This is a genomic window from Mesorhizobium sp. B2-2-4, assembly GCF_006442375.1.
Taxonomy (GTDB): Bacteria; Pseudomonadota; Alphaproteobacteria; order Rhizobiales; family Rhizobiaceae; genus Mesorhizobium.
On sequence record NZ_VFWB01000001.1, the window covers coordinates 728,184 to 785,266 of the forward strand.

At 64.4% G+C, this 57,083-nt stretch carries 53 protein-coding genes (2 of these 53 cut by a window edge); 28 read left to right on the plus strand and 25 right to left on the minus strand.

Features of this window, described 5'->3' with window-relative positions:
- The 4 genes from FJ959_RS03755 to FJ959_RS03770 form a co-directional block, all read left to right on the plus strand.
- Window positions 1-1,511, plus strand: the 3' end of a protein-coding gene (locus FJ959_RS03755; RefSeq protein ID WP_140628534.1) for a hypothetical protein. Its footprint begins 2,248 nt before the window's first position; the window shows 1,511 of its 3,759 coding nt (coding positions 2,249-3,759); the start codon falls outside the window, past its left edge; it ends in the stop codon at window positions 1,509-1,511.
- Between the two features lie 201 nt (window positions 1,512-1,712).
- The gene (gene rpe, locus FJ959_RS03760) at window positions 1,713-2,390 is read left to right on the plus strand and encodes a ribulose-phosphate 3-epimerase (protein WP_140524315.1); all 678 of its coding nucleotides are present in this window, start codon (window positions 1,713-1,715) and stop codon (window positions 2,388-2,390) included.
- A 416-nt stretch (window positions 2,391-2,806) separates the two neighbouring features.
- Window positions 2,807-3,553, plus strand: a complete 747-nt coding sequence (locus FJ959_RS03765) for a GntR family transcriptional regulator (RefSeq protein ID WP_140514205.1) — start codon at window positions 2,807-2,809, stop codon at window positions 3,551-3,553.
- Between the two features lie 214 nt (window positions 3,554-3,767).
- Window positions 3,768-5,297 carry a malonyl-CoA synthase gene (locus FJ959_RS03770; protein WP_140628536.1) on the plus strand — a complete coding sequence of 510 codons (1,530 nt, stop codon included), beginning with the start codon at window positions 3,768-3,770 and terminating at the stop codon, window positions 5,295-5,297.
- 49 nt (window positions 5,298-5,346) lie between these two features.
- On the opposite strand, the gene FJ959_RS03775 is transcribed toward FJ959_RS03770, so the two are convergent.
- Genes FJ959_RS03775 through FJ959_RS03795 form a run of 5 tightly spaced genes read right to left on the minus strand, consistent with a single transcriptional unit; the run spans window position 5,347 to window position 10,350 of the window.
- Window positions 5,347-6,459 carry an NAD(P)/FAD-dependent oxidoreductase gene (locus FJ959_RS03775; RefSeq protein WP_140628538.1) on the minus strand — a complete coding sequence of 371 codons (1,113 nt, stop codon included), beginning with the start codon at window positions 6,457-6,459 and terminating at the stop codon, window positions 5,347-5,349.
- A gap of 9 nt (window positions 6,460-6,468) precedes the next feature.
- Window positions 6,469-7,647, minus strand: coding sequence for an N-acetylglucosamine-6-phosphate deacetylase (gene nagA, locus FJ959_RS03780; protein WP_140628540.1), 1,179 nt, complete (start codon window positions 7,645-7,647; stop codon window positions 6,469-6,471).
- Window positions 7,644-8,696, minus strand: coding sequence for an SIS domain-containing protein (locus tag FJ959_RS03785; protein WP_140491611.1), 1,053 nt, complete (start codon window positions 8,694-8,696; stop codon window positions 7,644-7,646). Before FJ959_RS03785 ends, nagA begins: the two co-directional genes overlap by 4 nt.
- On the minus strand, window positions 8,693-9,475 hold the full coding sequence (locus FJ959_RS03790) for a GntR family transcriptional regulator (RefSeq protein WP_140491609.1): 783 nt from the start codon (window positions 9,473-9,475) through the stop codon (window positions 8,693-8,695). Before FJ959_RS03790 ends, FJ959_RS03785 begins: the two co-directional genes overlap by 4 nt.
- Window positions 9,472-10,350, minus strand: a complete 879-nt coding sequence (locus FJ959_RS03795; protein ID WP_140628542.1) for an N-acetylglucosamine kinase — start codon at window positions 10,348-10,350, stop codon at window positions 9,472-9,474. Before FJ959_RS03795 ends, FJ959_RS03790 begins: the two co-directional genes overlap by 4 nt.
- Before the next feature lie 200 nt (window positions 10,351-10,550).
- On the opposite strand from FJ959_RS03795, the gene FJ959_RS03800 reads away from it, so the two are divergent.
- The 6 genes from FJ959_RS03800 (at window position 10,551) to FJ959_RS03835 (ending at window position 17,650) form a co-directional block, all read left to right on the plus strand.
- Complete coding sequence (locus FJ959_RS03800; protein WP_140628544.1) at window positions 10,551-11,501, plus strand: N-acetylmuramic acid 6-phosphate etherase; 951 nt, start codon at window positions 10,551-10,553, stop codon at window positions 11,499-11,501.
- Window positions 11,502-11,618: 117 nt separating this feature from the next.
- A complete protein-coding gene (locus FJ959_RS03805; protein WP_140491603.1) occupies window positions 11,619-12,878 on the plus strand; it encodes an ABC transporter substrate-binding protein in 1,260 nt (419 codons plus the stop codon).
- Window positions 12,879-13,126: 248 nt separating this feature from the next.
- Complete coding sequence (locus FJ959_RS03810; RefSeq protein WP_140628547.1) at window positions 13,127-14,056, plus strand: sugar ABC transporter permease; 930 nt, start codon at window positions 13,127-13,129, stop codon at window positions 14,054-14,056.
- A 226-nt stretch (window positions 14,057-14,282) separates the two neighbouring features.
- Window positions 14,283-15,122 (plus strand): carbohydrate ABC transporter permease, encoded by an 840-nt coding sequence (locus FJ959_RS03820; RefSeq protein ID WP_140491597.1) that lies wholly within the window; start codon window positions 14,283-14,285, stop codon window positions 15,120-15,122.
- A 241-nt stretch (window positions 15,123-15,363) separates the two neighbouring features.
- Window positions 15,364-16,425 carry a Gfo/Idh/MocA family oxidoreductase gene (locus FJ959_RS03825; protein WP_140628549.1) on the plus strand — a complete coding sequence of 354 codons (1,062 nt, stop codon included), beginning with the start codon at window positions 15,364-15,366 and terminating at the stop codon, window positions 16,423-16,425.
- Between the two features lie 226 nt (window positions 16,426-16,651).
- Entirely contained in the window at window positions 16,652-17,650 is a 999-nt protein-coding gene (locus FJ959_RS03835; protein WP_140514224.1) for an ABC transporter ATP-binding protein, read from the plus strand.
- A 186-nt stretch (window positions 17,651-17,836) separates the two neighbouring features.
- Here the strand turns inward: FJ959_RS03835 and FJ959_RS03840 are convergent, their stop codons facing one another.
- The 5 genes from FJ959_RS03840 to FJ959_RS03865 form a co-directional block, all read right to left on the minus strand.
- The gene (locus FJ959_RS03840; protein WP_140514225.1) at window positions 17,837-18,682 is read right to left on the minus strand and encodes a fumarylacetoacetate hydrolase family protein; all 846 of its coding nucleotides are present in this window, start codon (window positions 18,680-18,682) and stop codon (window positions 17,837-17,839) included.
- Window positions 18,683-18,851: 169 nt separating this feature from the next.
- Window positions 18,852-19,583 (minus strand): SDR family oxidoreductase, encoded by a 732-nt coding sequence (locus FJ959_RS03845; RefSeq protein ID WP_140491586.1) that lies wholly within the window; start codon window positions 19,581-19,583, stop codon window positions 18,852-18,854.
- 179 nt (window positions 19,584-19,762) lie between these two features.
- Window positions 19,763-22,135, minus strand: a complete 2,373-nt coding sequence (locus tag FJ959_RS03850) for an aldehyde dehydrogenase family protein (RefSeq protein WP_140628551.1) — start codon at window positions 22,133-22,135, stop codon at window positions 19,763-19,765.
- Window positions 22,136-22,358: 223 nt separating this feature from the next.
- Window positions 22,359-23,399, minus strand: coding sequence for a deoxyribose-phosphate aldolase (deoC, locus tag FJ959_RS03860; protein WP_140628553.1), 1,041 nt, complete (start codon window positions 23,397-23,399; stop codon window positions 22,359-22,361).
- A gap of 207 nt (window positions 23,400-23,606) precedes the next feature.
- Window positions 23,607-24,434, minus strand: coding sequence for a ferredoxin--NADP reductase (locus tag FJ959_RS03865; RefSeq protein WP_140628555.1), 828 nt, complete (start codon window positions 24,432-24,434; stop codon window positions 23,607-23,609).
- Window positions 24,435-24,656: 222 nt separating this feature from the next.
- Here FJ959_RS03865 and FJ959_RS03870 point away from each other — a divergent pair, with 222 nt between their 5' ends.
- From FJ959_RS03870 to FJ959_RS03885, 4 genes are all read left to right on the plus strand, one after another.
- Entirely contained in the window at window positions 24,657-26,741 is a 2,085-nt protein-coding gene (locus FJ959_RS03870) for a hydantoinase/oxoprolinase family protein (protein ID WP_140524293.1), read from the plus strand.
- A gap of 1 nt (window position 26,742) precedes the next feature.
- Window positions 26,743-28,428: a hydantoinase B/oxoprolinase family protein gene (locus FJ959_RS03875; protein ID WP_140628557.1), complete on the plus strand. Its 1,686-nt coding sequence runs from the start codon at window positions 26,743-26,745 to the stop codon at window positions 28,426-28,428.
- Between the two features lie 105 nt (window positions 28,429-28,533).
- Entirely contained in the window at window positions 28,534-28,740 is a 207-nt protein-coding gene (locus FJ959_RS03880; protein ID WP_140514236.1) for a hypothetical protein, read from the plus strand.
- A 4-nt stretch (window positions 28,741-28,744) separates the two neighbouring features.
- Window positions 28,745-29,320 carry a Fic family protein gene (locus FJ959_RS03885; protein WP_140628560.1) on the plus strand — a complete coding sequence of 192 codons (576 nt, stop codon included), beginning with the start codon at window positions 28,745-28,747 and terminating at the stop codon, window positions 29,318-29,320.
- Between the two features lie 9 nt (window positions 29,321-29,329).
- On the opposite strand, the gene FJ959_RS03890 is transcribed toward FJ959_RS03885, so the two are convergent.
- The 3 genes from FJ959_RS03890 to FJ959_RS03900 all read right to left on the minus strand — a co-directional run bounded on the left by FJ959_RS03890 (window position 29,330) and on the right by FJ959_RS03900 (window position 31,979).
- The gene (locus FJ959_RS03890) at window positions 29,330-29,983 is read right to left on the minus strand and encodes a methionine ABC transporter permease (RefSeq protein WP_140628562.1); all 654 of its coding nucleotides are present in this window, start codon (window positions 29,981-29,983) and stop codon (window positions 29,330-29,332) included.
- The gene (locus FJ959_RS03895) at window positions 29,964-31,052 is read right to left on the minus strand and encodes a methionine ABC transporter ATP-binding protein (RefSeq protein WP_140628564.1); all 1,089 of its coding nucleotides are present in this window, start codon (window positions 31,050-31,052) and stop codon (window positions 29,964-29,966) included. Before FJ959_RS03895 ends, FJ959_RS03890 begins: the two co-directional genes overlap by 20 nt.
- Before the next feature lie 72 nt (window positions 31,053-31,124).
- A complete protein-coding gene (locus FJ959_RS03900) occupies window positions 31,125-31,979 on the minus strand; it encodes a MetQ/NlpA family lipoprotein (protein ID WP_140628566.1) in 855 nt (284 codons plus the stop codon).
- 348 nt (window positions 31,980-32,327) lie between these two features.
- Here FJ959_RS03900 and FJ959_RS03905 point away from each other — a divergent pair, with 348 nt between their 5' ends.
- The 7 genes from FJ959_RS03905 (at window position 32,328) to FJ959_RS03935 (ending at window position 40,390) form a co-directional block, all read left to right on the plus strand.
- Window positions 32,328-33,422 carry a transporter substrate-binding protein gene (locus FJ959_RS03905; RefSeq protein WP_140491563.1) on the plus strand — a complete coding sequence of 365 codons (1,095 nt, stop codon included), beginning with the start codon at window positions 32,328-32,330 and terminating at the stop codon, window positions 33,420-33,422.
- Complete coding sequence (locus FJ959_RS03910; RefSeq protein WP_140491561.1) at window positions 33,419-34,036, plus strand: ANTAR domain-containing protein; 618 nt, start codon at window positions 33,419-33,421, stop codon at window positions 34,034-34,036. The genes FJ959_RS03905 and FJ959_RS03910 overlap by 4 nt, the downstream gene beginning before the upstream one ends.
- Before the next feature lie 19 nt (window positions 34,037-34,055).
- Window positions 34,056-34,922, plus strand: coding sequence for an ABC transporter permease (locus FJ959_RS03915; RefSeq protein ID WP_210239460.1), 867 nt, complete (start codon window positions 34,056-34,058; stop codon window positions 34,920-34,922).
- Complete coding sequence (locus FJ959_RS03920) at window positions 34,919-35,839, plus strand: ABC transporter permease (RefSeq protein WP_140491557.1); 921 nt, start codon at window positions 34,919-34,921, stop codon at window positions 35,837-35,839. Before FJ959_RS03915 ends, FJ959_RS03920 begins: the two co-directional genes overlap by 4 nt.
- 34 nt (window positions 35,840-35,873) lie before the next feature.
- Window positions 35,874-37,517, plus strand: a complete 1,644-nt coding sequence (locus tag FJ959_RS03925; protein WP_140514253.1) for an ABC transporter substrate-binding protein — start codon at window positions 35,874-35,876, stop codon at window positions 37,515-37,517.
- A complete protein-coding gene (locus FJ959_RS03930; protein ID WP_140491553.1) occupies window positions 37,507-38,451 on the plus strand; it encodes an acetamidase/formamidase family protein in 945 nt (314 codons plus the stop codon). The genes FJ959_RS03925 and FJ959_RS03930 overlap by 11 nt, the downstream gene beginning before the upstream one ends.
- A gap of 163 nt (window positions 38,452-38,614) precedes the next feature.
- The gene (locus FJ959_RS03935) at window positions 38,615-40,390 is read left to right on the plus strand and encodes an ABC transporter ATP-binding protein (protein WP_140628568.1); all 1,776 of its coding nucleotides are present in this window, start codon (window positions 38,615-38,617) and stop codon (window positions 40,388-40,390) included.
- A gap of 85 nt (window positions 40,391-40,475) precedes the next feature.
- On the opposite strand, the gene ggt is transcribed toward FJ959_RS03935, so the two are convergent.
- The 5 genes from ggt to FJ959_RS03960 all read right to left on the minus strand — a co-directional run bounded on the left by ggt (window position 40,476) and on the right by FJ959_RS03960 (window position 46,026).
- Entirely contained in the window at window positions 40,476-42,062 is a 1,587-nt protein-coding gene (gene ggt / locus FJ959_RS03940; protein ID WP_140628571.1) for a gamma-glutamyltransferase, read from the minus strand.
- Window positions 42,063-42,110: 48 nt separating this feature from the next.
- Complete coding sequence (locus FJ959_RS03945) at window positions 42,111-42,911, minus strand: ABC transporter permease (RefSeq protein ID WP_140559092.1); 801 nt, start codon at window positions 42,909-42,911, stop codon at window positions 42,111-42,113.
- Window positions 42,908-43,834 (minus strand): ABC transporter permease, encoded by a 927-nt coding sequence (locus FJ959_RS03950; protein WP_140628574.1) that lies wholly within the window; start codon window positions 43,832-43,834, stop codon window positions 42,908-42,910. The genes FJ959_RS03945 and FJ959_RS03950 overlap by 4 nt, the downstream gene beginning before the upstream one ends.
- On the minus strand, window positions 43,834-44,916 hold the full coding sequence (locus tag FJ959_RS03955) for an ABC transporter ATP-binding protein (protein ID WP_140628577.1): 1,083 nt from the start codon (window positions 44,914-44,916) through the stop codon (window positions 43,834-43,836). The genes FJ959_RS03950 and FJ959_RS03955 overlap by 1 nt, the downstream gene beginning before the upstream one ends.
- A 69-nt stretch (window positions 44,917-44,985) precedes the next feature.
- On the minus strand, window positions 44,986-46,026 hold the full coding sequence (locus tag FJ959_RS03960) for an ABC transporter substrate-binding protein (RefSeq protein WP_140628580.1): 1,041 nt from the start codon (window positions 46,024-46,026) through the stop codon (window positions 44,986-44,988).
- A 218-nt stretch (window positions 46,027-46,244) separates the two neighbouring features.
- Here FJ959_RS03960 and FJ959_RS03965 point away from each other — a divergent pair, with 218 nt between their 5' ends.
- Together FJ959_RS03965 and FJ959_RS03970 are read left to right on the plus strand one after the other, a co-directional pair.
- A complete protein-coding gene (locus FJ959_RS03965) occupies window positions 46,245-46,946 on the plus strand; it encodes a GntR family transcriptional regulator (protein WP_181168535.1) in 702 nt (233 codons plus the stop codon).
- A 141-nt stretch (window positions 46,947-47,087) separates the two neighbouring features.
- A complete protein-coding gene (locus FJ959_RS03970; protein ID WP_246678919.1) occupies window positions 47,088-47,645 on the plus strand; it encodes a TMEM175 family protein in 558 nt (185 codons plus the stop codon).
- A gap of 146 nt (window positions 47,646-47,791) precedes the next feature.
- On the opposite strand, the gene FJ959_RS03975 is transcribed toward FJ959_RS03970, so the two are convergent.
- From FJ959_RS03975 to FJ959_RS03995, 5 genes are all read right to left on the minus strand, one after another.
- Window positions 47,792-48,532 carry a carboxymuconolactone decarboxylase family protein gene (locus FJ959_RS03975; protein WP_347439604.1) on the minus strand — a complete coding sequence of 247 codons (741 nt, stop codon included), beginning with the start codon at window positions 48,530-48,532 and terminating at the stop codon, window positions 47,792-47,794.
- A gap of 63 nt (window positions 48,533-48,595) precedes the next feature.
- Entirely contained in the window at window positions 48,596-49,054 is a 459-nt protein-coding gene (locus FJ959_RS03980) for a cupin domain-containing protein (protein ID WP_140628585.1), read from the minus strand.
- 56 nt (window positions 49,055-49,110) lie between these two features.
- Window positions 49,111-50,127, minus strand: a complete 1,017-nt coding sequence (locus tag FJ959_RS03985) for a zinc-dependent alcohol dehydrogenase family protein (RefSeq protein WP_140628587.1) — start codon at window positions 50,125-50,127, stop codon at window positions 49,111-49,113.
- A 16-nt stretch (window positions 50,128-50,143) separates the two neighbouring features.
- On the minus strand, window positions 50,144-50,494 hold the full coding sequence (locus FJ959_RS03990; RefSeq protein ID WP_318012490.1) for a cyclophilin-like fold protein: 351 nt from the start codon (window positions 50,492-50,494) through the stop codon (window positions 50,144-50,146).
- A gap of 113 nt (window positions 50,495-50,607) precedes the next feature.
- Window positions 50,608-51,798: an MFS transporter gene (locus tag FJ959_RS03995; RefSeq protein ID WP_140628590.1), complete on the minus strand. Its 1,191-nt coding sequence runs from the start codon at window positions 51,796-51,798 to the stop codon at window positions 50,608-50,610.
- 162 nt (window positions 51,799-51,960) lie between these two features.
- Here FJ959_RS03995 and FJ959_RS04000 point away from each other — a divergent pair, with 162 nt between their 5' ends.
- Window positions 51,961-52,854, plus strand: a complete 894-nt coding sequence (locus FJ959_RS04000; RefSeq protein ID WP_140628593.1) for a LysR family transcriptional regulator — start codon at window positions 51,961-51,963, stop codon at window positions 52,852-52,854.
- Window positions 52,855-52,915: 61 nt separating this feature from the next.
- Here FJ959_RS04000 and FJ959_RS04005 read toward each other — a convergent pair whose 3' ends face one another.
- On the minus strand, window positions 52,916-53,347 hold the full coding sequence (locus FJ959_RS04005) for a nuclear transport factor 2 family protein (RefSeq protein WP_140628596.1): 432 nt from the start codon (window positions 53,345-53,347) through the stop codon (window positions 52,916-52,918).
- Window positions 53,348-53,374: 27 nt separating this feature from the next.
- The gene (locus FJ959_RS04010; RefSeq protein ID WP_140628598.1) at window positions 53,375-54,352 is read right to left on the minus strand and encodes an alpha/beta hydrolase; all 978 of its coding nucleotides are present in this window, start codon (window positions 54,350-54,352) and stop codon (window positions 53,375-53,377) included.
- 281 nt (window positions 54,353-54,633) lie between these two features.
- Here FJ959_RS04010 and FJ959_RS04015 point away from each other — a divergent pair, with 281 nt between their 5' ends.
- The 4 genes from FJ959_RS04015 to FJ959_RS04035 form a co-directional block, all read left to right on the plus strand.
- On the plus strand, window positions 54,634-54,966 hold the full coding sequence (locus FJ959_RS04015; RefSeq protein WP_140524254.1) for a metalloregulator ArsR/SmtB family transcription factor: 333 nt from the start codon (window positions 54,634-54,636) through the stop codon (window positions 54,964-54,966).
- 158 nt (window positions 54,967-55,124) lie between these two features.
- Window positions 55,125-56,204 (plus strand): ACR3 family arsenite efflux transporter, encoded by a 1,080-nt coding sequence (gene arsB / locus FJ959_RS04025; protein ID WP_181171871.1) that lies wholly within the window; start codon window positions 55,125-55,127, stop codon window positions 56,202-56,204.
- 142 nt (window positions 56,205-56,346) lie between these two features.
- A complete protein-coding gene (locus FJ959_RS04030; RefSeq protein ID WP_140524250.1) occupies window positions 56,347-56,928 on the plus strand; it encodes a TetR/AcrR family transcriptional regulator in 582 nt (193 codons plus the stop codon).
- A 96-nt stretch (window positions 56,929-57,024) separates the two neighbouring features.
- A protein-coding gene (locus tag FJ959_RS04035) for a hypothetical protein (RefSeq protein ID WP_140524248.1) crosses the window boundary here: on the plus strand, window positions 57,025-57,083 show its beginning. It continues 565 nt past the right edge of the window; only the first 59 of its 624 coding nucleotides appear in the window; its start codon is at window positions 57,025-57,027; its stop codon lies beyond the right edge, outside the window.

The following is a 57,083-nucleotide window of genomic DNA, read 5'->3' on the forward strand; positions in this document are numbered from 1 at the left end:
GAACGAGCAGGCACTTCGACGTGACGGTTTCGGCCAACGGCGAGTTCGAGAATTGCGCGCGGGGCTCCTACGGCCCGGCGCAGGGCGAGGACGTCGTCCATCCGGTCGGCCGGGCCTGCGCCAAGGGCGGCGGGGTCTCGTCCATCCGCGTCGAGAAGACCGGCGACCGCGAGTGCCGGCCCGGAGAACCCTGCTCGTTCGAGATCACCATCACCAACGACGGCCCGGCGGAATTTTCCGGCCCTGTCCGCATCGGCGATGCGATCGGCGTCGAAGGCCTCGGCCGGCTGGAAGGCGTCGCGATCACCTCGATCGAGCCGGCCTTCGGCTGCTCGCCGGAACCGGCGGCCTTGCCTGCGTCCTGCATCGCAGACCTGACGCTTGGCGCTGGCGAAAGCCGCGTCCACCACGTAACCGTGGTCATCCCCGACGACGGCCGCCTGGCCAATCTGCAAGGCAGCGTCAACGGCCAGAACTGCGTCGGCGTGCTCTCTCCCGACACGCGGGTGCAGGGCGGCGGAGATGTGCTTTCCCGCGACCAGGCCAATACCCAGGGCAATCGCGACAAGGCCTATGCCTGCCATCCCTTCGCCATCAGGCATGAGACGAAGAAGGAATGCTCGGCAGGCTTCGTCATGAACGACGCCGGCCGGTGCGTCTGCCCGCAAGGCACCACCTATCGCAACGGCCAGTGCTCGTCCGGCGGCGTCATCATCCCGCCGAAGGAGCCAAAGCGTTGCGTGCTGCTCAAGGGCCAGGTCCGCACAGAGGACGGACGCTGCGTCTGTCCGCGCGGGACCGAGTTGGAGAATGGCGCCTGCGTCACGATATCCAGGCCGGGCTGCACGATACCGGGCTCGGTGCCGACATCGAACGGCCATGGCTGCACCTGTCCCAGGGGCACGCATCTCGACCGGGATGCCAACGCCTGCGTGCGCGACAGGCCGAAGCCCGAGCAATGCACCATCCGTGGTCAGGTCCACGGCGCGGACGGCGAATGCGTCTGCCCACGAGGGACCGAACTGCGCAAGGGAGCCTGCCGGGCTATCCAGCCGGAGCCTGAGCAATGCACCATCCGCGGCCAGGTCCACGACGCCAATGGCGACTGCGTCTGCCCGAGGGGGACCGAGCTGCGCAATGGAGTGTGCCGGCGCAAGCAGCCCGATGTGGAGCAGTGCGACATTCGCGGCCAGATCCACAACAAGCGCGGCGAGTGTGTCTGTCCGCGTGGAACCCAGGTTATCGACGGCGCATGCCGCCGGTCCAGGCAAGAGAGCGAGTGCGCGCCGGGCTCGCAAATGGTCAACGGCCAGTGCCAGCCGATCTTCAGGCGGCGTTGCCCGGAAGGCATGATCGGCCGTTATCCAAACTGCAGGCCGGTGCGCGGGCAGCCCTCGCTGGAACTCAACCCGGGACTGCTGCTGCAGCAGGTTCTGCCACGGCGCAGGCCGCAGTCCGAACAGCAGCAGGATACGGCTCCAAACAGAATCCTGAATCTCCAGCAGCAGTAACCATCGCCTGAAGGCACATCGGAAACCCCGCCGGAGCAATCCGGCGGGGTTCTTCGTGGCCGGGCAGGCTGAAGCTGCAACACGAAGAGGACGCCGCACTACCCCAGCTGTGGAACCGCCAAGCTCGCACCCTCGACAAGTCAGCGGCTGCGCTTTAGGCAGTGATCAGATGAAAAAGGCGCTCGGAAAGGCCCCGTCATCATGACAAAAAAAACCTTGATCGCACCTTCGGTGCTGGCTTCGGACTTTTCGAAGCTGGGCGACGAGGTCGAGGCCGTCGCGGCAGCCGGCGCCGACTGGATCCATCTCGATGTGATGGACGGCCATTTCGTCCCCAACATCACCTTCGGTCCGCCGGTGATCAAGGCGATCCGCAATCGCACCAAGGCTTTCTTCGACTGCCATTTGATGATTGCGCCGGCCGATCCCTATCTGGCAGCCTTCGCCGAGGCCGGGTGCGACGGCATGACCGTGCATGCCGAGGCCGGGCCGCATCTCGATCGCTCGCTGCAGACGATCAGGAATCTCGGCAAGAAGGCCGGCGTTTCGCTCAATCCGGCAACGCCGGAAAGTGCGATCGAATACGTGCTCGACAGGCTCGACCTGATCCTGATCATGACCGTCAACCCGGGTTTCGGGGGCCAGGCCTTCATTCCGGCAATCGTCGACAAGGTGAGGCGGGTCAAGGCGCTGATCGGCGGCCGGCCGATCCGCATCGAGATCGACGGCGGCGTCTCGCCCGAAACCGCGCCGCTGGTGACCGCCGCCGGCGCCGATGTGCTGGTGGCCGGCGCCGCCATCTTCAAGGGCGGCAGCGTGGAAGCGTACCGGGCGAATATAGAGGCGATCAGGACGGCGGCCGACAAGGCAGCCGGCTAAAAGCACCGCACAAGAACCGATGGAGGCCAGGATCTCCCCACGTGGTCAATCCTGGGGACCTGCACTGCGCGCTTCGCTGCGGCTGGCCCTGCGACAAAAGCGATGGGCAGGATAAAAGGCCTGATTCGGTCCCACTGTTCGGTGTCTTTTGCGCGCGACGGAAAAGAGGTTCGCGCGGAGGCACGGAAGAACAGGTGATCCTGCATATAAACACGTTAAATTTCCGCCGGTTGTAGCCGAACACGATTTCGTTCGACCAGATATAGGATCGTGCATATTTCTTTGTTCTAAAGTACAATGACGCGATCTCCCGCTTGAGCGCGTCGAGGCGCGCGAGGTAGGGTACGTGTACGGAAAGGGAACTGTTTCTCGGACTCGAATTGCCCAGGACAAGATTTGGGGACAAGGAGCCGATTTTGACATACGCAGCTGCCAATCTGAATGACGACGGCACAGGCTCGAAGAGTACGCTCGCCAGCACTGTCTATCATCAACTCCGTGCCGATCTTCTGCGGGGCGCCTTTGAAACCGAGAGCAAGCTGCGGGTTGAGTGGGTTGTTTCCAAATATGGCGCCGGCGCTTCCCCGGTTCGTGAGGCTCTCAATCGCCTGGCCTCGGAAGGGCTTCTCGGTCGGCATGACCAGCGAGGCTTCTTCATCATGCCGGTCAGCGCGGCAGAGCTCGAGGAATTGACGCGTACCCGTTGCTGGCTCGAGGAACGGGCGCTTCGCGAATCCATCGCCCACCGCACCGCCGAATGGGAAGAACAGCTGGTTCTGGCGTTGCATCGGTTGGGGCGCACCTCACGTCTCATGCCAACGGATCTGTCGTCGCTCAATCCGGACTGGGAGAGACTGCACCGCACTTTCCACCGTGCGCTGATCTCGGCCTGCCGGTCGCGATGGCTAGTGGGGTTTTGCGACCAGCTTTCCGATCACGCCTACCGCTACCGCCGAATGGCCAGTAACGGCGAAGGCATCCAGCGCGACGATTTTGCGGAGCACCGCCTGATCGCGGAAAATGCGCTGGACGGTAATGCCGACGCCGCGGTCGAAGCCCTGCTCAATCACTATCGCCTGACGGCAGCCATGTGCATGGAGCGCTTCAAGCAGGTCGAAGCATCAGAGCCGGCCAGCGCCAGGGCCGAGCGCACCCCACGGTAGCGCCGCATCGCGCCCCAAGCCTTTGCCCCCCACCGCCGAGGCCTTCCGCTTTTCGCCGGCGACATGATCATGGCGGCCGCGTGGAGCCGCCCTTGCGGGCTTGACGGGTCGGCAAGAACCACCAACAGTCTGGCGCCGTGCAAGCGGCCGAACCGGAAGACAGGCCCGGCTCCGTCGGATGCATGCCTTTGGCCGCCAGACGCAGGAAGACCTCATGAGCAATCATCTGTTCGACATTTTCCGGTCCCGGATGCCGAAGCCCGGACGCCTGTTGATGCGAACGGATGACGGCCGCGTGCTGACCTATGGCGACATGCTGGCGCGCTCGGCGCAACTGGCGCACGCGCTTTTGCAACTTGGCGTCGAGCCCGGCGACCGGGTCGCGGTGCAGGTCGAGAAGAGCCCGGAAGCTATGCTGCTGTACCTCGCCTGCCTGCGTGCCGGCGCCGTCTTCCTGCCGCTCAACACCGCCTATACGCTGGCCGAACTCGCCTATTTCTTCGGCGACGCCGAGCCCCGGCTGGTCGTCTGCGATCCGGCACGGGCAGCCGACATCGAAGCCCTGGCGCAAAAATGCGGAGCCCTTGCCGTCACCCTCGACGGCAAGGGCGAAGGATCGCTGGCGGACCAGGCGTCGCGGCAATCGCCCGACTTCCACGACGTCGCGCGCGGTCCCGACGATCTTGCGGCGATCCTCTACACGTCGGGAACGACCGGCCGCGCGAAAGGGGCCATGCTCAGCCACGAGAACCTCGCCTCGAATGCGCGCGTGCTGGTCGACTATTGGCGCTTCAGATCAGACGATGTGCTGATCCACGCGCTGCCCATCTTCCACACCCATGGGCTGTTCGTCGCCACCAACGTCATCCTGATGGCCGGCGCCTCGATGCTGTTCGAGCAGAAATTCGACGCAGGGCGCGTCGTCGCGCTCTTGCCGGACGCCACGGCGCTGATGGGCGTGCCGACCTTCTATGTCCGGCTCTTGCAGCAGGACGGGCTGACCCGCGAGGCGGCAAGAAACATCCGCCTGTTCGTTTCCGGCTCGGCGCCGCTGCTGGCCGAGACGCACAGGGCCTGGCGCGAGCGCACAGGCCACGCCATTCTCGAGCGCTACGGCATGACCGAGACCAACATGAACACCTCGAACCCCTATGATGGCGAGCGCCGCGCCGGCACCGTCGGCTTTCCCTTGCCCGGCGTGTCGTTGCGCATCGCCGACCCCGACACTGGCAGGCCGCTTGCCCAAAGCGAGGTCGGCATGATCGAGGTCAAGGGGCCGAATGTCTTCTCCGGCTACTGGCGCATGCCGGAAAAGACCAAAGCGGAATTCCGCGCCGACGGCTTCTTCATCACGGGCGATCTCGGCATGATCGACCCCGACGGTTATGTCCACATCGTCGGCCGCGGCAAGGACCTGATCATCTCGGGCGGCTACAACATCTATCCCAAGGAGCTCGAGAGCGAGATCGACGCGCTTGACGGCGTCCTGGAAAGTGCCGTCATCGGCGTTGCCCATCCCGATTTCGGCGAAGGCGTAACGGCCGTCGTGGTTCGCTCGCCGGCTTCGACCGTCACCGCTGCCGAGATACTCAATGCCATTGCCGCGCGCGTGGCGAAATACAAGCATCCCAAGCGCGTGGTCTTCGTCGACGAATTGCCGCGCAACACCATGGGCAAGGTGCAAAAGAATCTGCTGCGCGATACCTACAAGGATCTTTTTTCCATAAGCAGTCCCACCAGCTAAGGCGATCCAGACAAGGATACCTCATCCCGCTTGTTTGGACGGGAGGCATCTATCGGGGGAACAAGAGACCGAGGACATGCTCGGCCAGCGCCAGGCTTGCCGTCAGGCCCGGGCTCTCTATGCCGAACAGGTTGACGATCCGGCCCGCGCCGTGGTCGGCCGGCCCCTGCACCATGAAGTCGGCCGCCGGCTGGTTCGGGCCCGACAGTTTCGGCCTGATCCCGGCATAGGCCGGCAGCAGGGCGCCGTCCCTCAGATCCGGCCAATAGCGCCGGATCTCGTCATAGAAGACCGCGCCGCGGCCGGGATCGACCGCATAGTCCGCCTGGTCGATCCATTCGACGTCGGGGCCGAAGCGGGCGCTGCCGCCGAGGTCGAGTGTCAGGTGCACGCCCAGGCCGCCATTGACCGGCACTGGATAGATCAGCCGCGAGAATGGCGACCGGTCCGAAAGCGAAAAGTAGTTGCCGCGCGCCAGCCAGAGCGGCGGCACGAGCTCTGGCGGGAACCCTTCGATGCTACCGGCCAGCGCCTGCGCGTCGAGCCCTGCGGCATTTACGAAAGCGCCGGCTTTCAACGCGAACGTCTCGCCGTCGCCATCGCGCGTGGTGATACGAATCCCGTCGGCCTCGACCGTCGCCGCTGCGACGGCGGTCAGGAAGGCGAACGACGCACCGGCCGCCTCCGCGTCGCCGCGCAGCGACAGCATCAGCCCCTGGCTGTCGACGATGCCCGTCGACGGCGACAGCAGCGCCCCGGCGCAGCTCAGCGCCGGTTCGAGGCTTTCTGCCTGCGCGGCGGTCAGCAAATCGAGGTCGTCGACGCCGCATTGTTCCGCATTGGCCCGGATTGCATTGAGCCGAGGCAGCTGGCCCGGTCCGACGGCGACGATCAGCTTGCCGGTGCGTCGATGGCCGATGCCACGCTCGCGGCAATAGGCATAGAGCCGTTCGCGTCCTTCGACGCAGAAACGCGTCTTCAGGCTTCCGGGCGCGTAATAGAGCCCGGCATGAACGACTTCCGAATTGCGCGAACTGGTAACGGTGCCGATCGAAGCGGCCTTTTCGACCACCAGCACTTCGCGGCCCGACAGGGCGAGCGCCCTGGCGATGGCGAGCCCGACGACGCCGGCTCCGGCGACGACGCAATCGACGTCAGGCATGGCCGGCTTTCACCGTTGCCCGCCGGCGCTGGTCGAAAAAACACTGTCGCCGCCGATCCAGACGCTTTTGATATCGAGATCGTCCGAAAGCGAAACGATGTCGGCGGCGGTACCCTTGGCGAAGCGCCCGAGCCGGTGCGACTGGCCGACCGCCTGCGCCGGATAGAGAGACGCCATGCGCAAGGCCTCGGAAAGCTCCACGCCCACGCTGCGATGGGTGAAACGCACGGCCGAGATCATGTCGAGATCCGCACCGGCCAGCGTTCCATCGGCAAGCCGCAGGCTGCCGTTCTTGCGGTAGATGGTGCGGCCGTTGAGCGTGAAGGAGGTCATGTCGGTGCCGATCGTCGCCATGGCGTCGGTGACCAGCACGATCCTGCCCGGCCCCTCTTTGGCCCGCAACGCTATTGCGATGGTGGCGGGATCGACATGGATGCCGTCGGCGATCAGTCCCGCGGACAGGCCGCCGATGTCGATGGCGGCGCCCGCCAGTCCCGGCTCCCGGTTGCCGATCTGGCTCATGGCATTGAACAGATGCGTGACCACGCTGGCGCCGGCCTCGGCGAAGGCTTTGGCTGTGGCGTAGCCGCTGTCGGAATGGCCGAGGCTGACGATGATGCCGGTCTTGGCCAGCGCCGTCACGCGGGTCGCCTCGACGGATTCGGGTGCGATCGTGGTGAGCAGCACCGGGAGCTTGGCTCTTGCCGCGATCAGCATCGCCTCGTCCTTGTCCGTCATCGGCCGGATCAGCGCCGGGTCATGCGCGCCCTTGCGGGCGATCGACAGATGTGGACCTTCCAGATGCAGTCCGAGGAACCCCGGCACTTTCCGCAGTGCCGACGCCTCGCCGGCGGCAATCGCCGCGGTCGTGATATCGGCTGTATCGGTGATCAGCGTCGGCAGCAGCGCCGTGGTGCCAAACGCCGCATGCGCCCGGCAGATGGTCTCGATCGAGGCGACATCGGGATGATCGTTGAGCATGACGCCGCCGCCGCCATTGACCTGGATGTCAACGAAGCCCGGAGCCAGCATGCCGCCGCCGGTGTCGACGCGGCGGATATCCGTGGCAAGCGCGCCGGTGGGCAGGATGGCCTCGACCAAGCCGTCGCGCACGACGAGGGCATGACCGTCATGCCAGTCGTCGCCGTCGAAGATACGGGCGCCAGTCAGGGCGAAACGGTCGCTCATACGGTCTCCGTCACCTTGCGAAGGTTGCGCGGCGTGTCCGGATCGAGGCCGCGGTGGCGCGCAAGGGCCTCGACGAACACGTAGAAGGAGACGATCAGCGTCAGCGGATCGGTCAGTGGATGGCCGGTGGCGACATGCGGCAGGCGTGTGGCCTTGTTCGCCAGCATCGAGGTGACGAAGACCGGCGCCCCCTTGGCCGCCAGGCTGTCGGCGGCTTCGGCCACGGACGGTTCGGATGCGTCGCGCGCGGCCAGGGCCAGCACCGGAAAATCGGGGCCGATCAGCGCCAGCGGGCCATGCATGACTTCGGCAGCACTGTAGGCCTCGGCATGCATGCCGCAGGTTTCCTTGAATTTCAGCGCCGCTTCGTTAGCCATCGCCGCGGATGGGCCGCGGCCGAGGATGAACAGCGACTTCTGCTTTTCGATCGTTTCGACGAGCACGCTCATCCAGTCGCAAGCGATCGCCTTGCCGAAATGCTCGGGCAAGCGGGCAAGCGCCTTGAGAAGCGCTTCGTCGCCGGTGGAATGCGCCATCAGAGCAAGGCCGGCGACGGCGGAATTGACGAAGGTCTTGGTCGCCGCGACGCTGCGCTCGGGCCCGGCCAGGATGTCGATCGCATGGTCCGAGGCGCGCGCCAGCGGTGAATCGGCGGTGTTGGTGACGGCGATGGTCAGCGCGCCACCTGCCCGTGCGGTTTCGGCCATGGCGACGATGTCGGGGCTCTTGCCCGACTGCGAGATGGCCAGGCACGCGGAGCCGCCGAGCCTGAGCTTGCGGCCATAGATCGAAGCGATGGAAGGGCCGACCGAAGCCACCGCAAGACCGGCGGTGAGTTCGACCGCGTATTTCATGAAAGTAGCGGCATGGTCGGACGAGCCGCGCGCCACAGTGACGACGAAATGCGGGTCGCGCTCGCGAATGCCGCGGCCGGCTTCGGAAAGTACGGCACCGGAACCGTCGAGCAGGCGGGCGACGGCTTGCGGGATCTCCTCGATCTCGCGCCGCATATGGGTCGGCTCCGTCGATTTGTTAGGCTCGGTCGTCATGGTCGGCCCTCTTCGCTCGGCCCTGTCAGCCGCAGTTCGGCGACGAAATCATAAGCGTCGCCCCTGTAGATGGAGCGGGTGAACTCGATCACCTTGCCGCTCGCCAGATAGGAAATACGCTCGATGTGCAGGCCGGCAATGCCCGGCGGCACTTCGAGCAGGCGCGCGTCGCCGTCGCCGAGATTGGCGGCCGAGATGCGCTGCACCGCGCGCACCGGCCTGTTGCCGGTCAATTCCAGGGCTGCGTAGAGCGAGGAGCCAATTCCAGCGGGGTCCGGCAGCACGCTGGCCGACAGCGAGGCGCGCTCGATCGCCAGCGGCGTGTCGTTGGCGATGCGCAGGCGCGCCACGCGCGCCACCAGTTCGTTCGACGAAAGGCCGAGCACCATCATCTCGTCGGGCGAGGGCGCGTAAAGGCCGCGGTCGAGCCAGGCCGAGCGCACAACCATGCCACGCCGCGCCATGTCCTCGGTGAAGGAGGTCAGCCGCGACAGCGACTGCTCGACCCGCTCCATGCGCGGCGCCACGAAGGTGCCGGAGCCGTGGCGCTGGACCAGGATGCCGCCCTTGACGAGGTCCTGCACCGCCTTACGCACGGTGACGCGCGAAATATCGGCCTTGATGGCGATGTCGCGCTCGGAAGGCAGCGCGTCGCCGGGCCCGATCAGGCCGCGATTGACGGCATCCTCAATGCTTTTGCGCAGTTGTAGGTAGAGCGGCGCACCGCTTTGCGAGGACTGTTTCAGCGCGGCGAAGATCTGGTCGGCGGCGTCGCTCATCGAGCCGCTCCCCTCGGCGCGAACAGGCGGACCGCCATCTGCACGGCGCCGCCGAGCGCATCGTCGAGCGGCTCCCGAAGCAGCGCCCGGTAGCGTGCAGACAGGCGCGGCGCGTAGAGCGGCGCCAGCCCGCCGAGCAGGCAGAGCGGCGCGTCGTCCGCCAACTCCAGCGCGCCGAGCGAGGCCTCGACATCGGCGACTGCCTTGTCGAGGATCCAGTTGGCGACCGCGTCGCCTTTTTCGGCATGTTCGAACACTTTGGGGGCGAAGCCGCCGAAATCGCCGGGCTTGGCATTGGTGGTGAATTCGACCACATCCTCCGGATTGTCGCGGAACACGGCCATCATGCTATCGGTCAGCGGCGTGCGCGCGCGCACGCCATCATGGGCAAGCAGGGTCTGTTCGAGCAGGTCGCGGCCGATGCGGGCGCCGCTGCCCTGGTCGCCGACCTGGAAGCCCCAGCCGCCGATGGCACGCGACTTGCCGTTCTTGCGCGCCATATAGGCGGTGCCGGTGCCGAGGATCGCCATGGCGCCGTCGCCGGAACCGACCGCGCCTTCCAGCGCGATTTCGGCATCGGTTTCGACGCGGCTGGTGCTGAACGGCAGGATCGCCTCGAGCTGCTGCCGGTAGGTGCCGACATTGGCGCCGGCGAGGCCGAGAATGGCCGGTGTTTGCGGGATCAGGTCCGGATCCTGGCCAGCCGCGACAAAGGCTTGCCGCGCCGCCTCGACGATGTTCGACCGGGCGCCGGTCAGGTCGGTGCGGATGTTGGCGGCGCCGCTTTTGGCGCGGCCGAGCACCGTGCCGTCCGCCATTGCCAGGGCCGCCCTGCAGCTGGTGCCGCCGCCATCGATGCCAAGCACGAATTTCACGTGATTTCTCCTCCAGGCCGATAATACCAATAAAATACCAATAGCCAAGGGTTAATTTCCGCTGCAAAAAAGATTAGAGCGTATTTCACTGAAAAACTTGGCCATTTACCTGCGCCAGCGATTTCGGTGCGGCGAATTCGTTAATGCGTGTGGACAAGTGGTATTTTTTTGGTATTGTTTTCCGAATTGGAGGAATTGGGATGGCCGAAACGCGCACCGAAGCGCTGCACAGGAACGCCGAGGGGCTGGATATCCAGGCTCCCGAAGCCATCCTTGCTTCGCTGGCCGATGCGCAGGTCGAGGCGGCGAAGATTGTGCGCAACGCCATTCCCTCCATCGCCAAAGCGGCCGAGATCATCACCGGTAGCCTGAAGGGCGGCGGCAAGCTCGCCTATGCTGCGGCCGGCAGCTCCGGCCTGATGGCGCTTGCCGATGCGCTGGAACTGCCTGGCACCTTCGGCATTCGGCGCGACCGCATCGCCATCCTGATCGCCGGCGGCGATGAAGCCTTCAGAACGCTGGCCGGCGGCCCCGAAGACGACACCGAGGAGGCCGCGACAGCGGTCGCCAACGCCGGCATTGGCAAGGGCGACTGCCTGATCGCAATCTCGGCCAGTGGTACGACGCCCTATGCACTGCGGGCGATCGAGGAAGCCGCCCGTCGCGGTGCGGCTACCATCGGCATCGCCAACAACCGGGACTCGGCTCTGCTGCGTCTGTCTGGAACCGCCATCCTGCTCGAAACGCCGCCGGAAGTGATCGCCGGCTCGACGCGCATGGGCGCCGGCACGGCCCAGAAGATCGCCCTCAACATGCTGTCGACGCTCGCCGCTATCCATCTCGGCCATGTCCATGACGGCTACATGGTCAATCTCATGGCCGACAACAGCAAGCTGCGCGACCGCGCGGCGCGGATCGTCGCGGCCATCAGCGGCGGCAGCCGCGACGACGCGGCCCGTTTGCTCGAAAAGAGCGGCGGTGCGGTCAAGACCGCCATTCTGCTTGCCGCCGGCGCTGACAGCGCCGACACGGCGCAGAAGATACTGGAAGAGGCCGGCCAGAAGCTGCGGCCGGCCCTTTCCGCGCTGGGGCATGATCCCGAAAAGTGGAGACCGCTTCTCGGAAAAGATCATGCTCGAACAAAGAAATAGAGCCTGTTTCATCCCGGTGTCCATCGGGGTGAAGCAGGCTTGCGAGGGGAGCAAGGGGCGCAACGCCTCTGTTCTCATCAAAACCGAACCTGAAAAAGGTCAACAGGGAGACTGAGCATGACAACGAAACTACTGACGGCACTGCTTCTGGGCACCAGCATTCTCGGCTCCGCCGGGGTGGCTTACGCCGAGGACGTAACGCTCAACATCGAAAGCTGGCGCGGCGACGACCTTGCCATCTGGAAGGACAAGCTGATCCCGGCTTTCGAAGCCAAGAACCCCGGCATCAAGGTGGTGTTCGCGCCCTCGGCGCCGACCGAATATGACGCGGCTCTCGGCGCCAAGCTCGCCGCCGGTTCGGCGGGCGACCTGATCACCTGCCGCCCGTTCGACAAGTCGCTCGAGCTGTTCAAGAAGGGCAATCTCGCGGACCTCTCCTCGCTGCCGGGCATGGACAACTTCTCGCCGGTGGCCAAGTCCGCCTGGCAGACCGACGACGGCAAGGCGACCTTCTGCGTGCCGATGGCGTCGGTCATCCATGGCTTCATCTACAACAAGGACGCCTTCGACAAGCTCGGCATCAAGGTGCCGGAGACCCGTGACGAGTTCTTCGCCGCGCTCGACAAGATCAAGGCCGACGGCACTTACATCCCGATGGCGATGGGCACCAAGGATCTCTGGGAAGCCGCGACCATGGGCTACCAGAACATCGGCCCCAACTACTGGAAGGGCGAGGAAGGCCGCGCGGCCCTCATCAAGGGCGAGCAGAAGCTGACCGACAAGGACTGGGTCGCGCCCTATGAGGAACTGGCCAAGTGGAAGCCCTATCTCGGCGACGGCTTCGAGGCGCAGACCTATCCGGACAGCCAGAACCTGTTCACGCTCGGCCGCGCCGCCATCTACCCGGCCGGCTCGTGGGAAATCGGCCTGTTCAACACTCAGGCCCAGTTCAAGATGGGTGCCTTCCCGCCGCCGGTCGAGAAGGCCGGCGATACCTGCTACATCTCCGACCATACCGATATCGGCATGGGCCTGAATGCGGGCTCCAAGCATGCGGATGCGGCCAAGACCTTCTTGTCCTGGGTGGCCTCGCCGGATTTCGCCACCATCTACGCCAACGCGCTGCCGGGCTTCTTCAGCCTGAACTCCTCGCCGGTGAAGATGGAAGACCCGCTGGCGCAGGAATTCGTCTCCTGGCGCGGCAAGTGCAAGTCGACGATCCGCTCGACCTACCAGATCCTGTCGCGCGGCACGCCGAACCTCGAGAACGAGACCTGGGTCGAATCGGCCAATGTCATCAACGGCACCGATACGCCGGAAGCCGCTGCCAAGAAGCTGCAGGACGGCCTCGACAGTTGGTACAAGCCCGCCAAGTAAGGCTCGGGCAATGAGCTGGGCCGTTCCAAGTGGACGGCCCAGCGTTTTTCGATAGCATCGACTGCGAAGGACGGCGCCGCCCCTTATCCGCCTGCCGGCACCTTCTCCCCGTACAGTCACGGTGAGAAAGGGAGTTGCCGCAACGCTGGCGACCTCCTCTCTCCGTTCTTCACCGGGAGAGGGTAAGATGAGGGGCACCGCTGTTGTCGAAAGCATTTTCCCAGACCTGATCGGTGGGGACCGAACTCATGGCCGCACAAGCACGACCGAAAAGACCGTTCCGCTGGCATATCGCCGTCTTCCTGGCGCCGGCGGTGCTCGTCTACACGGCGATCATGATTCTGCCGCTCGCCGGCACTTTGCAGCTGTCGCTGTTCCGCAACATCGAGCAATCCCAGGTCTTCGTCGGGCTGGCAAACTTCCGCACCCTGTTCGGCGATCCCAACTGGTCGGTGAATTTCTGGAATGCGCTGCGCAACAATGTCTGGTTCTTCATCATCCACATGCTGGTGCAGAACCCGATCGGCGTACTGCTGGCCGCACTTCTGTCCAGCCCCAGGCTGCGCTTTTCGGCTTTCTACCGCACGGCGATCTTCGTGCCGACCATCCTGTCCTTCGTCATCGTCGGCTTCGCCTGGAAGCTGATCCTGTCGCCGCTATGGGGCGTGGCGCCGCATATGATGGATCTGGTCGGCCTCAGAAGCCTGTTCACGCCGTGGCTAGGCAAGGAGCAGTATGCGCTGACCGCGCTTAGCCTGGTCTCGGTGTGGCAGTTCGTCGGCATCCCGATGATGCTGATCTACGCCGCGCTGCTGTCGATCCCCGACGAGGTGATCGAGGCGGCCGAATGCGATGGCATCACCGGCCTGTCGCAGTTCTGGAAGATCAAGCTGCCGCTGATCCTGCCCTCGATCGGTATCATCTCGATCCTCACCTTCGTCGGCAATTTCAACGCCTTCGACCTGATCTACACCGCGCAGGGCGCGCTCGCCGGGCCGAATTATTCGACCGACATTCTCGGCACCTTCCTCTACCGCGCCTTCTTCGGCTTCCAGCTGCAGGTCGGCGACCCCAACATGGGCGCGACCATCGCCACGATCATGTTCCTGATCATCCTCGGCGGTGTCTGCGTCTACCTCTTCCTCATCCAGACGCGCCTTCGTCGGTATCAGTTTTAGGGGGCGATATGTCGAGCTTGAGCACCCCCCTCTGTCCTGCCGGACATCTCCCCCGCAAGGGGGGAGATCAGCTGTTGTCACGGCCTTCGCCAGCCACCAGCGATGCAGGAGATGTGTCGGCGCCAAAGCTGCCAATCTCCCCCCTTGCGGGGGAGATGGCCGGCAGGACAGAGGGGGGTGGCTGGGTGCTGCTCCTCGGCAAAGTAGCTCCTCAGGAGACCATCCAATGAGCACCGCCACCCGTTCGCTGCCCCGCACGATCGGCGCCCATGCGATCCTGCTGACCTACACGGCGATCGCGCTGTTCCCGGTGATCCTGGTCATCATGAATTCGTTCAAATCCCGCGCCGGCATATTCGGCGCGCCGCTGACACCGCCGACGCCAAAGACCTTCGACCTGATCGGCTATACCACGGTGATCGGCCAGGGCGATTTCATCCACTATTTCCAGAACAGCCTCGTCGTCACCGTCGCCTCGCTGTTCTTCGTGCTGCTGTTCGGCGCCATGGCGGCATTCGCCCTGTCGGAATACCGTTTTCGCGGCAATACGCTGATGGGCCTCTATCTGGCGCTGGGCATCATGATCCCGATCCGGCTGGCCACCGTCGCCATCCTGCAATTGATGGTGGCGAGCGGGCTGGTCAACACGCTGACGGCGCTGATCCTGGTCTACACCGCGCAAGGCCTGCCGCTGGCTGTCTTCATCCTTTCGGAATTCATGAAGCAGGTGTCCGACGACCTGAAGAACGCCGGCCGCATCGACGGCCTGTCGGAATATACCATCTTCTTCCGGCTGGTGCTGCCGCTGGTGCGGCCATCGATGGCGACAGTCGCCGTCTTCACCATGATCCCGATCTGGAACGATCTGTGGTTCCCGCTGATCCTGGCGCCGTCGGAAGAGACCAAGACTGTGACCCTCGGCGCGCAGCTCTTCCTCGGCCAGTTCGTCACCAACTGGAACGCCATCCTGGCCGCGCTCTCGCTGGCGATCATGCCGGTGCTGATCCTCTACGTCATCTTCTCGCGGCAGCTGATCCGCGGCATTACGTCAGGAGCCGTCAAGTGAGCGGACAAATCTCTGTTGGAGCCTTCACCCCACCCGGCGCTTCGCGCCGACCTCCCCTTGAAGGGGAGGTCGAAGGTCACGGCTTCATTCACGACGGCCAAGGGACACGTTTCGGAGAAGCCTCTTTGAGCGTGGCGGGGGTCACGCCGACGTCCTACCTCCCCTTGATGGGGAGGTCGGCGCGTAGCGCCGGGTGGGGTGACACCCTCTCAAGAGAAACCAGGATATCTGGAGCAGCTCGGTGAACTCTGAAACGCCCCTTCGCGTCGTCGTCGCCGGCCTCGGCAATATGGGCCGCAGCCATGCGCTCGCCTATCACACCAATCCGGGCTTCGAGATCGCCGCGTTGATCAACCGCTCCGACGTGCCGCTGCCGGATGGGCTGTCGGGCTACGGCGTCAGGCGCTCCTTCGACGATGCGCTGCGCGACGAAAAGCCCGATGTCGCCTGCATAGCCACTTATTCCGACAGCCACGCCGACTATGCGGTGAGGGCGTTCGAGGCCGGCTGCCATGTCTTCGTCGAAAAGCCCCTGGCGACGACGGTGGCCGACGCCAGGCGCGTCGTCGCGGCCGCCAAGGCCAATGGCAGGAAACTGGTGATCGGCTACATACTGCGCCACCACCCGTCCTGGATCAGGCTGATCGCCGAGGCGCGCAAGCTCGGCGGCCCTTATGTCTTCCGCATGAACCTCAACCAGCAGTCCTCTGGCCATACCTGGGAGACGCACAAGCAATTGATGCGCACGACCTCGCCGATCGTCGACTGCGGCGTGCATTATCTCGACGTCATGCTGCAGATCACCGACGCCAGGCCGGTCGAGGTGCGCGGCATGGGCGTGCGGCTGACCGAGGAGGTGGCGCCCACGATGTACAATTACGGCCACCTCCAGGTGCTGTTCGATGACGGCTCGGTCGGCTGGTACGAGGCCGGCTGGGGACCGATGATTTCGGAGACCGCGTTCTTTGTCAAAGATGTCATCTCGCCGACGGGCTGCGTGTCGATTGTCATGAAGGAAGGCGTTAAGTCCGACGACATCGACACTCACACCAAGACGTCGACCATCCGCCTGCACAGTGCGAAAACCGGCGCGGACGGCAAGTTCGCCAAGCCAGACGAGATGCTGTCGATGGAGGGCGAACCCGGCCACCAGGATCTCTGCGATCTCGAACAGGCTTTTGTCCTCAAGGCGATCCGCGAGGATATCGATCTCACCCGCCATATGGACGACGCCGTGAAATCGCTCGCCGTCTGCCTTGCCGCCGACGAGAGCGTGCGCAGCGGGAAGGCGGTGCGATTGTGAAAACGAGGCTAGCGGTAGGGGTTGCGGCCTACGGCGCCCCCCTCTGGCCTGCCGGCCATCTCCCCCTCAAGGAGGGAGATCAGCTGTCGGCATGGCCTTCGCCAATCACAAACGTCAACAAGAGTGTTTCAGCGTCAAAGCTGCCAATCTCCCCCCTTGAGGGGGAGATGTCCGGCAGGACAGAGGGGGGTGCCCTGGCGCCCACTCATCAATTTGGAGGACTGCCGTGGGCTCGCTGAAGATCGAGAATGTGAAGAAGGCCTTCGGCCCGGTCGAGGTGCTGAAGGGCATCGACCTCGAGGTGACGGATGGCGAATTCGTCGTCTTCGTCGGCCCCTCGGGCTGCGGCAAGTCGACTTTGCTGAGGGTGATCGCCGGGCTGGAGGATTCGACCTCGGGCCGGGTGGTCATCGATGGCGCGGATGTCTCGGCCACGCCGCCGGCCAAGCGCGGCATCGCCATGGTGTTCCAGACCTATGCGCTCTATCCGCACCTGACGGTGAAGAACAATATGGGCCTTGGCCTCAAGCAGGCCGGCACGCCGGCGCCCGAGATCGAGCGCCGCATCGGCATCGCCTCGTCCATGCTGTCGCTTGAGCCCTATCTGGAAAGGCGTCCCGCGGAACTCTCCGGCGGCCAGCGCCAGCGCGTCGCCATCGGCCGCGCCGTGGTGCGCGAGCCAAAGCTGTTCCTGTTCGACGAGCCTTTGTCCAATCTCGACGCGGCACTGCGCGTCAACACGCGGCTGGAAATCGCGCAGCTGCATCGCCGCCTCAAGGCGACGATGATCTACGTCACCCACGACCAGGTCGAGGCGATGACGCTGGCAGACAAGATCGTGGTGCTCAATGCCGGGAAAATCGAGCAGATCGGCGGACCGATGGAACTCTACAATTCGCCGGCGAACGAATTTGTCGCGGGCTTCATCGGCTCGCCGAAGATGAACTTCATCGACGGCGCCAGGCTTGGGGAAACCGCCAAGAGCATCGGCGTGCGGCCGGAGCATCTGACTGTCGACCCGAAATCCGGCGCCTGGAAAGGCACGGTCGTGCATGCCGAGCACCTCGGCGCCGACACCAATCTCTATCTCGACTGCGAGAAGGCCGGGCTGATCACCGTGCGCATTTTCGGTGTTTATGACGCCGAGCCGGGGGCGACACTTTATGCAACGCCGGATCCGGCGAAGACCTATCGGTTTGGCGCGGATGGGAAGGTGCTGAAGTAGTATCGCAACATAGTTGGCGCTGCCCCTCATTCGCCTGCCGGCACCTTCTCCCCGTATAGTGACGGGGAGAAGGAAGATAGCTCCAGCGCCGGCGATTGGCGAAAGCAGCAACGACAGCGTCCTTCTCCCCGTTTTACGGGGAGAAGATGGCGGCAGCCAGATGAGGGGCGGCGCGACTTGTGAAAGTTATGCGTCAGCCCTGAACGTCTGCTTCTGCTGGCCCAACCCTTCGATGCCCAGCTCCACCACGTCGCCGGCCTTCAAGAACACCGGCGGCTTCATGCCCAGGCCGACACCGGGCGGCGTGCCTGTCGAAATGATGTCGCCAGGATGCAGCGACATGAACTGGCTGAGATAGGACACAAGATAGGCGACGCCGTAGACCATGGTCTTCGTCGAGCCGTTCTGCATGGTCTTGCCGTTGACGGTCAGCCACATCTTCAGGTTCTGCGGATCCGAGACCTCGTCCTTGGTCACCAGCCATGGGCCGGTCGGGCCGAACGTGTCGCAGCTCTTGCCCTTGGTCCATTGGCCCTGGCGCTCGGCCTGGAAGGCGCGCTCGGAGACATCGTGCGCGACGCAGTAGCCGGCGACATAATCGAGCGCATCGGCCTGGCTGACATATTTTGCCGTTTTGCCGATGACCACGCCCAGCTCGACCTCCCAGTCGGTCTTCTCCGAGCCGCGCGGGATCAGCACGTCATCGTCCGGTCCGACGATGGCCGAGCTGGCCTTCATGAAGATGATCGGCTCCGGCGGCACGGTGGCGCCGGTCTCGGCGGCGTGGTCGGAATAGTTGAGGCCGATGCAGATGAACTTGCCGGTGCCGGCAACGCAGGCGCCGAGCCGCGGCTTGCCGGAAACCGCCGGCAGCGACTTTGCGTCGAGCTTGGACAGCATCTCCAGCGAGGCCGGGTGAAGCGTGGTGCCGGCAATGTCGGCGACATGGGCGGAGAGGTCGCGGATCGTCCCATCCGCATCGAGCAGGCCGGGACGTTCGCTCCCCACCTCGCCATAGCGCAGCAGTTTCATTTAGACCCTTCTCCTGGTTGCGGCCTCGCGGCCTTTTGCAAACTCTTCACCGAAACGAATGGCTCCCGTTTGGGAAGCCGGCGGACCGTACCACCGGCCTGATCCAGGGCAAGCGCGGACACCATATAGTGATCGCCGGTGAGCGGGATTTTCAGACTCCTCGATCCGGTCAGATCGACCAGCCACCATCGATATTGTAGGCCTGCCCGGATGTGTAGGTGGCGCCGGCCAGATAGACGGCCAGATCGGCGATTTCCTCCGGCGTGCCGAGCCGGCCCATCGGCTGGCGCGCGATGAAGGCGGCGCGCGCGGCTTCATAATCGCCCTGCGCGTGCATGCGATCCTGCAGCGACGGGCTTTCCACCGTACCGGGGCAGATGGCGTTGCAGCGTATGCCCTTGCCGACATAGTCGGCCGCGACTGCCTTGGTCAGGCCGATCACCGCAGCCTTGGTGACACCATAGGCGAAACGGTTCGGCACGCCCTTCTGCGAACTCGCCAGCGAGGCCATGTTGATGATCGACCCGTCGCCGCGCTCCAGCATGCCGGGCAGCACGGCGCGGATGGTGCGGATCATGGCGCGGACGTTGAGGTTGAGAGCGAAATCGAGATCGCTGTCCTTCATCTCCAGGATCGAGCCGGAGTGGACGAAACCGGCGCAGTTGAACAGCACGTCGACGCGGCCGATCCCGGCGAAGGCGGTGTTGACCGCCTCGTCATTGAGCACGTCGACCTTGCGTGTCTTGATCCCGGCAGTCTTGGCGAGTTCCGCCAGCAGCGTTTCGTTGATGTCGGTGGCATGGACGGTAGCTCCTGCCTTGGCGAAGGCGAGCGCGCTTGCCTTGCCGATGCCTTGCGCCGCTGCCGTGATGACGACGACCTTGCCTGCCAGATCCGCCATGCTGTTCTCCTCCTGGGTTAACTGCCTTTATCGGCGGCCTGCGAAGGCGTCATGTGCCAGTCACAGGCCATGATGTGGCCTGCTCTGTCAGTTCACAGATAAAGATGTTTTTTCTCGTTAAAGAACATAAGCCCGAGCGTCAAGCCCGAACCCGATCTCCATTGTGACAGCATGGAACGTCAGTCGCCGTAGGGCACCCAGACGTTCTTCATCTCGACGGCGCGGCGCAGCAAAGCATCGCCAGCGGCTTCTTCCGAGGCCCAGTCGAGGCTACGGCCATTGCCGCTCCAGATACGTTTGAGGTTGCCGACGGACTCGACCTCCGCCTTGGCGCAGGTGTCGGCATCGGCGAACAGCCAGAGCCCATCGACATCGTCATGCTTGGCCAGCACGCCGGCAAGTTCGGCCGTGCGGCCGGTGACGATGTTGATGGCGCCGGCAGGCACGTCGGAATATTCGATGACCTGATACAAGTCGGTGGCGAGCAGCGGATGGCGCGCCGAAGGCACCGCGACCACCGTGTTGCCCATTGCCAGCGCCGGCGCGACCAGCGAGATGAACCCGAGCAGCGGCTGATTGTCGGGCGCGACGATGCCGACGACGCCAACCGGCTCATGCAATGCCAGCGTCACCGCCCGTGCCGGCGGCTGGTGCACGCGCCCCTCAAACTTGTCGGCAAGTCCGGCATAGAGGAACAACCGCTCGATCGACTGGTCGACCTCCTCGCGTGCCGCCTTGGCGGTCGCGCCCGTGAGCTGGACGAGGCGTGAAGCGAATTCCTCCGCCCGGCCGGAGAGGTTTTCCGCCAGATAGTAGAGCACCTGTGAGCGGTTGTAGGCGGTCGCCTCCGGCCAGCTCTTGCAGGCCCGCGCCGCGGAGACGGCATCGCGTATATCCTTGCGGTTGCCCAAGCCGACTTCGCCGGCAAGCTTGCCCTTGGCGGTGACAACCGCCAGCGAGTAGTTGCCGTCCGGCCGGACCTGTTTGCCGCCGATGAACAGCTTTGCCGTCCGATCGATTGCTGTGCCATCGGCCTGCTCGACCGGTTGTGTCGAGGCTGCCGCCGGCTTGATGACCGGGCCAAGCGGCAGCTTTGCCGTGAGATATTCGAACATGCCTTCGCGCCCGCCCTCGCGGCCGAAACCGCTCTCGCGGTAGCCGCCGAAGCCGCAGGCGGCGTCGAACATATTGGTGCCGTTGACCCAGACGACACCCGCTTTCAATTGCGGCGCGACGTGCAAGGCAAGATTGACGTTTTCGCTCCACACCGAAGCGGCAAGGCCATAGCGGGTGTTGTTGGCGAGCTCGATCGCTTCCTCGGTGTTGCGGAACGTCATGGTCGCCAGAACGGGGCCGAACACTTCTTCCTGGGCGAGAATATTAGCCGGCGAAACGCCGGTAGCGAGGGTCGGCAGATGGTAATAGCCGGATGAGGGCAGCGCCGCATCCGGCTGCCAGCAGACCGCCCCCTGTTTTGCGCCCTCGGCGACCAGGCCCTTGACGCGATCGAGCTGCGTCAGATCGACCAGCGGGCCGATATCGGTGTTCTTGTCCAGTGGGCTGCCGACGCGCAGCCGGCTCATCCTGACCTTGACCTTGGCGATGAAGGCGTCGGCGATGCCCTCCTGCACCAGCAGCCGCGAACCGGCGCAGCAGACCTGTCCCTGGTTGAACCAGATGCCGTCGACCAGACCTTCGACGGCGCTGTCGAGATCGGCATCCTCGAACACGATGAAGGCCGACTTGCCGCCAAGCTCCAGCGACAGCTTCTTGCCCGAGCCGGCGGTAGCCTTGCGTATGATCTTGCCGACTTCCGAAGACCCGGTGAAGGCGATCTTCTGGATGCCGGGGTGGTTGACGATGGCCGCACCCGCTTCCGGGCCGCCCTGCACGATGTTGACGACGCCTTTCGGCACGCCGGCGCGTTCGCAGATTTCGGCGAACAGGATGGCGGTCAGCGGCGTGAATTCGGCCGGCTTCAGCACCACGGTGCAGCCGGCGGCCAGCGCCGGCGCGATCTTCCAGGCCAGCATCAGCAGCGGAAAGTTCCAAGGGATGATCTGGCCGACGATGCCGACGCCCTTGTGGCCGGGGAAATCCTTGTCCAGCGCCTGCGCCCAGCCGGCGTGATGGATGAAGTGGCGGATCGCCAATGGCACATCGATGTCGCGGCTCTCACGGATCGGCTTGCCATTGTCGATTGTCTCCAGCACCGCGAACAGGCGCTGGTGGCGCTGCATGGCGCGGCCGATGGCATAGAGCACTTTTGCCCTGGCATAGCCCGAGGAGGCCGACCATTTCGGCAGCGCCTTGGTGGCCGCCGCGACCGCGGCGTCGATGTCGGCGGCTCCGGCATCCGAGACCTTGGCCAGCAGCTTGCCGGAAGACGGTTCGCTGGTCTCGAAGGTCTTGCCGCCGCCAGCCGCCTTCCAGGAGCCGTCGATGAACAATGCCTTGGAAAAATCGCGCGCGGCAAGCCAGGCGTCGGCCTCGTTGCGGGCTTCCGGCGCCGGACCGTATTCCATGGCGTGATAGCGTTCGAGAATGTTCATGGGGCCCTCCAGATAATTGCCTCGGCAAGCGCTCTGTCGCGCCCCCCTCTGTCCTGCCGGACATCTCCCCCACAAGGGGGGAGATTGGCAGTTTCAGCGTGTCGCTGCCCTTGCGACGTTGAAAATGGACGAAAACAAGGAAGCGCGTGATCTCCCCCCGTGTGGGGGAGATGTCCGGTAGGACAGAGGGGGGCGCCGTAGGGCTCCACGTTCGAGCCCTGACTCAAGCCATCGCGTGGCGATGATTGGCCGAATAGTGCCCGGTCAGGTGATGCTCGAGCTGCCGCTCGATGTCTGTCAGCAGGCTCGAGGCGCCGAAGCGGAATAGCTCCGGTTCCAGCCATGGCCGGCCGAGTTCTTCCTTCATCAGCACCAGCCAGTCGAGCGACACCTTGGCGGTAGAAATGCCGCCGGCCGGCTTGAAGCCGATGAGATAGCCGGTCTCCTCGAAATAAGCCCTGATGGCGCGCACCATGGCAAGGCCGACGGGCAGCGTGGCGTTGACGCTTTCCTTGCCGGTCGAGGTCTTGATGAAATCGGCGCCCGCCATCATCGCCACCATAGAGGCCAGCATCACATTCCGCAGCGTGGCGAGGTCGCCGGTGCCGAGAATGACCTTCAGATGCGCATCGCCGCAGGCAGCGCGCATCGAGACGATCTCGTTGTAGAGCTCGCGCCATTTGGCCCCGAACACCAGGCCGCGCGGGATGACGACATCGATCTCGTCGGCGCCGTCGCGCACCGAGGCCTCGATCTCCTGGAGGCGGGTCGACAGTGGCGCAAGACCATGCGGGAAGGCGGTGGAGACGGCGGCGACATGGATGCCGGTGCCGCGCACGGCGTCGACCGCGGTGGCGACGAACGGATGATACACGCAGACGGCGGCCGGGCGGATGGGTTCGCCCGCAATGCCCAGGCCCTCGGCGATGTCGCGGCGCAGCGGATTGATCGCTTTGGCGCAAAGCCGGCGCACGCGCTCGTCCGTGTCGTTCGAGTTGAGCGTCGTCAGGTCCATGCAGGCTATCGCCCGCAGCAGCCAGGCCGCCTGGTTGTCGGCCTTGATCGAGCGCCGCTTGGTCAGGCTGGCGACGCGCCGTTCCAGCGCCGAGCGGTTGACGCTGCGCACCGACTCCAGAAAGCCGAGGTCGAGCTTCATGCCGGGATTGCGCGCGATGCGATGATCCAGCGGGAGGGCGGTGTTGGCGGCGGCGCGCGCCGGCAGCGGCATCACCTTGGCCTCGGCCTCGCGGATTGTGCTGCTCATCTCCTGCCCTTTCACTCAGCGACTGCGCCTATGTCTTGGTGTGTATCGTCTTCCCAAACCGCTCGGCACTTTTGGGCGACACGCACGAAGATAGCCCGCGAAGCCGCGCTTCACGAGTCCTCAAGCGAGGGTAGCTGAAAAAGGCCGCGAAAGCAGCTAATTTTTGACCAGAAGGTCAAAAGCTCGATCGCCGGAGAAGAGCAGGCCTCAGCCGACGAAGGCGCGCTCGACGACAAAAGTCGAGGGATGGCTGAGCGAGCCTTCCTGGAAACCGAGGCTCTCGGCCATCTCCTTGACGTCCTTGAGCATATGCATCGAGCCGCAGATCATGATGCGGTCGGTCTCGGGATTGAGCTTCTCTATGCCGAGGTCGGCGTAGAATTTGCCGGAGCCGATGAGCGCGGTGATACGGCCCATGCGCGCCGACCCCTCGCGGGTCGTGGAGTTGTAGAGCGTGACACGGCCGCCGGTCAGTTCGCCGATCAGCGGGTCGCTTTCGAGCGCCGCCACCAGTTCCTGGCCATAGGTCAGCTCGGCATTGTCACGGCAGGTGTGGGTCAGGACCAGCTGCTCGAACTTTTCATAAGTGTCAGGGTCACGCAGCAGGCTGGCGAAGGGCGCGATGCCGGTGCCGGTGGAGATCATGAACAGCCGCTTGGCCGGCGTCAGCGCGTCGACCACCAGCGTGCCGGTCGACTTCTGGCGCATGATGACGGTGTCGCCGACCTGGATCTTCTGCAACTCCGAGGTCAGGGGGCCGTCCGGTACCTTGATGGAAAAGAATTCCAGCTCTTCGTCCCAGGCCGGGCTGGCCACCGAATAGGCGCGGAACACCGGCTTCTCGGCATTGGGCAGGCCGATCATGACGAATTCGCCGGAACGGAAGCGCAGCGACTGCGGACGGGTGATGCGGAACGAGAACAGCCGGTCGGTGTAGTGCTTCACCGAGACCACGGTTTCGGCATAGACATTGGCTGGAATCGGAAATTGCAGCGGGCGGGCGCCGGCGGTGTTGAACGCGGATGTGGTGTTCATCAAATCCAACCTTCTGGCCCAACTCACGAACGCGGGCGCCAAACCTTATTCCTGCGCGCCCGGACCGTTCAGGTTCCGGCGTGCTGCTCGCACACTCCAAAGCGGTAAGCTCTTGTGTCCGGAATTTATTAGTATACAAACGATATTTGCGTCAAGATGCCGCCGTAAAACACCTTTCCAAACTGTGACATATCCGTAGTCCCAGCATTTCGGGTTTCGACAATGAAAGAGAATTTTTCGGTGCAGCCGCCGGATTCCCTGGGCAGTGTTGTCGCCGGCATCGACGTCGGCGGAACCTTCACCGATCTGCTTCTGATTGATGGCAAGGATGGCGGGCGGGTACATATCGCCAAGACGCCCACGACCGTCGACAACCAAGCCTTCGGCGTCGTTTCGGCGCTCGATACCACCGGCTTTCCGATCGACGGCATCGATCTTATCGTGCATGGCACGACGACAACCACCAACGCGGTGCTCGAACGCCGGCTGGCGAAGACCGGCATGATCACCACGCGCGGCTTTCGCGACGTGATCGAGCTCGGCCGGCGCACGCGGCCGCAGCCCTATGGCATGACCGGCACCTTTGTTCCGGTCATCCCGCGCAACCTGCGGCTCGAAGTGTCCGAGCGCGTCGAGGCGTCGGGAGCGGTACGCATGCCACTCGACGAAGCCGAAATGCGCGAGGCGGTGAAGGCGCTGATCGATGCCGGCTGCGAATCCCTGGTCATCCACTTCCTGCATTCCTACGCTAACCCTTCGCACGAGCGGCGCGCCGCCGAGATCGCCGCCGAACTCTGGCCGAACGACTACATCACCGCGGGTCATGCGCTGCTGTCGGAAGCGCGCGAATTCGAGCGCGGCGTCACCGCCTCGGTCAACGCTTCGGTGCAGCCGATCCTCGAGCGCTATGTCGAGCGGCTGCGCAAGGAACTCGCCGACAAAGGCTACGCCCGCGACTTCCTGATCATGAACGGCAATGGCGGTATGATCTCGGCCCGCTTCGTCACACGTGAATCGGCCAAGACCGTGATGTCCGGCCCGGCCTCGGGCGTCATCGCCGCCGCCTACACGGGCAAGCGCGCCGGCTTCGAAAATCTCGTCACCTACGACATGGGCGGCACCTCGACCGACGTGGCGCTGATCCGCAACGCCGAACCGGCGGTTTCGAACGAGATCGAGATCGAATACGCCATGCCCATCCATGTGCCGATGGTGGCGGTGCACACGGTCGGGGCCGGCGGCGGCTCGATCGCGCGCGTCGACGCGGCAGGCCTGATCCAGATCGGCCCGGAAAGTGCCGGCGCCAATCCAGGCCCGATCTGCTACGGCCGCGGCGGCCTGCAGCCGACCATCACCGACGCCAATCTGGTGCTCGGCCGGCTGGCGTCGAAGAAGCTGCTTGCCGTCGACAATCCGGTCACATCAGAGCGTGTCACCGGCATTTTCGCCGACAGGATCGGCAAGGCGACGGGCTTGTCCGGCGTCGAAGCAGCCGGCGCGGTGCTCAGGCTCGGCAACATGAAGATGGCCGGCGCCATCCGCATGGTGTCGGTGTCGCGCGGCCACGATCCGCGCGATTTCGCGCTGTTCGCCTTCGGCGGCGCCGGCCCGCTGCACGCCACCGCTCTGGCGCGCGAACTTGGACTGCCCCGGGTGCTGGTGCCGGCACGGCCCGGCATCACCAATGCGCTCGGCTGCGTCGTCGCCGATCTGCGCCATGATTTCGTCAACACCATCAACCGGCCGGTAGGCGTTCTTGATGAAAGCCAGCTCCATCGGGTTTTGGAACGGCATCGAAACGAAGGCGAGGAGCTGATCGCCAAGGAGGCGGTGAAACCGCAGACCATCCGCGTCACCCATTCCGCCGACATGCAGTTCGTCGGCCAGACCCACATCATCAACGTGCCGCTGCCGTCCTCGTCGGTGACCCGGCAGGAGCTGCAGGCGCTGTTCGAAAAGGCCTATTTCGCGCGCTTCAAGGTCGAGCTGCCGGAAATCCGCGCCAATCTGGTCAACTTGAACACCTCGGTGACGGGTGTCAGGCCGGCGATCGATCTGTCGCGGCTGATCGACCCCGCCGGGCGGGCAAAGACGCTCGACGAGGCCCGGCGCGAGATCCGGCCGGTCTGGTACAGCGGGCGCTGGCATGACACGCCCGTATACGCACGCGAAGAACTGCCGCTCGATGTGATCATCGAAGGGCCCGCGATCCTCGAACAGATGGACGCTACCACGGTGCTCGAACCCGGCGACCGTGCCCGCTCGGACGCCGACGGCAACATCATCATCGACATTGGCGAGGCCTGAGATGCAAAAGCTCGACGCCATCACGCTCTCGGTTCTCCAGGCAGCCCTGCAGCAGGTCTGCGATGAGATGGACCTGACCTTTTCCCGCGCCGCCTTCTCACCTGTCATCGCCGAGGCCAATGACCGCTCCGACGGCATCTATTCGGCCGTCGACGGCTCGCTGATCGCGCAAGGCAGCCAGGGCCTGCCGGTATTCGTCGGCGTCATGCAATATTCGACCAGGACGGTGATCGAGATGATCGCCGACGGCCGCTGCCTGGCCCCGGAGCCGGGCGATATCTACATCGTCAACGACCCGTATCTCGGCGGCACGCATCTGATGGACGTGCGCTTCGTCATGCCGGTCTACCGGGACGGCAAGATTTTCTGTTGGCTGTCCAACACCGGTCATTGGCCCGACATTGGCGGTTCGGTGCCCGGCGGCTTCTCGGCTTCGGCGACGGCGGTCGAGCAGGAAGGCTTGCGGCTGCCGCCGGTCAAACTGTTCAAGAAAGGCGTACTCGACCCGGAGATCTACGCCATCATCTGTTCGAACATCCGCGTCGCCGACCAGCGCATCGGCGACATCAGGGCGCAGGCTGCCGCACTGCTGATCGGCCAGGATCGGCTCAATGGAATTCTGGATCGTTACGGAGACGAAACCGTTGTCGAGGCGATCGCAGAACTGCGCCGCCGCGCCGCCGAGCAGACGCGCGCCAACATAGCGGCCATTCCCGACGGGACCTACCGCTCGACGGCCTTCGTCGATTCCGACGGCGTGGTCAACGAGCCGCTGACCATCGCGCTCGCCGTCGAGAAGAAGGACGACACCCTGACTTTCGATTTCGCCGGCTCGTCAAAACCCTGCGCGGGGCCGATGAACAGCGTGCTGGCGACCACCTTGTCCTCGGTTTATCTCGCCATGCGCCATATCTTCCCCGATGTGCCGATCAGCGCCGGCGCCTTCGAGCCGCTCGAGGTCAAGCGGCCGGAGGGTACCTTCCTGGATGCCAGATATCCCCGCCCGGTCTCGGGCTGCGCCGCGGAAGTGTCGCAGCGCATCGCCGAGGCGGTGTTTGCGGCCATGGTGCAGGCGCTGCCCGACAAGGTAACGGCGGCGCCCGCCGGCTCCAGCGGCAATTTCGCGCTCGGCGGCAACGATCCGGCGCGCGGCCGCGACTATGTCATGTACCAGATCTCTGGCGGCGGCTATGGCGGCAATGCCGGCCATGACGGGCTGACCAATGGCTGCTCGACCATCGGCATCTCCAAGTCGCCGCCGGTCGAGATCATGGAGCAGGCCTTTCCGGTGCTTTACCGTCACTATGCGTTGCGCGAGGGCTCGGGCGGCGCCGGCAAACATCGCGGCGGCTTTGGCCTTGCCTACGAGGTCGAGATCCTGCGTGGAGAAGCCCGCGCCTCCTTTGTCATGGACCATGGCCGCTTCGGCCCGCAAGGCGCGCTCGGCGGCCGGGATGGCGAGCCCAACACGGTGGCCGTCATCCGCGACGGGAAGGAACATGTGCCGCCCCACCTCTCTAAGGAGCAGGACATCGCGCTCAAGGCCGGTGACCGCGTCCGCGTCGGTACGCCGGGTGGTGGCGGCTACGGCAATCCGCGTGAGCGCGATCCGGAACTGGTGGCTCAGGACGTCAGGCTTGGTTATTATACGGCTGAACAGGCCAGGGATTTGTTCGGCGCCGCATGAACTCGCTGGCGCCTTGTTCGACCCGGAGGAGTAAGGCCGCGGCCTGGTCCGGCTTGCTCGGAAATCGTTTTGGCCTCTCCTGCGGGTCCATGATATGATTTGCGAATGAAGTATCTTAATTCAAGAACCGGCCGCTCAGCCAAGACGGGTCATTTCGTGCTGACGAGAGCGCATGGCGAGAAAATCAGCGCTGTCGAAGGTATGAAGTTGTCGTCCCGCATGGCGAAAATACTCAACCATGGTGTGCGGCAAGGGTTGTCCGGTGACGAGCGGCGCTCGCTGATCAAAGAAGAAATCCGCAAAAAGAAATAGGCCGTTGGTCTACGCTGCCGAGTTCGATCCACTCTGCTACCCCGGCACGACCGTGCTTATAAATCTGCTTGATATCCGCGAGCAGGCAGAGCTCGATGAGGTCGAGCTCGCCTTGTTCCTGACTCGCGCGGACGAGCCCCTTCCGGCAGGCGAACTCGACTACCGTCACTATCTCCACCTGCATCGGCACCTGTTCCAAGACGTGTATGCTTGGGCCGGTCAGCCGCGCACCATCCGGATCGGCAAGGGTGGCAGCTGGTTTTGCTATCCCGAGCACATCGCCAGCGAGATGGTTCGGGTGTTCCGTGAACTTGGCGACCCCGACTCCTTGGCAGACCTAGACAGCCTCGGCTTTGCGAGGCACGTGGCCCACGTCATTGCGGAGATCAATGCCGTTCATCCCTTTCGCGAAGGCAACGGCCGTACCCAACTCACCTTCCTTGCGATGCTTGCTGAACATGCGGGCTTCACATTCAACGCCGATATCCTGGAGCGAGATCGCGTTATTCAGGCGATGATTGACAGCTTCGGTGGTTCCGAGGCGCCGCTTCAAACGCTTATCGAAGACATCATCGCGTAGCTCAGCCGCTCACCCCCTCCGGTCCAGCTTCGCCGCCAGCCGGTCGCCCACCCACTGGATGCCGCAGACCAGGATGATCAGCACGATCACCACGGCGATCATCACTGACGTCTCGAACCGCTGGTAGCCGTAGCGGATGGCGAGGTCTCCGAGGCCGCCGGCGCCGATCGCGCCGGCCATGGCGGAGGCGCCGACCAGCGTCACCAGCGTCACGGTGAAGCCCGCGATGCCTGGCAGCGCTTCCGGCACCAGCACCTCGCGGATGATCGTCCAGCGGTTGCCGCCCATGGCGCGCGCCGCCTCGATCAGGCCATGGTCCACCTCGCCCAGCGACACTTCGGCGATGCGCGCGTAGTAGGGCGTGGCGGCGATCGACAGCGGCACGATCGCCGCCCAGGTGCCGATCGAGGTACCGACGATCAGCCGCGTCACCGGGATCAGCGCCACCAAAAGGATGATGAACGGCACCGACCGGAAGCCGTTGATGACTGCGCCGAGCACGCGGTTGACCCACAGGCTTTCGGCGATGCCGCCGCGTTCGGTGGCGATCAAGGCGAGACCAAGCGGCAGGCCGAAAACCAGCGAGATGAGGCCGGAAGCGGCCGTCATCAGCACCGTCTCCCAGATCGACCGCAGCAGAAGCTCAAACAGGATCGGCGACATGGCCAAGCACCTCCACCCGCGCCTGGCGCGATTTCAGGAATGCGATCACTCGCGCGAGATGGCTTGCATCGCTGCCGGGGACAGACAGGAACAGTGTGCCCACCGGCTGCTGCTGGATATGGTCGATGCCGCCATGGACGAGGCGGAACGTGCCAGGCACGAGCGTCGCGAGATCGGACAAGAGCGGGCTTTGCGCGGCCTCCCCGGCCACATCCACGCGCAGGATCGTCTCCGCGCCGGTCGCGGGCAGCAGCCGGGCCAAGAGCTCGGCCGGCAGTTGCGGCCGGATGGCGCCAAGCAGGCTTTTCGTGATCGGCGACCGCGGCTCGGCAAACACCGACCAGACCGGGCCTTGCTCGACGAAGCGCCCGGCGTCGATCACCGCCACGCGGTCGCCGATCGAGCGGATCACCTCCATCTCATGGGTGATCAAAAGGATGGTCAGGCCAAGCTGCCGGTTGATGTCCCTCAGCAAGGCGAGGATGGACCGCGTCGTCTCCGGGTCAAGCGCGGAGGTGGCTTCATCCGACAACAGCAGCGCCGGCCGCGCGGCCAGCGCCCTGGCGATGCCGACGCGCTGCTTCTGTCCGCCGGACAGCGATGCCGGATACGCCTTTGCCTTCTCCGACAGGCCGACCAGTTCAAGCAGTTCGGCGGCGCGGCGCAGCCGCTCCGCCTTCGGGCGGCCCTCGATCTTGAGCGGCAGCGCCACATTGTCCTCGACGGTCTTGGCCGACAAAAGGTTGAAATGCTGGAAGATCATGCCGATGCGCCGCCGCAGCGGCTGCAGGTCGCGCTCGCCGAGCCGGCTGATCTCGCGGCCTTCGATGAAGACTTCACCGGAATCCGGCCGCTCCAGTCCGTTCAGGCAGCGGATCAGCGTCGATTTGCCGGCGCCGCTGCGTCCGATGATGCCGAGGATCTCCCCCTTGCGCGCCGTCAGCGAAATGCCGTCGAGTGCCGCCGTCGCGCCGAAGCGGCGCTTCAGGTCGACGAGCCGCACCACGTCTTGCGGCGGTGGGCCTGTGCCCTCCACGGCTTCTGCGGTTGCTGAGAAATGCTGGTTCATGCGCGGATCCCGAAATACGATCGCGGCCCGCGCATCGCGCGGACCGCCTTCATGTCAAATGCCCTAACAGCCTCAATAGGCGCTGAGGCCGGTGCCCTTGTAGACCTTGTCGAACTCGGCTTTCACCGCCTCGTTCTGGTAGGAGGCGACCAGCGTCTTCACCCAGGGCTCGTTCTCATTGCCAATCTTGACCGCGATGAAGTTGCGGTAGGGGTTGTCGGCGATAGGCTCCTGCGCGATACGGTTTTCCGGTGTCAGGCCGCTCTTCAGCGCCCAGTCGGTGTTGACCACGGCGGCATCGAGATCCTCGACGGAGCGGCCGACAATGCCGGCGTCAAGCTCCTTGATCTCGACCTTCTTCGGGTTTTCCGCGATGTCGGCGGTGGTGGCGAGAATGCCGGTGCCGTCCTTCAGTTTGATCACGCCCTCGTTCTGCAGCACGCGCAGCGCCCGGCCTTCATTGGAGGGATCGTTCGGCACGCCGATCACCGCGCCCTCGGGCAGGTCGGCGATCTTCGTATATTTCTTGGAGTAGAGGCCGATCGGCCAGACGCCGGTATAGCCGACGCGCACGATGTGGTAGCCCTGTGTCTTGATCTGGTTGTCGAGATAGGGCTGGTGCTGGAAGGCATTGGCGTCGATCTCGCCGCGCTCCAGCGCCTCGTTGGGCTGGGTGTAATCGTTGAACACCACGGTCTCGATGCTGAGGCCCTTTTGCGCCGCCTGGGCGACGACGACCCGCCAGACATCCTCGTCCTCACCGCTGATGATGCCGACCTTGATCGCCTTCTTGTCTTCGGCGAACGAAGCGCTGGGCGCAATCAGCCCGGCGACCGCGACCGCCGAAGCGAAAAGCAAGCCAAGACCCGCGCGGCGGTTGAAATATGACGAGAGGGAAGACGACAAGGTGTTCCTGAAATCGGACATGATGGATCTCTGCGGTTGCGAAGTCACAAGCCCGGCGGAACGCCAAGCCTTGTCCAGATCATCAGAAACTCTAGGGATATTATCAAAGAACCGCGTTCCCCGGTTCGCCCGGAAGCCCGGAATATTCTCTCAAAATTTTCTGAACGGCGAGCACGGCAGCCTAGCCGCCGCGCTAAACGGGCCGCAGCGCCGCGGCTGAACTAACGCTTGCACTTTCCCGCTTGACTGCGTGGTGGCACGGAATAGTTTAGGCTGAAAATACCGGCCCTGATCGCCGGGCGGCAAGAATGCCTCGTATGCCTCGCCCTCCGGCGGTGGCTGCGGGGCATTGTTATTTTGGGGATCTGTTTGAAACGGCGTATCGAGATCGGCATCCTCTATTCCCGCTCGGGAAGCTACCAGCTCGTCTCCGATGCGTGCCGGATGGGCGCCATGCGCGCCATCGCCGACACCAATGCCGACCGCGGCTCGGGTATCGAACTGATGCCCGTCGAGCGTGACCCGCAAAGCAATGCCGATCGCTATGCGACGCTCTGCGAGGACATCTTCAAGACCAGCAGCGCCCGCCATGTCGTCGGCTGCGTCACTTCCTGGAGTCGCAAGGAGACCATTCCGGTGCTGGAAAAAGCCGGCGGCATGCTCTGGTACGCCTGCCCCTATGAAGGCTTCGAGGCCAACGAGCACGTCGTCTACATGCACGCTTGCCCAAACCAGCATCTGGTGCCGCTGATGGCCCATGTCGTGCCCCGCTTCGGCGCCAACGGCTTCCTGCTCGGCTCGAACTACATCTGGGGCTGGGAGATGAACCGCGTGGCGCGCGACCTGATCGCGGATGCCGGCGGCAAGGTTCTGGGCGAGCGCTATCTGCGCATAGGCGAGACCGACGTGTCGCGGCTGATCGCCGAGATCCGGGCGACGCGGCCGAACTTCGTCCTCAACAACCTGATCGGCACCTCCTCCTACGCCTTCCTGGCGGCCTACCGCGACCTGGGCGTTGAGGACCCGGCCTTCAGCCCCGAGGTGTGCCCGATCATCTCCTGCAACCTCACCGAGGGTGAGCTGCCGGCGATCGGCGAAACCGGCAAGGGGCATTTGTCGGTCGGGCCGTATTTCGCGCCTCGCCCGGCGGCCTTCGCCTCGTCTTTCGAGGCCTCCGCCTATGCCTCCGTGCAAGTGATGGCCGACGTGCTCTCGCGTGATCCCGACGCCGGTCCGGCGGAATTTTCCAAGGCCTTCGCCGAACGGCGCTTCTCCACCCGGCTCGGCCCGATTGCTATCGACGCTCATTCCCAGCACGCAACGCTGCCGGTAATCATCGGCCGGATCGCCGACGGCTTCTTCGAGGTCGTCAGCCGGCAGCACGAGGTCGCGCCCGATCCGTACCTGTCACGCTACGACCCCGCCACGACATTCGGCCGGCCGCGCCTGAGGGTGGTGTCGTGACCAGGCCATCGCGCATCCCGAATCTCGGCGGCGCCAGGGCATTCATCCTGCATCGCCCGCACCCGACCGTGCAGGCCATCACCAGGCAGTTGTCCGCCATCGGCCTGGTCACCGTCGACTGCTGGCCCGAACTGCCGCCTGAAGCGCTGGCCGCCGATTTCGTGTTCTTCGACGCCGATCTCGGTTTCGACGAGCAATTCCCGTGGAAGGCCGGCGAGGCGCCGATGCCGCTGGTGGCGCTGATCGGTTCGGAGGCGCCCGGCCGCATCGAATGGGCTCTCTCGCACAAGGCCGATGCGCAGCTCCTGAAGCCGGTCGGCACTGCCGGCGTCTACAGCGCGCTGCTGATCGCAAGGCAGAGTTTCGAGGCGCGAAAACATTTGGCCGGCGAGATCGCCTCGCTGCGTCAGCGTGTCGCCGAGCGCCAGACCATCGTGCGCGCCGTCGCGGCACTGTCGAAAGGCGCCGACGACGATCGCGCCTACGCGCAGCTGCGCTCGCTGGCGATGAGCTGGCAGATCAGTGTCGAGGATGCGGCGCGCCGCATCGTGGCAATGACCAATGAGGAAGTAACGGGTGAGGAAGGCGGCGATGACCACTCCTATCGCGCCTGACCTCCCGGCGGCCGCACGCATGCCGGTCAAGTCGCGCGCCGGCGTCTGGCGCCGGCTGGTCAAACGCCGCCTGGCGCTGCTCGGTCTGTTCATCGTCGCCATCGTCCTTGCCGGCGCGATCCTCGCGCCATGGCTGACCGGCTATGACCCGAATGAGCAGATGTTCGACGGGCTGACGTTGGAAGGCTCGCCCTTGCCGCCTGACGCAAAATTCTGGCTGGGCACCGATCTGCTCGGCCGCGACCTGTTGACCCGCATTCTCTACGGCGCCCGCACCTCGCTGATCATCGGCATCGCCGCCAATGGCGTGGCGCTGTTGATCGGCACGCTAGTCGGCGTCACGGCGGGTTATTTCCGCGGCTGGATCGGCAGCGCTCTCATGCGCTTCACCGATCTGATGATGGCGTTTCCGGCGCTGCTGCTCGCCATTTGCCTGGCGGCAGTGTTCGAGCCAAGTCTCTGGATCGTCGCTCTGGTCATCGCGCTGGTCAACTGGGTGCAGACCGCGCGCGTCATCTACACCGAAACCTCTTCGCTCGCCGAACGCGAGTTCATCGATGCCGAACGCACCATCGGGGCGAGCGCGCCGCGCATCCTGTTTCGCCACATCCTGCCGCATCTTCTGCCCACCATCATCGTCTGGGGCACGCTCGGCATCTCCACCACGGTGCTGCTGGAAGCGACGCTCTCCTTCCTCGGCATCGGCGTGCAGCCGCCGACGGCCTCCTGGGGCAACATCATCTTCGAGAACCAGACCTACTTCCAGGCGGCACCCTGGCTGGTGTTCTTCCCGGGTGCGGCGATCCTGGCGCTGGCGCTGGCCTTCAACCTGATCGGCGACGCGCTGCGCGACATCCTCGATCCGACGCAAAGGGGCCGGGCATGATCGCCTATCTCGGCCGCCGCCTGATCCAGTCGCTGCTCATCCTGCTCGGCGTCTCGCTGATCACCTTCGCGCTGCTTTATTTGCTGCCTGCCGACCCGGTGCGCCAGATCGCCGGCCGCAGCGCCACGCCGCAGACGGTCGAGAACATCCGCCAGCAGCTCGGCCTCGACCAGCCCTTCGTGGTCCAGTACTGGCACTATCTCACGAAGCTCGCCAGCGGCGATCTCGGCCGCTCCTACATCCAGCGCTCCGAGGTCACCGAGCTTATCGTCTCGCGGCTGCCGGCGAGCCTGCTCCTGATGGTCGGCGCCATCCTGTGCGAATTGCTGATCGGGCTCAGCATGGGCCTGATCGCCGCCGTCAAGCGCGGCACCGCCACCGACCAGACGCTGATGGTCGCCTCCTTCGTCGGCGTCTCGGCGCCGCAATTCGTCGTCGGCCTGCTTTTGCTTTACGTGTTCGCCGTGCGGCTGGGCTGGTTCCCGATCGGCGGCTACGGCACCTGGCGCCATCTGGTGCTGCCTTCGCTCACCATGGGCATACTCGGCGCCGGATGGTACGCGCGCATGATGCGCTCCTCGATGATCGACGTGCTGCGCCAGGATTATGTGCGCACCGCGCGCGCCAAGGGCCTTGCGCGCCGCGCCATCCTGTTCCGCCATGCGCTCCCCAACGCCATCCTGCCGGTCATCGCCATGATCGGCATCGACATCGGCATCTTCATGGGCGGCATCGTGGTGGTCGAAAGCGTGTTCGGCTGGCCAGGCATCGGCCAGCTCGCCTGGCAGGCGATCCAGCGCGTCGACATTCCGATCATCATGGGCGTCACGCTGGTGTCGGCCTTCGCCATCGTGCTCGGCAATCTCTTGGCCGACATCATCGCCCCGTTCATCGATCCCCGCATCAAGCTCAGATGAAACCAGAAAACCAACAGAGAAAGGGAACATAACAATGAAAAAGCTTCTCGCATCAACCGTGGCCGCATCGGCGCTGGCGCTGATGCTCGGCATGACGAGCGTCCGCGCCGAGGACGCCGTCGACCCCAACGCCAAGCAGGGCGGCGCCATCACCATCACCTACAAGGACGATGTCGCGACCCTCGATCCGGCGATCGGCTATGACTGGCAGAACTGGTCGATGATCAAGAGCCTGTTCGACGGGCTGATGGACTACGAGCCGGGCACCACCAATCTCAAGCCCGACCTCGCCGAAAGCTACGAGATCTCGCCCGACGGCAAGACCTTCACCTTCAAGCTGCGCCATGGTGTGAAATTCCACAATGGCCGCGAAATGACCGCCGAGGACGTGAAATACTCGCTCGACCGCGTCACCAATCCGAAGACGCAGAGCCCCGGCGCCGGATTCTTCGGCTCGATCAAGGGCTATGACGATGTCGCCGCCGGCAAGGCCGAAAGCCTGTCCGGCGTCACCGTCGTCGATCCCTATACCGTCAAGTTCGAGCTGACCCGGCCCGACGCCACCTTCCTGCATGTCATGGCCATCAACTTCTCGCATGTCGTGCCGAAGGAAGAGGTCGAGAAATACGGCGCCGATTTCGGCAAGCATCCGGTCGGCACCGGCGCCTTCAAGCTCGCCGAGTGGACGCTCGGCCAGCGCATCGTCTTCGAGCGCAACGCGGACTACTGGCACAAGGGACTGCCGCATCTGGACAAGATCACCTTCGAGATCGGCCAAGAGCCGATCGTGGCGCTGCTGCGCCTTCAGAAGGGCGAGATCGACGTGCCCGGCGATGGCATTCCGCCGGCCAAGTTCCAGGAGGTGATGGCCGATCCCGAGCAGAAGGCGCGCGTCGTCGAGGGCGGGCAGCTGCACACCGGCTACGTCACCATGAACACCACCATGGCGCCGTTCGACAATGTGAAGGTGCGCCAGGCGGTCAACATGGCGATCAACAAGGCGCGTGTCGTCCAGATCATCAACAACCGTGCCGTGCCGGCCAACCAGCCGCTGCCGCCCTCGATGCCGGGCTACGACAAGGCGTACAAGGGCTATCCCTATGACGTCGCCAAAGCCAAGGCGCTGCTGGCCGAAGCCGGCCATCCCGACGGCTTCGAGACGCAGCTTTTCGCCATGAACACCGATCCCAATCCGCGCATCGCGCAGGCGATCCAGCAGGACCTCGCGGCGATCGGCATCAAGGCCAGCATCCAGTCGCTCGCCCAGGCAAACGTCATCGCCGCCGGCGGCGACAAGGCCGGCGCGCCGATGATCTGGTCCGGCGGCATGGCCTGGATCGCCGACTTCCCGGACCCATCGAACTTCTACGGTCCGATCCTCGGCTGTGCTGGCGCGGTGCCTGGCGGCTGGAACTGGTCGTGGTATTGCAACAAGGACCTCGACGCCAAGGCGGCCGAGGCCGACTCGGTGGTCGACCCGGCTAAAGCCGCCGAGCGCGACAAGATGTGGAGCGCCATCTACGACAAGGTGATGGAGGACGCGCCCTGGGCGCCGGTCTTCAACGAGCAGCGCTTCACCATGAAGTCCGCGCGCATGGGCGGCGCCGACAACCTCTATGTCGACCCGGTCCATATCCCGATCAACTACGACAATGTGTACGTAAAAGATGTGCAATAACTGCGACTACACCATCCACGGACGCCATCACCATTTCGGCTGGGACAATTCCTTTGCCCCGGCGCAGCGCGTGGCGCCCGGCTCGACCATCGAGTTTCAGTGCCTCGATTCCTCCGGTGGCCAGCTCAAGCCCGACAGCACCGTCGCCGACATCGCCAAGCTCGACTTCGCCGGGATCAACCCTGTCACCGGGCCGATCTTCGTCGAGGGCGCCGAGCCGGGCGACGCGCTGAAGGTGACGATCGAGATGTTCAAACCGTCCGGCTTCGGCTGGACGGCGAACATTCCAGGTTTCGGCCTGCTCGCCGACGACTTCAAGCAGCCGGCGCTCAACATCTGGAAATACGATGCCGCCTCGCTGGAGCCGGCCTTGTTCGGCAAGAACGGCCGCGTGCCGCTGAAACCCTTCGCCGGCACCATCGGCAACGCGCCGGGCGAGATGGGCCATCACTCGGTGGTGCCGCCCCGCCGCGTCGGCGGCAATCTGGACATTCGCGACCTCGCCGCCGGCACAACGCTCTATCTGCCGGTGGAGGTGGCCGGCGCGCTGTTTTCGGTCGGCGACACGCATGCCGCGCAGGGCGATGGCGAGGTCTGCGGCACGGCGATCGAAAGCCCGATGGACGTCGTGCTCAAGCTCGACCTTGTCAAGGACGCCAGGCTGAAGATGCCGCGCTTCACCACGCCCGGCCCGGTGACGCGCCACCTCGACACCAAGGGTTACGAGGTGACCACGGGCATCGGCCCGGACCTGATGACCGGCGCGAAAGAGGCGGTCGCCCAGATGATCGACCTGCTCGCCGGCCGTTACCAGATCGATCCGGTCGAGGCCTATATGCTGGCCTCGGTCTGTGGCGATCTCAGGATCAGCGAGATCGTCGACATGCCGAACTGGGTGGTGTCGTTCTACTTCCCGCGCTGCGTGTTCGAATGATATTCGGTCGGCGCTGCACCCCCACCCCGCTGCTTCGCAGCGACCCTTCCCACAAGGAGGAGGGTAAAAAACCGGCGCCCTACCTCCCCCTTGTGGGGAGGTCGGACCGAAGGTCCGGGTGGGGGGCGCCACAGAATAAATCCCTTGCAGGTTTGCGTCTGCAATGATCTCCGCCACCGAAACCATTCTCGACATCGCCAATCTCTCCGTCTCCGTGCGTGGCGAGGACGGCGAGCGCGACGTCGTCTCCAACCTCTCTCTGACGCTTTCACGCGGCGAGACGCTCTGCATCGCCGGCGAATCCGGCTCCGGCAAATCGATGACCGCGCTGGCGATCATGCAACTACTGCCGCGGCCCGCCGCGCGCATATCTTCGGGCACGATCCGCCTTCTTGGCGGGGATGCGGGCGACACCGATCTCACAGCGCTCGACGAGCGCCGGATGCGCCGCATCCGCGGCGACCGCATCGCCATGATCTTCCAGGAGCCGATGACCTCGCTGAACCCGGTGCTGTCGATCGGCCGCCAGCTCACCGAATCCATCGAGGCGCATACCAGCCTCTCGCCCGCCGAGGCCCGAAGCCGCGCCAGCGAGGCGTTGAAGGCAGTGCGCATTTCGGAAGCCGAAAGCCGGCTGAAACAGTTTCCGCATGAGCTGTCCGGCGGTATGCGCCAGCGGGTGATGATCGCCATGGCGCTGGCGCTGGAACCCGACGTGCTGATCGCCGACGAGCCGACGACTGCGCTCGACGTCACCGTGCAGGGCGAGGTTCTGGAACTGCTGCGCGACCTGCAGCGCCAGCACGGCACCAGCGTCATCCTCATCACCCACGACATGGGCGTGGTCGCCGAAATGGCCGACCGCGTCATCATCATGCGGCATGGCCGCATGGTCGAGGAAGGCAAGACATCGGACATTTTCGCCAGGCCGCAAGCCGAGTACACACGCGAGCTGCTCGCCGCCGTGCCGCGCATCGGCACTGGCGCCGGCCGCCAGAAATCGAAAGAGATTGCCGAGCCGGTTGCGCCGGCGAACGTCGCCGATGTCACCGATCTGCATGTCCGGTTCGACCTGCGTGGCGGCTTCTTCGGCCGGGTCAACCGGCGCGTCCATGCCGTCGAAGGCGTCAGCTTTTCGATCGCGCCCAACGAAACGCTGGCGCTGGTGGGCGAATCCGGCTGCGGCAAGTCGACCACCGCCAAGGCGCTGGTCGGACTGGTGCCTTATACCGGCGACATCGTCATCGGCGGACGCAACCTGTCGGGCCTCGGCCGCGACGAGCGCAAGGCGGTGCGCCGCGACGTGCAGATGATCTTCCAGGACCCCTACGCTTCGCTCGACCCGCGCATGCGCGTCGGCGATCTCGTCGCCGAGCCGCTGGTCATCCATGGCGTCGCTTCGAAGGAGGAGCGCAGGGAGCGGGTGGCGGCATTATTCGAGCGTGTCGGCCTGTCGGCCGGCCAGATGGAGCTCTATCCCCACGAATTCTCCGGCGGCCAGCGCCAGCGCGTCTGCATCGCCCGTGCCCTGGCGCTCAGGCCGAAGCTGATCATCGCCGACGAAAGCGTTTCGGCCCTCGACGTTTCCGTGCAGGCGCGCGTGCTCGACCTGTTGAAGGAATTGCAGCGCGAATTCGGCGTCGCCTACCTCTTCATCTCCCATGATATGGCCGTAGTCGAAAACATCTCCGACCGCGTCGCCGTCATGTATCTCGGCCAGATCGTCGAGATGGGCACGCGCGACCAGGTTTTCTCCAACCCGCGCCACCCTTACACCAGGCGGCTGATCGAAGCTGTGCCGGTGCCCGATCCGGCGAAGCGCAGGAGCCGGTTCGCAAGGCTGGACCAGGAGATTCCGAGTGCGACGCGGAGGCTGGGCGAGAGCCCGCAGAGGCTGGCGCTGAGCGATGTCGGAGGCGGTCACCTGGTGGCGGGGTGAGGGTATGCTGCTCATGTGGGGCGGCGCCGACGCTTCCTGTGGCAACTGCAGCCATATCCGGGCCGCGACGGCTGTCCCGATCCCATCAATACCCAAGCGCCATTCCGTCCTTGCGTGGGTCCGACGCCCCGGTCAGCGTTCCCTTTTCCCAGTCGATCAGCACCGCCTGGCCGCCGCCGAGCGGGTGGTGCGGCTGGGTGATGGCATGGCCGCGGCGGCGCAGGCCTTCGATCGCATCAGCGGGAACACCGCGCTCGGCCTCCACCATGCCGTCATTGTAGAACACTCGCGGCGCATCGAGCGCCTGCTGCGGATCCATGCCGAAGTCGAGCATGTTGGTCAAAAGATGGACGTGGCCGAACGGCTGGTAGCCGCCGCCCATGACGCCGAACGGCATCACCACGCGGCCGTTCCGCGTCGCCATGCCGGGCATGATCGTGTGCATCGGCCGCTTGCCGGGCGCGATGGCGTTCGGATGCGCCGGGTCGAGGCGGAAGCTCGAGCCGCGGTTCTGCAGCACCACGCCGGTCTTCGGGCCGACGACGCCGCTGCCGAAGGAATAATAGGTCGAGTTGATGAAGGAGACCGCGTTGCGGTCGCGGTCGACGATGGAGATGTAGACCGTGTCGCTGCCGGGCAGCTGCACATCCGGCAGGTGCGTCATGGCACGCTGGCGGTCGATCTCGGCGCGCAGCCGCTCGGCATAGGCGGCCGACAGAAGCTCTTTTACCGGCACCGGCACATGGTCCTGGTCGCCGAGGAAACGGTCGCGGTCGCGGTAGGCCAACCGCCCCGCTTCGATCTCCAAGTGCAGGCGCTCGGCGCCGCCGGGGTCGAGCTCGCCGAGCCTGAGCCCCGACAGCACATTCAGCATCACGAGCGCCGTCAGCCCCTGATTGTTCGGCGGCATCTGGTGGATCTCGTGGCCGCCATAGGAGACGCTGACCGGCGCTACATAATCGCCCTTGGTCGAAGCGAAATCCTCAAGCGAATGCAGTCCGCCCAACGCCCTGAGCCGGCTCACAATGTCGTCGGCCACGGTGCCTTCATAGAACCCGGCGCGGCCATGCCTGGCAATGATGCGTAAGGTGGCGGCAAGCTCCGGCTGCCGGTGCACGTCGCCGGCCCTGGGCGCCTCGCCGCCCGGCAGGAAAATGCGCGCGGCGTGCTCGTCGGCCGACAGGTCGGTCTCCGGTTCGGCCCAGTCGAAGGCGACGCGGTCATGCACGACATAGCCGTTCTCGGCATAGTTGATCGCCGGCGCCAACACCTCTGCAAGGTCCTTGCTGCCATGGTCTTCCAGCAGCCTGCACCAGGCGTCGATCGCGCCGGGCACGGTCACGGCATGCGGTCCCTGTTTGGGAAGTTCGCTGAAGCCTTTGTCGCGATACCAGTCCACGGTCGCCTTGGCGGGCGCCCGGCCGGAGCCATTGAAAGCCAGCACGTGTCCCTGCCCCGCGGGGCAATAGAGGACAAAGCAGTCGCCGCCTATGCCGGTCGATTGCGGCTCGACCACGCCCTGCACGGCGGTGGCGCAGACAGCGGCGTCCATGGCATTGCCGCCGGCGCGCAGCATGTCAATGGCTGCAAGCGTCGAAAGCGGATGCGAGGTCGCGGCGATCGCTTCGGTGGCACGGACCGGCGAGCGGCCGGGAAACTGGAAATCACGCATTCTGTCCGAATATCTCCTGGTCACTTGAAGCCAATTGGTCCGGTGAAATCAATGCCGTCTGCCGAAGATCTGCGCCACCGACAAGAGCACGACCGACAGCACGATCAGGCAGGTCGAGATGGCAGCGATCGTCGGGTCTATCTGGTCGCGCAGGGCGTTGAACATGCGGCGCGTCAAGGTCGTCGTCTCGCCGCCCGAGATGAACAGCGAAACCACCACTTCGTCGAAGGAGGTGATGAAGGCAAACAGCGCGCCCGAGACGATCGAGAAGCGGATCTGCGGCATGGTAACTTGCCAGAAGGCGGCTACGCGTCCGGCGCCCAGGCTGCGCGCCACGCGCTCCTGGTTCATGTCGTAGGAGCGCAGGCCCGAAAGCACCGTCAGCACCACCAGCGGCAGCGCCTGCACCGTATGCGCGATGACCAGGCCGGTCAGCGTGTTGTTCAGCCCGATGCGCGCGTAGAGGAAGAAAGTGCCGATGCCGATCAGGATCACAGGTACGATCAGCGATGCCGTCATCAGTGCGTTGATGCTGCCGTTGAAGCGCAGCGTGCCGCGATTGATGGCGTAGGCGGCGGCCGTGCCGAGCGGCGTCGCCACCAGCGCTGTCATAACGGCCACCTTGACCGAGACGACCGTCGCGTCGCGCCACTCCGGCGACTGGAAGTAGGTCTGGTACCAGCGCAGCGACCATTGCTGGGGCGGAAACTGCAGCAGCGTCGAATCCGAAAACGACATGATGACGATGATGACCGACGGCGCGATCAGGAACAGCAGCACGAGGCCGCCCAGCGCATAGAGCCACAGACGTTGCCGGTGCGAGATCGGCAGGCCGACATCTCCACTCATCGCGAACTCCACACACCTGTGGCGCGCGCGCCGAGCAGCCACTGGAACAGGCCGAGCAGCGCCAGCGTGACCGCGAGCAGCACGACGCCGAGCGCCGCGCCGGCGCCCCAGTTGGAATAGAGACTGGTGGTCTGTTCCATGCGCATCGCCCACATGACAACCTTGCCGCCGCCCATCAGCGCCGGCGTGACGAAAAAACCCAGGCACAGCACGAAGACGATGACCACGCCCGAGGCGAGGCCGGGCAGCGACAGCGGAAAGAAGATCTGCCGGAAGGTGGCGACGGGGCCGGCGCCCAGATTCATCCCGGCGCGCAGGCAGTCGGTGTCGATGGTCTTCATCGAGGCGTAGAGCGGCAGCACCAGGAACGGCAGCAATATATGCGTCATGCCGATGACGACGCCGGAAAAATTGTTGGCCAGCGGCAGCGGCTGGCTGATGACTCCGAGGTCGATCAGCCAACTGTTGATCAGCCCCTTGCGCTGCAGGATCACCAGCCAGGCATAGGTGCGCACCAGCACCGATGTCCAGAACGGCAGGATGACGAAGATCAGGCAGATCGACGCCGCCCGGCGCGGCAGTTGCGACAGCATATAGGCCAAGGGATAGCCCAGCAGCACGCAGGCGGCGGTGACGATGAAGGCGACCTTGAAGGTGGTGAGGAAGGTCTTGATGTAGGAGGCCTGCTCGAAGAAGCGCGCATAGTTGGCGGCGCTCAAGACGCCGGCCTCGTCGAACAGCGACAGCCAGAACAGCCAGCCGACCGGTACGATGATGATGGCAAAGACGAGGAACAGGCTTGGCGACAGCAGCGCCAGCAGCCGAAACTGCTCGCGCCGCGCATCGGCGCGCAACGCATGCGCGTTAAGGTCCTGGGTCATGGCGCCAATTGTCTCGTCCATCGTGGTGGTTTGCACGCTCATCAGTCCGCCGCCACCAGGATCGTATCCTGCGCATCGAGGCCAAGCGCGATCGGCTGCCCGGTGGCCGGCAACCTGGCCAGCACGTCGCTGCGGCAATAGTCGTGCAATGTCAGCTGCCTGCCGTCGCGCAGCACGGCGTAGCAGACGAAGCTGTCGCCCTGATAAATCACGTCACTGAGCGTCGCGCTGAGCACGTTGACGCCCTTGGCCGGCTCTGCATTTGACAGCAGCCGCAGCTTTTCCGGCCGCACCACCATCAGCTGCTGGCCCGATGCCGGTGCCGGCGCCGCGGTGTGGATTTGCCTGTCCTCGTACCAGACCGAACCGGAGCGGCATTCGACGGGAATGAAATTCGATTCCCCGATGAAGCCGGCGACGAACCGGGTGCGCGGCGCGGCGTAGAGAATTTCGGGCTTGTCGAGCTGCTCGATGCGCCCGGCATTCATGACGGCGATACGATCCGACATGGTGATCGCCTCGCGCTGGTCGTGCGTGACATAGACAGTCGTCATGCCAAGCCGCCGATGCAGGGCGCGCAGTTCGATCTGCATGTGCTCGCGCAGGCCCTTGTCCAACGCCGACAGCGGCTCGTCCATCAGCACGATGCGCGGCTCGAACACGATGGCGCGCGCCAGCGCCACGCGCTGGCGCTGGCCACCGGAGAGCTGGTCGACGCGCCGTTCGCCGAGGCCCTGCAACTTCACCAGCTCCAGCGCTTTCTCGACGCGTTCCATCGTCTCGGCGGCCGGAACGCGTCGCTGCTTCAGCGGAAAGGCGATGTTGTGGAAGACGTTCATATGCGGGAACAGGGCATAGTTCTGGAACACCATGCCGATATTGCGCCTGTGCGGCGGCGTGGTGATGATCTCCTCGTCGCCGACCTTGATTGAGCCGGCAGTGGCCCTGACGAATCCCGCCAGGATCATCAGCAGCGTCGTCTTTCCGGAGCCGGAAGGGCCGAGCAACGTCAGGAATTCGCCGGCCGCGACGTCGAGATTGAGGTCGCGCAGCACCGATACGGAGCCAAAACGTTTCTCTATCGCGCGCATGCCGATCGGCAGCGCGGATGGCACAATGGACAAGATTGTTTTCTCCTGGGCAGGACTCCAAGAAGCAGGGCCAGGCGGCCCCGCAATGTCAGGGTTTCCGGTCTATTGCTGGATCAGATTGTTGAACTTCTCCGTCGCCTCGACGAGGTTGTCGCGCCAGAACTCGGCGTCCTGCAGCACCTGCTTCTTGACGTTCTCAGGCGACGAGTTGATGTCCTTGATCCGCTCCGGCGGGATCTTCCCGGTCTCGAACGCCTTCTCGTTGACCGGTCCGTTGTCGACATAAAGCGGCAGATTGGCCTGCAATTGCGGACTGACGAACATCGCCAGCGCCTTCATCGCGGCCTCCTTGTTCTTTGCGCCCTTGGGAATGACCATGCAGTCGGCGGTGAGCACGCCCTGGTCGAAGGAGAAGCTGACCGGCGCGCCTTCCTTTTTCAAGGTGCCGGCGCGGCCGTTCCAGATGCTTGCCATGTCGACCTCGCCGTCCTTCACCAGCTGCATGGCCTGCGCGCCGGAAGTCCACCAGGCATCGACATGGTCACGAATCTTGTCGACCGATTTCAGCGCGCCGTCGATGTCGACAGGATAGACCTTGTCGATCGGAATGCCTTCGGCGAGGGCTGCAACGCTCAGCGTCTCCGTCGCCTGGCTGCTGCTCAGCGCGCGCCGTCCGGGAAACTTCTCCACATTCCAGAAATCGGCCCAGGTGTTGGGGCCTTTGTCACCGAACACGTCGGTCCGGTAGACGAGCACCACGGAGGTGTAGGAGATGCCGACCCAGTCGTCATGCACGAGCTTGGGATTGATGCCGCTCTTGTCGATGAGGTTGTAGTCGAGCTTTTCGAAAAGCCCTTCCTTCGAGCCGCGCGCGCATTCGTCGGCGCCGAGCTCGGTGATGTCCCACTTCACCGCGTTGCCTGTCACCTGCAGGCGCACGTCATCGAGACCGTTGGTGGTGTCTTCCTTGATGGTGATGCCGAGCGCATCGGCGGTCGGCTTGAAGAAGGCTTTGGCCTGCGCCTCCTGATAGGTGCCGCCCCATGAGGCGACGGTAATGGTGTCGCCTGCCGCGGCGGGCGCCGTGACCGTTGCCATGAGGCCCGCTATGGCAACGACGCTAATGCCTTTGGTGCTGTTCATTTCGGTTCTCCAACCGGTGTTCCCATTGTTTTTGATTTCGCATGCGATTTTGTATACAATTTTGAGTGTAGCTCGGGGATCAGCGAAGTCAACACCGCTCGGCGGGGCCTTGGGGCCACCGACCCGGGGCCGGGGAATGGCAAAACGCGCCGATTTTGAATACAGCTACGCGCGAAACACATCGATTTCCGGCACGGACCGGAGACTGGATACGGAACTTGGCCAAGGAAACAAAAAACACGCTGCGCGACTCGGTCTATTCCGCGCTCAAGGCAATGATCGTGACCGGCCAGATCCCGCCGGGCGCGCGCGTCACCGAGAGCGACATTGCGGCAAAGCTGAATGTCAGCCGCACGCCCGTGCGCGAGGCCTTCAACCGCCTCGAGCGCGACGGGTTGGTCACCGGCCGGCCGCGGCAGGGCTACGCCGTCACCGAGTTCGACATAAACATGTTCCGCGAGGCCTTCGACATCCGCGAACTGCTCGACGGCCACGCCACCGAACTGGCGGCGGCTGCGGCCACCGAGAAAGACAAGGCGCGGCTGCGCGTCATGCTGGCCGAATGCGAGAGGCTGGCCGCCATTGCGGATCGAACCACAAGGGAAAAATTCCAGGAGCTTGAAGTCGGCATCGACCTGCACCGCGTCATCGCCGAAATCAGCGGCAATGCCATGCTGCACGGCATGCTGTGCGGCATCCTCGACAAGTGCCAGCACTATGTCTGGACGGAACTGCTGTGGCTCGACGAATGGAAGATCGCCCGCGACGAGCATGCCGAGATTGTCGAGGCGATCTGCGCCGGCGACGCCAAGCGCGCCGGCGCCCTGGCGCGCGCCCATGTGCGCGGCTCGCGCGAGAACGTGCTGCGCCTGCTGCAGGCCAAATCGGATTACCAGAGCTTTCTGGCCAAGGCGTCGTGAGCGGGGTTGGACTTGGCGCGAAGCAACGCGTTAGCGATCTCAACTGGGCAGCCATGGATATTGCGGGTGGCGATGCTACCATAGGCCGGACGAACCTCGACAAGGACACTCCAGGTGCTTCCCTCGACAGGGCTTGAGCGATTGAGCGCATTTTCGGATGGCGTGTTCGCCGTCCTTATCACCGTGCTCGTGCTTGACCTGCGCCCACCGGAGGTGCCGACCTTCACTGCGTTGCTGGCCTTGTGGCCGACATGGCTGAGCTACGGCGTGAGCTATCTCTTCATCGCCATCGTCTGGGCGAACCACCATCATCTCCTGCGCCATGCCACGGCGGCGACGACCAGCCTGATGTGGTACAATTTCGCGCACCTGTTCTCGGTGTCGCTGCTGCCGCTGGCAACCGCGTGGATGGCGGTCAGCGAGCTGGCCCCGCAGCCGGTAGCGTTCTACGCGGTCGTCTTCTTCCTGGTGAACCTGACCTACATTCTCCTGATCCGGGAACTCATCGACCCGATGCCGGCCGACGCCGTGCCGCTCAAGGTGCGCAAGGTCATGCGCATCCGCTCGATCGTGACGCTGTGCCTTTTCGGCTTGGCGGCGGTCGTCGCCCTGAAATACCCGCTCGCCGGACTGGCGATCTGTTGCTGCTGCCTGACGGTCTATCTCCGGCCGGAAGCGCCGGGATCGCGTGCCGGCTGAGCGCAATGTCAGGTCATGCCGCCCGCGTCGGCTTTCGGCCTCGATCCGCCAGACCGCACTGAATTTGCCCTGGGCAGTTCTCCAGATGCTCGCCGCATTGCTACTTCGCGCTGCTCGAATGGAGAAGCCGTCACGGCCGAAAACGGTCAGTCGGCGGAGCGCTTCTCGAATACGGAGCGTGCGACCGGGGCTGCCGAGAAAGCGTTTGGCCATCCCGCGTAATAGGCGAGATGACTGATCACCTCCGAGGCCTCGGCGCGCGTCAGTCCATTATCCATGGCCCTGTTGAGATGGTAGGGAATCTGCTCCACCTGCCCGGCGGCGACCAGTGCGCTGACCGTCACCAGGCTGCGGTCGCGCGGCGCGAGGTCGGGACGCAGCCACAAGTCGCGAAACAGCACTTCCGTCGTGTCGCGCACCAGGCCCGGCGACGCCGGTCCCGTGCCTTGCTCGACCCGTGCGGCACGATCGGCCTCCGCCTTTTCGTCGAGCGGCAGCAAATCGACGACAGCCTTGGGGAGCTGGTCCGGCCCGATGCCGCGTGCCTCGAACACCGCTTTGGCGATCGCCGTGGCTGCCATCGCGTTGCCCCACCCGGCATAGAAGGCAAGATGCGTGATCATCTCCGAGATCTCGGCCGGCTTCACGCCACTGTCGAGGGCGAGGCTCAACTGCTCCGGCAGGAGTATGCCCTGGTTGCGGGTGACCACCGCCGCGATGGTGACGATGCTGCGATCGCGCGTCGACAGGCCGGGGCGCTTCCAAACGTCATTGGCAAGCTTGTCCGTCGCATAGCGCGCAAGGGCGGGCGAGACGGCCTGCAAATCCTCTGGAGGCAGGCTGCCGGTCTGCGACCCCGTCTGCGCCGCAGCGTCGGCAGCCCCCATCGACAAAGCGAGTGCGAGAATGGTTGAAGGTTTCATGATGATGCCTTTCGTTCCTGCGTACGGTCAGCGGTATTGCTCGTCGGAGACAGGCTCCAGCCAGTCGACATTCTTGCCGTCATGCATGTAGCTCAACGCGATATGGGCCATCGGGCTGGTGGCGGTTGCGCCATGCCAGTGCTTCACCCCGGCGGGAATCCAGACGACGTCGCCTGGATTGATGACGCGGGCCTCCTTGCCGTCTTCGCGAATCCAGCCTTGGCCTGATGTGACGATCAGCAATTGACCGGCAGGATGGGTGTGCCAGACGGTGCGCGCTCCGGGAGCAAAGTTCACCAGCCCCGTGCTTGCGCGCGTTATCTCGGTGGCGGGAAACAGCGCAGTGATGACCGCTTGCCCGGTAAAGTTTTCTGCCGCTCCGATCACCGCCGGCGTGCTGCCGTTTGTCCGGATTTCGATGCCCTGCGCTTGCACGGGCATGGTTCCCGCCACACTCGCGGCCGTTGCTGTCAGGATTTTCTTCATTTTGGTCTCCTTAAGGTTTGCTCCCCTGCATTTGTGGGCTGAACCCAGTGCGGCGCTTACAGACGAAGCAGCGTCTTGATCGCCCGCCTCTCATCCATGGCGCGGTAGCCCTCGGCGACATCGGCCAGCGGCAGGGTCAGGTCGAAAACCTTGCCGGGATTGATCTTGCGCTCCAGCACCAGATCCATCAGATCCGGAAGAAAACGGCGCACGGGCGCGGGGCCGCCGAGCAGGCTCTTCTGGGCGAAGAAGAGGCCCTGGCCGTCGAGCTGGACGCCATGCGGCACGCCGACGAAGCCGATCGAGCCGCCGGGGCGGGCACAGTTGATCGCCTGCATCATAGATTCCTGCGTGCCGACGCATTCCAGCACGGATTCCGCGCCGACGCCGCGGGTCAGATCCTTGATCCGCGCCACGCCGTCATCGCCGCGCTCCGAAATGATATCGGTGGCGCCGAATTCGAGCGCGAGATCCTGGCGCGTCTTGTGGCGGCTCATGGCGATGATGCGCTCCGCGCCCATCTGCTTGGCCGCGAGCACGCCCATCAGCCCGACCGCGCCGTCACCCACGACGACCGCGGTCGCGCCGGGCTCGACGCGCGCGGCGTCGGCGGCATACCAGCCGGTGCCAAGCACATCCGATGCCGCCAGCAGGCTCGGGATCAGATCGTCCTCGGGCATGCCGGGGGTGGCGACCAGCGTGCCGTCGGCAAGCGGCACGCGCAGCATCGGCGCCTGCGCCCGGCTCATGAACTCGCGCTGCTCGCAGGACGAGGGGAAGCCGAAGCGGCAATGCGGGCAGGTGTTGTCGGAGGTGCAGAACGAGCCGACGACGAACTGGCCGGGCTTCACCGCTCTCACCGCGCTGCCCACTTCCACCACCACGCCGCAATATTCGTGGCCCATATGCATCGGTTCGTTCAGCGGCTGGAGCCCGCGATAGGGCCACAGGTCGGAGCCGCAGATGCAGGTGGCCGAGAGCTTGAGGATGGCGTCGGTGGGATGAAGGATTTCGGGCTCCGCCACTTCCTCGCAGCGGATATCGCCGGCACCGTAGAGAACTGTTCCGAGCATAGTTTTCTCCTTGAGCCTATGTCAGGCGTTCTATGCGTATGTTGAAGCGTCCGCCGCGCAGCAGCGGCGCGATACCGCTGTCGAGCCGGCCGAGCCGGATCAGGCCGCGCGAATACCGGTAGGGGCCATAAAAGAAGATGAGATTGCCCCAGGGCGCGTAGTAGGCGATGTCGCCGATGGCCTCACTGTCGAACGGGCCGCTGCCCTCGATCCGCAATTTGCGCGGCAGGTAGCCGATCTTCTCGACGGATGCGTAGTCTTCCAGTGTCAGGTCCAGCGGCAGCATCGCGGCGAAATCCTGCGCGCTCGGATTGTCGAACAGGGAGGCCGTCAGGCGCATCGCGTCCACTTCAATAGCAATCCTCATCAACGATTTCTCCTGTCCGTCCGTTCCGCGGGCTTGGCCTGGCGCGGCGGAGGGCGCGAACGCGGCTGCCAGTGCGGCGGCAACCGCGGTGCGGCGCGTCATGTGGCTGCGTGTCATGGCGCGTCCTTGCCATGATCATGGGCGGCTGCCGCCGCGGCCAGCGCGGATCCCACAAGCAGCACCGCGCCAAGTGCGAAGGGGCTTCGCCAGCCGAGCGTGTCCAGCAGCAGGCCGCCGCCCGCCGCGCCGAGCGTGATGGCGAACTGGATGACGGCGACCTGCAAGCCGCCGCCGGCTTCGGCATCGTCGCGCAGCGCGCGGCTCAGCCAGGTGCCCCAGCCGACCGGCGCCGCGGTTCCGAAAAAGCCCCAGCCGACGAGCAACGCGGTGACGGCCATCGGCATCGATCCAAGCACGATCAATGCGACGGCCAGCAGCGCCATGGCCAGCGGAATGATGATGACGATGCTGTAGAGCCGCGTCTTGAGCAGCCGGCCTATGGTCCAGGTGCCGGCGACGCCTGCTAGTCCCATCACGAGCAGGATCGCCGAGAGCGCCGAAACACCGACACCGGTCACGGTTTCCAGGAAAGGCCTGAGATAGGTGAAGAGCGCGAACTGGCCCATGAAGAGCATCAGGATCGAGGTCATGCCGAGCGCGACCTGACGGCGCAGCAGCAACCGGAGGACATTGCCCGACGCCTTGCGGCCGCGTGGCGGCAGCGCAGGCAGGCTGAGGCTTTGCCAGACAAGGGCAAAGAGGGCCAGCGGCACCACGAGGAAGAACGCGCCGCGCCAGCCGACATAATCGCCGAGCAGGCTTCCGAGCGGCGCCGATATGGTTGCCGCGACGGCGTTGCCGGCGTTGATCATCGCCAGGCCCTCGGGCACGGAGTCCTCCGGCACGAGGCGCATCACGATCGCGGTGGACATCGACCAGAAACCGCCGATGGCAATGCCGAGCAAGGCGCGGCCGATCATCAGCACGGCATAGTTGGGCGCAAAGGTCACTATCAGGCCGGACAAGGCGAGCAGCAGCGAGAACGACGTCAGCACCAGCTTGCGGTCGATATGCCGCGTCAGGCCGGCGATGAACAGGCTGGTGACGACCGCGAAGATGCCGGAGACCGAGATCGCCTGTCCCGCCCGGCCTTCGGTGATGCCGAGCCCGTCGGCGATCGGCGTCAGCAAGCTGACCGGCATGAACTCGGAAGCGATGAGGACGGCGACGCAAAGCGTCATCGAGAACACCGCACCCCATGCTGCCCGAGGCTTCACCAGCCTGTCGTCGTAAGTCGTTTCCATCAGCCGTCACCACAAAAATCCAGCCGCCGGAAACGCATCGGCGGCCTGTTCGCGACAGGAGATAGCGCCGGACTATTGGAATGATTAGCGGCTGAAAGTCGCTTGAACTTATCGATGCAGGCCATAAATAACGTCGGGCCGTATTCAGCGGGGCAGAAGGCCATGCGCGAAAACTTCAACGATCTTCTGTGGTTCCTGGTGGTGGCCGAGGAGCGCAGTTTCACGAAGGCCGCCGCCAAGATCGGTATTACTCAATCGACCCTCAGCCACACCATCAAGCGGCTCGAAACGCGCTTGGGCCTGCGGCTGCTGGCGCGAACGACGCGCAGTGTCTCGACGACCGAGGCGGGAGAGCGGTTGCGTCAATCCCTGGCACCGCGCATCGTCGATATCGAAACCGACATCGCGGCGCTGACGGCCTATCGCGACAAACCCTCGGGGACCGTGCGCATCACCGTCTCCGATCATGCGCTCGAGCAGCTGGTCTGGCCGAAACTGCGGCCTGTCCTTGCCGACTATCCCGACATCAAGCTCGAATTCAGCCGGGACAACGGATTGCGCAACATTGTCGAGGATGGTTTCGATGCTGGCGTGCGGCTTGGCGAAAGCGTGGAGAAGGACATGATTGCCGTGCGCATCGGGCCGGACTGGCGACTTGTTGCCGTAGGCTCGCCGGCCTACATCGCCGGACGTGGCGTGCCGAAGGCGCCGCAAGACCTGATCGGCCACAATTGCATCAACCTGCGCATGACCAGCGCCGGTGGCCTCTATGCCTGGGAATTCCAGAAGGCCGGCCAGGCTCTGCGCGTCCGCGTCGATGGCCAGCTCGTGTTCAACTCGACCCTGCCGATGGTCGACGCCGCCATTGCCGGCTACGGGCTTGCCTATGTGCCCGAGGATCTGGTCACGGCGCATGTTGCCGCCGGACGGCTGCAACTCGTGCTCGACGATTGGTCGCCGAAATTCGCCGGCTATTACCTATACTATCCAAGCAGTCGCCAGAACTCGCCGGCCTTCAAGGTCATTGTCGACGCGCTTCGAAAACACAGCCAATGATGGCCACCACACAGAAGCCGAGGACGGGGCTGAGCACAACCGGGAATGGGAGCGGCGGACCTCAGATGATGCCGTGCTTCTTCAGCAGCGCCTGCTCATCGCCCGACACCCATCCGAATATCTTCGGCTCGCCGTCGAGTTTCCGGACAAGGTAGTGAACGTCGAAATCTATCTCGACGTCCGCTTGACCCTTGCGGGCATAGGTCGCGGTCCACGCAACATGGGCAACGCAATGATGCTCGTCGATCGGCGAGATGCCGATGTCGCGTATCCGCATCTCTTTCGTTCCGATCGCCCGGTAGTGAGCATAGCCCTGAGCCATGACTTGCTTGAGTTGATCGTCGTTCTTTCCGGTCACGACGCCGGCAGGCGAGGCGGCTATGAACTCCGACGTGTAGAGCGACGCGGCCTCATCCATATCCATGCCGCCGCCAAGCGACGCCTTGAAAAATCGCTGATAGCGTTCAAAAAATCTCTTTACGCTCATCTCCATGATTTCCGCTCCGGTCGTGTCCTCGGGTCAGCGCTGTTCCGGCAAGCTCCGGAGGAAATGGATCATCGCGGCATTGACCTCGTCCGGGCGTTCCTGCTGGGTCCAGTGCCCGCAGCCGGGCAGCATCAACTTGTCGCGGAGTTGCGGGACGAAATTTCCGAGATTGGCCAGCAACTGGTCCATTCCGGGGAAGGCGACCACCAGATCGCGGTCGCCCGCTATATAGAGCGCGGGAACCTTGATCCGCGCGCCCGCAAAGGGCGCCATCAGCTCCCAGTTCCGGTCGATGTTGCGGTACCAGTTGAGACCTCCGGCAAAACCGGTGCGCTGGAACTCGCCGGCGTAGAAATCGAGGTCGCCTTGGCTGAGCCAGGGCGGTAGGCCCGGCGGTGCCTCGACGGCTTGCAGGAAACCTCCATCATGTGGAACCATGCCGATTCCACCCGCGCTCGTGCCCGAGGAATCCCCCGATGCGGCGTAAAGCATGGCCCGCACCGTGGTCCGGGGGTCCCGCTCCAGCTCGGCTTCTGCAATGCCGGGTTGCTGGAAATAGAGCTGATAGAATTGCGAGTCCGTGTTTCGCGGCATCACGCTGGTTGGGCGCACCTTGGCCCGCGGCCGGAACGGGACGCTGAGACCGATGACGGCTTGAAACCGGTCCGGGCGCATCAGCGCCGCGTGCCAGGCGACGACGGCGCCCCAGTCATGGCCGGCGATGATGGCGGTCGGCGCTTCGAGGGCGTCAAGAAGGCCCACCATGTCGCCGACCAGATGGAAGAGCGTATACTGTTCGACCGCCTCCGGCCGATCGCTCTTGCCATAGCCCCGCATGTCGGGGGCGACGGCGTGAAAGCCCGCCGCCGCGAGCGCACTCAATTGATGGCGCCAGGAATACCAGGATTCGGGAAAGCCGTGGCACAAGAACACCAAAGGGCCATCGCCCTGCTCCGCGATGTTGAGGCGGACGCCGTTGGTCTCGACCATTCGCTGTGTCGGCTCGCTCACGGCTGCTTCTCACGCTCGTGTGTCAGTCTCTGTTTAACGGCTGGCGGCGGACGCCGCAACGAGAGGGTTGAGCGAACCGAATGCCTGTCCCGAAGGTCACGCATCTTTTGTCGCCGGTCTCAGGAGTGATCGCGGCAATGAATATCCGAGATTCGGTCGGCGCCCGCTTTGCGGTTCCCGAACTTCTGCCCCAGCTTCAAACGCGATGAGCGCGCTTGCCTATTGTCATCCGGCTGTCATATGTCGGCACTACGAAGCCTTAGTTCTGGATTTATGGATACGTGGATAAAAAATCAGCTCTCCTCGCTTTGGCGGCACTCGGCCAGGATACAAGGCTCGAGGTCTTTCGCCTGCTTGTCCAGGCGGGCGCCGGGGGGACCCCCGCCGGCGAGATCGCTTCCCGCCTCGACATCGTGCAGAACACGATGTCGGCGCACCTCAAGGTTCTTGACCATGCCGGCCTCGTCCGCGCCGAGCGCGATGGTCGCACAATCCGCTATGTTGCCGACATGACCGGATTCCGCGATCTGCTCGCCTATCTCATGGAAGACTGCTGCAATGGCGCGCCGGAACTCTGTCGGCCCGTGATCCAGGCGGTCACCTGCAAGTGTTAGAAGGAGGCATCCGCCATGAGCGAGGCATACAACGTTCTTTTCCTCTGCACGGGCAATTCGGCAAGGTCGATCATCGCCGGGGCGATAATCAACCTTCCGAAAGCCGGCTGAGCAAGGAAAGTATCATGAACGATCACGCTTTGAGCGCGGGCGGCGGCATTGGTTTCGTCGAGAAATACCTGACCGTGTGGGTGGCGCTGTGCATCGTCGCCGGCATCGCGCTCGGCCATCTCATGCCAGGCGTCTTCCACGCCGTCGGCGAGGCCGAGATTGCCAAGGTCAACCTGCCGGTCGCGGCACTGATCTGGCTGATGATCGTGCCGATGCTGGTCAAGATCGACTTCGCCGCGCTCGGCCACGTGAAGGAGCATTGGCGCGGAATCGGCGTGACACTGTTCGTCAATTGGGCGGTGAAGCCGTTCTCGATGGCGGCGCTCGGCTGGCTGTTCATAGGATATCTCTTCCGGCCTTATCTGCCGGTCGACCAGATCGACAGCTATATCGCCGGCCTTATCATCTTGGCGGGCGCGCCCTGCACGGCGATGGTCTTCGTGTGGTCGAACCTGACGAAAGGCGAACCGCATTTCACGCTGAGCCAGGTCGCGCTTAACGACACCATCATGATCTTCGCCTTCGCGCCGATCGTCGGCTTGCTGCTCGGCCTCTCGGCCATCACCGTACCCTGGAATACCCTCGTCCTCTCCGTCGCGCTCTACATCGTCGTGCCGGTCATCGGCGCCCAATTCCTGCGTCGGCGGCTGCTCGCCGCGGGCCGCGAAGCCGCCTTGAAGCGATTTCTCGAGCGGCTTCAGCCGCTCTCGCTCATAGCCCTGCTTGCCACGCTTGTGCTGCTGTTCGGATTTCAGGGCGTGCAGATCCTGGCGCAGCCGCTGATCATCGCGCTGCTGGCCGTGCCGATCCTGATCCAGGTCTATTTCAATTCAGGGCTCGCTTACCTACTCAACCGTGTCTCGGGCGAACAGCATTGCGTCGCCGGCCCCTCGGCCCTGATCGGCGCTTCGAATTTCTTCGAACTGGCGGTCGCCGCCGCCATCAGCCTGTTCGGCTTTCAGTCGGGGGCGGCGCTCGCCACCGTCGTCGGCGTGCTGATCGAAGTGCCGGTCATGCTCACCGTGGTCTGGATCGTGAACCGCTCCAAAGACTGGTACGAGGGCGGCCGGGCTCCCGTGTTGCCGAAAACATTAATGCTCGACCCTGATCGAAAAATTGCGAAATAGCCGTTGATCCTCAGCCGGCCGGGCAGCCTGCTGGTGGACTGCTTTGCAGGAAAAGCTCGGGATGGCCGCGCGACGCACTCCCGTTAATTGCGCGGGTATCCGTCCGCTTGACAGTCTGCCTACTAGAAGGTAGACAGGGTGCATGAGCAACTTTTCAACGACATCTGACGAGATTTTGGCCTCCGCACAAAAGCTGATCATCGCCGGCGGTTATAATGGATTCAGCTACGCAGACATCGCGGCCGTGGTCGGCATACGCAAGGCCAGCATCCACCACCACTTCCCCAGCAAGGTCGATCTGGTGCGTACGCTTGTGTCGCGTTACCGCGAGAACGCCGAAGCCGGCATGGCCGATCTCGAGCGCAGCGTGCCTGAACCGCTCGAACTCGTTCAGGCCTACGCGGGTTATTGGGCCAGATGCATCGAGGATGCAAGCATCCCGTTCTGCGTATGTGCGCTGCTGGCAAGCGAACTTCCAGCGCTTCCGAACGAGGTCGTCTCGGAGGTACGGGCGTATTTTCAGTTTCTCTCGGCGTGGCTGACGTCGGTCATCGAACGCGGCGAACAGCAAGGCTCCCTGAAAATCTCTGGTCCGGCGCGGGTGGAGGCAGAGGCGCTCATGGCCACCGTTCATGGCGCGATGCTATCGGCTCGGGCATACGGAAAGCCTGGCGTCTTCGCTTCAATTCTCGACCCGACCCTGCGGAGGCTGAAGCCCGAATGATATCAGTGCCGGGCGGCTAAGCGACGGGTCGCCCCGACAAGAGCATCGACAAATGCGCCGCGGTAAACTACCAACTAGTAGGTAAAGGAATTCCCTATGTTTCACAAACTCCTCTCGGCTCTCTTGGTCATCGGTATCCCGGCGACCTACGCCAT

Bases quoted from the DNA above. Each gene is read 5' to 3' on its own strand.
- FJ959_RS04030 (WP_140524250.1), top strand. From the start codon at position 56,347: ATGAGCAACTTTTCAACGACATCTGACGAGATTTTGGCCTCCGCACAA.
- FJ959_RS03950 (WP_140628574.1), bottom strand. From the start codon at position 43,834: ATGAGCGTGCAAACCACCACGATGGACGAGACAATTGGCGCCATGACC.
- FJ959_RS03930 (WP_140491553.1), top strand. From the start codon at position 37,507: ATGTGCAATAACTGCGACTACACCATCCACGGACGCCATCACCATTTC.
- FJ959_RS03800 (WP_140628544.1), top strand. From the start codon at position 10,551: ATGGCCGAAACGCGCACCGAAGCGCTGCACAGGAACGCCGAGGGGCTG.
- FJ959_RS03775 (WP_140628538.1), bottom strand. From the start codon at position 6,459: ATGCCTGACGTCGATTGCGTCGTCGCCGGAGCCGGCGTCGTCGGGCTC.
- FJ959_RS03925 (WP_140514253.1), top strand. From the start codon at position 35,874: ATGAAAAAGCTTCTCGCATCAACCGTGGCCGCATCGGCGCTGGCGCTG.
- FJ959_RS03880 (WP_140514236.1), top strand. From the start codon at position 28,534: ATGAAGTATCTTAATTCAAGAACCGGCCGCTCAGCCAAGACGGGTCAT.
- FJ959_RS03820 (WP_140491597.1), top strand. From the start codon at position 14,283: ATGAGCACCGCCACCCGTTCGCTGCCCCGCACGATCGGCGCCCATGCG.
- FJ959_RS03890 (WP_140628562.1), bottom strand. From the start codon at position 29,983: ATGTCGCCGATCCTGTTTGAGCTTCTGCTGCGGTCGATCTGGGAGACG.
- FJ959_RS03945 (WP_140559092.1), bottom strand. From the start codon at position 42,911: ATGAGTGGAGATGTCGGCCTGCCGATCTCGCACCGGCAACGTCTGTGG.
- FJ959_RS03935 (WP_140628568.1), top strand. From the start codon at position 38,615: ATGATCTCCGCCACCGAAACCATTCTCGACATCGCCAATCTCTCCGTC.
- FJ959_RS03790 (WP_140491609.1), bottom strand. From the start codon at position 9,475: ATGAGCGACGCCGCCGACCAGATCTTCGCCGCGCTGAAACAGTCCTCG.
- deoC (WP_140628553.1), bottom strand. From the start codon at position 23,399: ATGAGCAGCACAATCCGCGAGGCCGAGGCCAAGGTGATGCCGCTGCCG.
- FJ959_RS03975 (WP_347439604.1), bottom strand. From the start codon at position 48,532: ATGGGGGCTGCCGACGCTGCGGCGCAGACGGGGTCGCAGACCGGCAGC.
- ggt (WP_140628571.1), bottom strand. From the start codon at position 42,062: ATGCGTGATTTCCAGTTTCCCGGCCGCTCGCCGGTCCGTGCCACCGAA.
- FJ959_RS03960 (WP_140628580.1), bottom strand. From the start codon at position 46,026: ATGAACAGCACCAAAGGCATTAGCGTCGTTGCCATAGCGGGCCTCATG.
- FJ959_RS03995 (WP_140628590.1), bottom strand. From the start codon at position 51,798: ATGGAAACGACTTACGACGACAGGCTGGTGAAGCCTCGGGCAGCATGG.
- FJ959_RS03870 (WP_140524293.1), top strand. From the start codon at position 24,657: ATGAAAGAGAATTTTTCGGTGCAGCCGCCGGATTCCCTGGGCAGTGTT.
- FJ959_RS03850 (WP_140628551.1), bottom strand. From the start codon at position 22,135: ATGAACATTCTCGAACGCTATCACGCCATGGAATACGGTCCGGCGCCG.
- FJ959_RS03865 (WP_140628555.1), bottom strand. From the start codon at position 24,434: ATGAACACCACATCCGCGTTCAACACCGCCGGCGCCCGCCCGCTGCAA.
- FJ959_RS03980 (WP_140628585.1), bottom strand. From the start codon at position 49,054: ATGAAGAAAATCCTGACAGCAACGGCCGCGAGTGTGGCGGGAACCATG.
- FJ959_RS03785 (WP_140491611.1), bottom strand. From the start codon at position 8,696: ATGACGACCGAGCCTAACAAATCGACGGAGCCGACCCATATGCGGCGC.
- rpe (WP_140524315.1), top strand. From the start codon at position 1,713: ATGACAAAAAAAACCTTGATCGCACCTTCGGTGCTGGCTTCGGACTTT.
- FJ959_RS03810 (WP_140628547.1), top strand. From the start codon at position 13,127: ATGGCCGCACAAGCACGACCGAAAAGACCGTTCCGCTGGCATATCGCC.
- nagA (WP_140628540.1), bottom strand. From the start codon at position 7,647: ATGAGCGACCGTTTCGCCCTGACTGGCGCCCGTATCTTCGACGGCGAC.
- FJ959_RS03845 (WP_140491586.1), bottom strand. From the start codon at position 19,583: ATGGCGGATCTGGCAGGCAAGGTCGTCGTCATCACGGCAGCGGCGCAA.
- FJ959_RS03985 (WP_140628587.1), bottom strand. From the start codon at position 50,127: ATGCTCGGAACAGTTCTCTACGGTGCCGGCGATATCCGCTGCGAGGAA.
- FJ959_RS03920 (WP_140491557.1), top strand. From the start codon at position 34,919: ATGATCGCCTATCTCGGCCGCCGCCTGATCCAGTCGCTGCTCATCCTG.
- FJ959_RS04005 (WP_140628596.1), bottom strand. From the start codon at position 53,347: ATGGAGATGAGCGTAAAGAGATTTTTTGAACGCTATCAGCGATTTTTC.
- FJ959_RS03990 (WP_318012490.1), bottom strand. From the start codon at position 50,494: ATGAGGATTGCTATTGAAGTGGACGCGATGCGCCTGACGGCCTCCCTG.
- FJ959_RS03900 (WP_140628566.1), bottom strand. From the start codon at position 31,979: ATGTCCGATTTCAGGAACACCTTGTCGTCTTCCCTCTCGTCATATTTC.
- FJ959_RS03805 (WP_140491603.1), top strand. From the start codon at position 11,619: ATGACAACGAAACTACTGACGGCACTGCTTCTGGGCACCAGCATTCTC.
- FJ959_RS03875 (WP_140628557.1), top strand. From the start codon at position 26,743: ATGCAAAAGCTCGACGCCATCACGCTCTCGGTTCTCCAGGCAGCCCTG.
- FJ959_RS03895 (WP_140628564.1), bottom strand. From the start codon at position 31,052: ATGAACCAGCATTTCTCAGCAACCGCAGAAGCCGTGGAGGGCACAGGC.
- FJ959_RS03915 (WP_210239460.1), top strand. From the start codon at position 34,056: ATGCCGGTCAAGTCGCGCGCCGGCGTCTGGCGCCGGCTGGTCAAACGC.
- FJ959_RS04000 (WP_140628593.1), top strand. From the start codon at position 51,961: ATGCGCGAAAACTTCAACGATCTTCTGTGGTTCCTGGTGGTGGCCGAG.
- FJ959_RS03770 (WP_140628536.1), top strand. From the start codon at position 3,768: ATGAGCAATCATCTGTTCGACATTTTCCGGTCCCGGATGCCGAAGCCC.
- FJ959_RS03840 (WP_140514225.1), bottom strand. From the start codon at position 18,682: ATGAAACTGCTGCGCTATGGCGAGGTGGGGAGCGAACGTCCCGGCCTG.